This window comes from Leptolyngbya sp. KIOST-1, assembly GCF_000763385.1.
Lineage (GTDB): Bacteria > Cyanobacteriota > Cyanobacteriia > Phormidesmidales > Phormidesmidaceae > Nodosilinea.
In genome coordinates, this window is the sequence record NZ_JQFA01000004.1 from 1,479,078 (window position 1) to 1,536,386 (window position 57,309).

The following is a 57,309-nucleotide window of genomic DNA, read 5'->3' on the forward strand; positions in this document are numbered from 1 at the left end:
AAGCATTTATGCGATCGGTGATATAGTCCTGGGCAACTTGGGTGCGGTAGCGCTTCGAGAAAATTAGCTTAAACAGGTTGCCCGTCAACCTTATATAGGGAATCCGAAGGATTCTCTCCAGAATAGCGCGGGGAATATCCAGCAGCAGTTTCCGAGTACCCTTGAGAATCAGCTGTTTGAGGAGGTGCAGGAACCAGATCACAGGGTACTTCAGGTATCGATCGGCGGCTTTGGGACTGATTTTGCCCTGCTGAACCTGGGAAAAAACCCCACGCTTCAGCCGGTTGAGCGATCGCCACTGCCGCTGATGGTGGCCCAGTGCCTTGATGCTTTCCCAAAGCTCCCCATAGCAATCCTCCCCCAGCATTTGCTTCAAATCGTCGCTGTGAGCTTGAACATAGCGCGACAGGGTCTTGATATTGACATCGTCAAATAGAAAGGTGCGGTACTCAACGCATTTGGGCAGGTAAAACGTAAACAACGTCAGCACGTTGAGGGGAAAAAGGGCGGGTACCCCCGACTCCATGTCAATCCAAACGAAGGTCCGATCGCCCGCCTCCCCATCGACAATTAAAAAGTTGTTGAGGGCCACCGGGTTGCCCTTGCCAGCCTGCCACACCAGCCCATCCAAGCCCGCTTCCACCAGCCGCTGCTGGAGCGGTTTCATAATGTTTTCAGTCAAATCCTTGACTTCTCGGCTGCGCTCCAAGTCCAGCGGCTGGCGTAGGGCGGGGCTGCGGCCCGAAATAAACGCAGCATCCAGCTGGTTCTGACGCAGTTCGACATTGCGCTCAGCGGCGATCGCGTTAGCGATTTTCAGTCGTTTGCCAAACCAATAGTCCACCAGGGGGGCTAGAATTTTGCGCCGATAGTAGGCACACTGAAGCACGTCTTCATTCCAGATGTAGGGGTTGTCGGCACCGAACAATACCAGGTGAACCGCCGCCGCCAGGGTATCGCCTGAGAATACCTTTCTCGCCACCGGCTGACCGTTGACCTCAATTAAAAATACCTGCCCTGAACGACCGGCTCCTAAGGATTTTGGTTCGGATAGCTCGTCTACGCTTGCCATGGAATAGATTAGTGCGATACTTGGGTCTAATTTGGCCACTCTTCCCGCAGGAATGAGTGGCCAACGACGTTTTTCTTACCCCCGGTGATACCAATTACGTGTACTGGGTAACGTTAGAAATAGGGTTTTGAGCTAATTAGCTGATTAACAGAATAAAAAACAATAAATAGCAGAACCGGACGGAAGTATATCCAAAGTAGTTGATTAGCTTCCTAAAAACGTCCTACCCCAGGTAGATTAGTGGGTGGCTAGGCCCTACAGAGCCCATAGCTTCTAGTCTTCGGCGTACCGAACAGGCATACCATCCGCAGAAATCAGCCAGTCCAGCCGAATTTTCGTGCCGTCCTGCAACCGCAAAAACTCTGCGTTATCCACCGTAAACAGATCGATAATCTGACCTTCGGCCCTGATCTCGGTGCCAGCCGGGGTGCGGTAGTGGAGGACGCAGGGGCGGCGCAGGGTGGCCAACGACTCTAGCTCGTCATGAAAGCCACAGCTGACCAGTCGGTAGGGAACGGCGGGGACCAGCACCGTCTGCACCGCTACAGAGGCGGCCAGCAGGCGGTGGACGGGGCAGCGATCGCCAATCTCCCGCAGGCGATCGCGCTGGTCGGCGGTGAGGTCGCCCTCCAGGGTGAGGTGGGCCACAATCACCGGCTGCGATGCCCCGCTCTGCAGCTCTACCGCAACGTCAATGCGATCGATCGCCCAGCCCTTGCGCTCGGCATACATCCGCAGGGTGATTGCCTTGCAGCTGCCCAGACTGGCCAACAGCAGCTCGGTCGGGGTTGGCCCGCGATCGTCGCCGCCGAGGTGGGGGGGCTCGTCGGCCACCAGTCGAAACTGGCGCAGGGCAATGTCCTGGCCAAAGCGTGACCCATTCGACGAAACCTGAACTGAAGCCATAGCACTCTCCCGTCCCCAAACCTGTTTCTACACCAGGGTGGCGGCAGAAGCTACCACCCCCGATCGAATCTGCACCGAGTCGGGGTCGGCCCAGAGCACCAGCTTGGGGTCGTAGGGGCTGTTGAGATAGGTGTGCCGGGGCAAAATCCGCAGCGACAGTCCCTGCAACCCGCTGGCGGTGTACTGCATCTCCAGCGCGTAAATGCTTCTGCCCCCCTCATCCTGGCCCTGGTAAACCATGGGCACCGCCAGCCCGGCGTGAATTTCGCCGTCAATGGCGACGGTGCCCTGGTAGAGCTCAACCTGCACATCGTCGGGGGTGAGGGCCCCCAGGCGAAGGGCCGCCGTCACCTTGAAGGGTTGGTTCACCTGCAAATCGGTGGTGTCAGAAATGGCCACCTCTTCAAAGCGGACCTCGTACCACTGTTCGGTGATGCGGGCCTGCCAGGCGGTGAGCTCTTTGCCGGGGCCGTAGTGGTCGGTGGCCAGGGTGCGGGCGCGATCGCTGGCGGCGAAGTACCCCCGGCTGGCGTAGTCTTTGACCATGCGAGCGGTGTTGAACTGGGGCGTGTTGAGGTAGATCGCCTGCTTCATTTTGGCCACCCAGCCGCGGGGAATTTCGTCCTGGTCGCGCTCGTAGAACAGGGGCACCACCTCCTTCTCCAGGATGTCGTAGAGGGCGTTGGCCTCCACGTCGTCCTGGTACTCGGGGTCGTCGTAGTCTTCGCCATGGCCGATGGGCCAGCCGGTGCGAATGTAGTCGGCCTCATCCCACCAGCCGTCGAGCACGCTGAGGTTGGGCAGCCCGTTCATGGCCGCTTTCATGCCGCTGGTGCCGCTGGCCTCGCGGGGGCGGCGGGGGTTGTTGAGCCACACGTCGCAGCCCGCCACCATGTCCCGCGACAGGTGAATGTCGTAGTTGGGCACAAACACAATCGAGCGGCTGAGGCCCTGGTCGCGGGTGAAGTGCACAATGCTGCGAATCAGCTCTTTGCCAGGAATGTCCTTGGGGTGGGCCTTCCCGGCAATCACAAACTGCACCCGCCGACCTGTGCCGTTGCCACTGATAATCTGGCGGACGCGATCGAGGTCGTGCAGGAAGAGGGTTGCCCGCTTGTAGGTGGCAAAGCGGCGGGCAAAGCCAATGGTGAGCACAAAGGGGTCGAGGCACTCCTGGGCCTCGGTGAGTTCGCGCACCAGGGCCCCCCGGTCCTGCATGCTGCGGGTGAGGCGATCGCGCACCGTCACCACCAGGTGCGATCGGCAGAGTTCGTGGTTGCGCCACAGCTCATCGTCGGGAATGGCAAACACCCGTTCCCACAGCGCTGCGCCGGGGCTGGCCTCAGCCCAGTTGGGGCCGAGGTAGCGATCGTAGAGGGCCTGGGTGGAGCGGGCCACGCAGCTGCGGGCGTGCACGCCGTTGGTAATGGCGGTAATCGGCACCTCGCTCTGGGGCAGCCCGGTCCACAGGTCGCCAAACATATCTCGCGATACCGCCGCGTGGAGCTGGCTCACCCCGTTGATAAAGGTCGCCGTCTTAATCGCCAGCACCGCCATGCTAAACGGCGCCGCAAAGTCGCCGGTATTGGTGCGGCCCAGGGCCAAAAATTCGGCATCGCCGAGGCCAAAGCGATCGCGGTAGTGGCCCAGGTAGTGCAGCACCTTCTCCGGCGGAAACAGATCGATCCCGGCGGGCACCGGGGTGTGGGTGGTAAACATCTGGCTGGCCTGGGCTACCTGCAGGGCCTCGGCAAAGCTCAGCCCGTCGTCCTCCATAAAGGCGCGCATCCGCTCCAGGGCCATAAAGGCCGAGTGGCCCTCGTTCATGTGGTAGGCGGTGGGGGTCAGCCCCAGGGCTTTGAGCATGCGAATGCCGCCAATCCCCAGCATGATCTCCTGGTGAATGCGCATGTCGATGTCGCCGCCGTAGAGGCGATCGCAGATGTCCTGGTCGTACTGGTTGTTGGGGGCAATATTGGTGTCGAGCAGGTACAGGGGCACCGTGCCCACCTGCACCCGCCACACCCGGGCATACACTACGCGACCCGGATACTCCACCTCAATCCTGAGTTCCTGACCGGCGGCGTCGCGCTCCAGGTGCAGCGGCATATTGTAGAAGTCGTTAATTGGGTAGCGCTCCTGCTGCCAGCCGTCGGCGTTCAGGTACTGGGCAAAGTAGCCCTCCTGGTAGAGCAGGCCCACCGCCACCAGGGGCAGCCCCAAATCGCTGGCCGACTTGAGGTGGTCCCCAGCCAGCACCCCCAGCCCGCCGGAGTACACCGGCATGCAGGTGGTGAGGCCAAACTCCATCGAAAAGTAGGCGTAGCACTCACCAGCGACGGGGGCTTTGCGGTGCTTTCTGTACCAGGCGCGATCGCGCAGGTAGTCCTCCAGCCGCTGGGCCGCCCGGTCCATCTGGGCCAAAAACCCCTCGTCTTCGGCAATTTCGTTGAGCCGCGCCTGGCTAATGGTGCCCAGCATCAACACCGGGTTGTAGCGGCTCGACTCCCACAGGTCGGCGTCCAGCCGCCGAAACAGGTCTACCATCTCCACATCCCAGTCCCAGTGGAGATTGTAGGCCAGGGTGCGGAGCGCCTCCAGCCGTTGGGGCAAAGCTGGAGTCACGTTAAAGGTGCGAATTGGGCGCATAGGTCGAGCAGCAGTGGGGTTTGTATAGAGCCATTCTGCCCCCTATTGGGTGTTTATCAGGCAGTGAGCCACGGCTTGTAATACTCTCCCTCGCGGCAGCCCCAGGCCCAGTCAACGGGGGGCAGCGTGGGGGCTTCTCCCCACCAAAAGTAATGAGATCCCTACCTGGAGGCATAGCTTTGGGCGATCGCCTCAGGGAATAATAATAGGAAAGCAATAAAAACTATAAACGGCTTTAGAGGACACACCATGGCTCAGGACAGGAACACCCAGGGGCGCGGCGCAGCTTTGAACAAAGGCGATCGGCCCGAGATCGAGTTTGACCAGTGGGCCAGTGCCGTGCGCCAGCAAATGGTGGCCGCCCTCAAGCGCCGCGGCAACAGCTAGACCCGGTGGGGGATGAGGTGTGTCATCAATTCCTCATCCCTATGGCCCTGCCTCCCACAGCGCAGCATCTCGACCCGACCCGTCGCCCAGTCTTGGTAAACTACGGGGGCATGAGCCCGTTCTAGCATTTGTACCCCCTACAAACCGCCAACCCCGTGGCCACCAAAAAAACAACCGGCAAGAGCAGCAGCAAACCCAGCGACAATTCCCTTTCTACCCCGGCCAGTTCTGGCCGGGGGTTCAAGGTGCAGGTGTTTTACCTGGCCGCCAGCAGCAGCAACCCCAAGGCACCCTTCAAAGACGCCCTTTGGTTTGCCACTTACCCGATCATTCCGCGGATTGGCGACTGTGTTTTTAGGGATGGGGTGTACTACCGGGTGGAGCGCGTATTTTTGTACGAAAATCTAGCGGCAGGCTGGTGCGCCGATGTCGAAGTTTCGTTTTACGGCAGGCGCTGATCGCGGCCAGTAAATAGCCAATCGCCAGCCGTTACAAAACTTATGGAACCCCCCCGCCTCAGGGGCTGTAAGCGCCGCTGACACAGTGTTACAGAAGCATTAATCTTCAGAAAGCTTATGCTAAAGTAAGCGGGTAACATGTTTTGCTTTCGGTAGGCTGGTTAATCACAGTCTGATCTCAGTTTTCGGGTAATCGGTGTGTACCACTCCGAATCGAACTTGTCTACATTACATGTCAATTTTGGAGTTGTGCCATGTCGATTTATGTAGGAAATCTTGCCTACAATGCTACGGAAGGAGACATCACCGAAGTCTTCTCCGAGTACGGAGCCGTCAGCCGAGTAACGGTCCCTACCGATCGTGAAACGGGTCGTCCTCGTGGCTTTGCCTTCGTTGAAATGGAGAAAGAAGCCGACGAAGACGCCGCTATTGAGGCCCTCGATGGCGCTGAGTGGATGGGTCGTGAGCTACGGGTTAACAAGGCTCGTCCTAAGGAAAAGCGTCCCGGTGGCGGTGGCCCCCGCGGCAACTTCGGCGGCGGCAGAGATGGCGGCAACCGGGAATTTTCCCGCTGGTAGACCACCAGTTCACAACTTAAGCAAGATGTTTTACGGCAGAGGATAAATATCCCCTGCCTTTTTTGGTTTTGGGCGTTCTCCTTTGAGATTGCCGGTAACGCTAAAAACCAGGGGTTACAGCTCCTAGGCTGTCGTTTGGATTGGGCCTGGCAAGGCTTGCTTCACTGGGCTTTTGGCCACAATTGATGACACACCCTAGGCCCTGGCTAGGGGCGTGGTGTGGTGCCAGACAACCGTATTGTCGCGGCTCAACCCCATAAACATTAGTGTCTCTATGCCCGGCAGCCCCAGGGAAGCTAGCTGTTGCTGGGTTAACAGGGTGTGTACCTGCGCCGCGGCGTCCTCGGGATTGATGACCCGGACCGCCATCCAGGAGATGTGGAGCTGATTGCTCTCAGTTTTGACCTGGGCGGCAACCCCTCGCTGCTTCAGCAGGCGCTCCACGCGCTCTTCTGGCGTCAGAGTTTCGTCGTCAAGGGCTGCCGCTGCGATGGGTTCAGCCGCAGTGGACTTGGCTGGGGCCGGGGCTGCTGATGCCTGGGCCGCAGGGTTCTCAATGTAGGTTTTGAGCTGGTGAAACGCCTGCTTTAGTTCCTCGACTTTGGCGCGATCGCCCTCTCGCAAGGCTAGGGCCTTGAGCTTAAAGTAGGTGCCTTCTACCTTTTGCAGGGGCTCGCCCTGCTCCAGCCCCAGCAGCGCGTAGGCGTAGGCAATGGTGCCGGATTCTGGCAAAGGCGATGCCGGCTCTGGGACAGACGCGGGCTCTGGGGTAGGCTCAGGGCTCAGGGCCTCGGGCGGTTCGGCCAGTGGGGGCGTCTGCTCCTGATCCATCGCCTGCAGCGGTCTGACCGCCGCCGGTTGGGTCGCCAGATCAACCTCAACTCCCCAGCCCGCGGCCTGCCGATCGGCCTGCTCTGCATAGATCTCAAGGCTGGTCAACGAGGAAACCTGCAGCCGCGCCAGCCCCCGCTGCACATAGTCCACCGTTGTGGATTGGGTGGGTAGGGTGTGGCCCGTGAGCCACAGCTGGAGACAGGTGCCCTGGCGATCGCCCTGCACCGTAATTCCCTTGGGCTGTAAAGCCTGGTTCATCAGCGCTGCGATCGCAGCAGCATCGCCGCCTTTGGCCTGGTCTACTAGTGAGGCAGCTACCATCTGAATCTCCACACTAAGATATCTAAATTTAGGGTACCCAATTTGGCCCTGTGGATCCTCACCTCAACCGACTGGGGGCCACTCCAGCACCCACGAGCCCAGCAGCCCGGTGCGAAAGTCATTGAGGATGCGTTTGGCGGTGCGATCGCTGTTGTGCTGAAATTTTTCGGCCGCCACCTGGGCCACAAACCCTTCCCCCGTGTGCTCATCGAGCAGGACACCGTAGCGGGCGTGGAGGATCTCGCCGTAGGTGTCTGGGGACCCGTCCTGCTGCAGGCTCTTGAGCAGATCCAAAAAGGCCGCTGCGGTGCGCTGGGTATCGTAGGAGGCCTCGCCAATGTCGTCGCAGATGGCCAGTTTGACCGCCGCCGCCTGGTCGTCGAGCCGGGCTGGAATCACCCCTGGCGCATCCAGCAGGTCCAGGTCGCCCGACAGGCGAATCCAGCGCAGCTGGCGGGTTACCCCGGCTTTGCGGGCGCTGGCCACCACCTTGCGGTTGAGCAGCCGGTTAATCAGCGCCGACTTACCCACGTTGGGAAAGCCAATCACCACGGCGCGAATGGGGCGGGGTTTCATGCCGCGGGTCTGGCGGCGCTGGTTGACGGCATCGCCTGCCCCCTGGGCGGCTTTGGCGATCGCCTTAACGCCATCTCCCTGCTGACCGTTGGTGAAGTAGGGCACCTCCCCCCGCTGCCGAAACCACTCCTCCCAGGCGCTGCGGGCCTCTTTTGAGATCATGTCGACCCGGTTCAGCACCAGCACCCTGGGCTTCTCGCCCACCCAGGCGTCCACCCTGGGGTGCCGAGTCGAGAGCGGAATCCGCGCGTCGCGCACCTCCAGCACCACATCCACCCGACTGAGCTGATCGACCAGGGCTTTTTCTGCTTTGGCAATATGGCCGGGATACCACTGAATTTCGGGGGTGGGCATGGGGGGAGGGGGTGTGGGGGTTGGAGGGTGGATGGGTTGGAGGGTGGATGGGTTGGAGGGTGGATGGGTTGGAGGGTGGATGGGTTGGAGGGTGGATGAATGGGGGGTAGTAAGGCCTTTGATTAATCGTAGGGCGCATAACCCCAAAGGCCATAGCAACCTGTGGCAATGCACCAGTTCTGAGCCAGGTCTTGGATCGCGGGGTGGGGCGACACCTACCAACTCCACAGTAAAGCTTGGCCGAGCCGAAGATAACCATACCGCTCAGTAAATTCGCAGTTGCTAGCAAGGGCGTTATGGCTGGTAAGCGTCAGGAATGGAGGCCTTGGCCTGGTTTTGCCCAGGGAGAGGGCGCATCGGCAGGCAGGGTTGCGAGCGTTGCCAGAGTTTCGTCGCACCAGGTTAGCCAGCTGGTCTCAAAGTGAATGCCGTTGCGCAGGGTGATGTATTGGTAGCGGGCCGCCAGAGACATGGCCTCGGGGTCGGCGAAGTAGGTCCGCTCGATCGCCCGGTAGGACTCCAGCGCTTTGACGTGCTGGGCGCGCTCGTGCTCAAGGGTCAACCGCAGGGTGGTGGTGGGCACCAGATAGCCCACAAACAGCTTGACCAGCAGATCGTCTTTGGTCGGCGTGCATTTTGAGGGCTGGGCAATCCAGTCGCGCAGGGTGGCCTGGCCCGCCTCGGTGACGCGGTAAACCTTTTTGTCTGGCTTGCCCGCTTGGGGAACGGCTTCGGCGGTGACCAGGGCCTGCTGCTCTAGCTTGGTGAGTTCGCGGTAGATCTGCTGGTGGCTGGCGTGCCAGAAGAACCCGACTGAGCCATCGAACTGCTTGGCCAGGTCGTAGCCGCTGCAGGGGCGATCGGTCAGGGCTGACAGGATTGCGTGGGAGAGCGCCATGGGACTAATTCACAAAACTAAATATTCAAAACATTGACTATGCACAAAATTGCATATAGCCTAAGAGTATTGAATGCAAAAAGTTGCATATTCACTCAGTTGCATCTTCATTGTCTCCGGTTTCGAACCCACCCGTTTCCTCGATCGCATTTGTTCACATCCTTACTCCCTGGAGAACTGCCATGGTTAGCCGCACTCAGCCCTCTGCCAACCGCCGCCAGCGCGATCGCTCCTTAGTCTCCCCCCTGCGCGGCATCGACTGGTCGGAGATACGGGCCGCCTACGGGGCCTTTTTGAGCAATCCTGCCGCCGGCATTCTGCACATTCTCGCCGCCGGCCGCCACAGCGATTGGCAGGACTGGGTTGAGGCCCGCCTGGAGCGGCAGGCCCCTCACCTGGCCCAGCGCCCGATTGCCGTGGATCTCGACGTGCTGGTGCAGCTGCCGCCCGACACCCTTGGCGGGGCCTACGCCCGCCACATGCTGCGCTATGGCTTTGACCCTGACGTGTTTGTCACCGGCGCAAACGGTCGCGAGTGTCTGCGCCAGCGCACCGCCATCAGCCACGATCTCTATCACATCTACACCGGCTTCGATGCTTCCCCTATCGGGGAGTTTGGGGTGGCGGCCTATACCCTGGTGCAGTACCGTGACCTGCTGAATGTGTTTGTGCTGTCCTTTGTGCCGCTGAGTCTGACCAACCCGCTGTGGACGCTGCCGCTGCTGCGGGCCATGGTGCGGGGCTTTCGCATGGGGAGGAAGGGGAAGGCTGCGATCGCCTATCCGCCTGAACTCAACTGGGACAAGCCGCTGGCGATCGTGCGGCAGGAGCTTGGCCTGGGGGACTTTTTCTGAGATCTTTCTAAAGTCATAGAGGCCGAGGGCCAGGGTGATCTGTAGTGGGACTAGGGATGATGGTGGGCTTTGCCCACCCTGCAGGGTCGTCCACCTGTCTACCCATCCACCCGCCCACCTGCCTACCCACCCACTCTTCCCTAGGGAATAATTAACACTGGACAGGGCGAGAGGTTAATCACCCGCATGGTGACGCTTTCGTCCTGCACGTCTTCGATCAGGCCGACGCCGCGACAGCCCATCACAATCAAATCGGCGTCCAGTTCGTCGGCCACATCGCAGATGACAAAGGCGGGTTGACCCTCGCGCTCAATCGCCTCGGTTTCGATCGCCTGAGCGGCAAACAGGTCCTTAGCTTTCCCCAGCAGCTGAGCTACCGCTGCGGGGGAAGACTGGCCGCTGGGTCGGGGGGTATCGACGGTGCCAGCTTCAACCACAGACAGCAGAATCAGTCGGCTCTGATGGGTTTTGACCAACTCGGCCACCTTGGGCGCGGCCTGCTGGGCCTCAGAACTCATGTCGATGGGAAATAAAACCGTCTTGAACATGGCGTATCGAAGGGAACTCACACTCCGGTAAAATGGGGGCGTCAATCCGTGACTATTACGACAGACCCAGTGCTTGGCTTGGGCCGCGACGCTCCTCAAATCTACCTTAGACAAGGTTGGCGCCGCTGCCTCCTGTGCGCTGCATAACGTAATAAATGCAAAGACTTAAACCGCTTTTAGGAGGTTATCTCAGTGGCTAAAAAATCGGTGGCAAGCCTGTCGGCAGCGGACGTTTCGGGCAAGCGGGTCCTGGTACGAGCCGACTTCAACGTGCCCCTCGACGACCAGGGTGCCATTACCGACGACACCCGCATTCGGGCTGCCCTGCCCACCATTCAAGACCTGACGGGCAAAGGCGCCAAGGTCATTCTCACCAGTCACTTTGGTCGCCCCAAGGCTCAGGTGGTTGACAGCATGCGCCTGACTCCGGTGGCCAAGCGCCTGGGCGAACTGCTGGGCCAGGAGGTGATCAAGTGCGACGACTGCATTGGCGATGAGGTAGCCGCCGCCGTGGGCGCGATGGAAAACGGCCAGGTCGCCCTGCTGGAGAACGTCCGCTTCTACGCCGGGGAGGAGGCTAACGACCCCGAGTTTGCCAAGGCCCTGGCCGCCAATGCCGACCTCTACGTCAACGATGCCTTTGGCACCGCTCACCGTGCCCACGCCTCTACCGCTGGGGTGACCGAGTACCTCAGCCCCTCGGTGGCGGGCTACCTGATTGAAAAAGAGCTTCAGTACCTCCAAGCGGCGATCGAGAATCCCCAAAAGCCCCTGGCGGCTATCATCGGCGGGTCCAAAGTGTCCAGCAAAATTGGCGTGATCGAGACCCTGCTCGACAAGGTGGACAAGCTCCTGATCGGCGGCGGCATGATTTTCACCTTCTACAAAGCGCGCGGTCTGGCGGTGGGCAAGTCACTGGTGGAAGAGGACAAGCTGGAGCTGGCCAAAGCCCTGGAAGCCAAAGCCAAGGAAAAGGGCGTTGACCTGCTGCTGCCCACCGACGTGGTGCTGGCCGACAACTTTGCCGCCGACGCCAACAGTCAGACCGTCAGCGTTGACGCCATCCCCGACGGCTGGATGGGGCTCGACATTGGCCCCGACTCGGTCAAGGTGTTCCAGGACGCGCTCAAGCAGTGCAAGTCGGTGATCTGGAACGGTCCTATGGGCGTGTTTGAGTTTGACAAGTTTGCGGTGGGTACCGAGGCGATCGCCCATACCCTGGCCGAGCTCACCGGCACTGGCGTCACCACCATCATCGGCGGCGGCGACTCGGTGGCCGCAGTAGAAAAGGTGGGCGTGGCCGACAAAATGAGCCACATCTCCACCGGCGGCGGCGCCAGCCTGGAGCTGCTGGAGGGCAAAGAGCTCCCCGGCATTGCCGCCCTGGATGATGCCTAGAATGCCGGTATAGAAACCAGGGTTTCCTTACAGTGCCTGAGCCTTGGTTCACCGATCAAGGCTCAGGTTGAACAGATCGAACAGGGTCTGGGAATTGCAATATCAGGGTTGCCGCCACTGATTCCTGTGCTGTTCGCTATCGCTGAGGGCGTTTGGGTCATTTTTAGGCAACCGGTGACAACGGTGGGGTGGATTCAGATTGACTCACAGTGGTCTGCCGCAGCTTGTTCCACTCCTCATCGGTAAAGTTTTCGTGGTACGACCGCTCCACGTTGACCTCCCACAAGCCATGATTTTCCCCCAGGATGTTCTTGGCCGCCAGTATGGCCGTCAGCATCGAGTGGTCCTGGTTGTTGTAGCGGTGCATGCCGTTGCGACCGACCGTTTGCAGGTTTTCAAAGGTCTCAATGTAGTCCTGTAGCACCTGCAAATGCTGGCGATATTCGCCGTCGTACACCGGATAGGCCTTGTGCTGGCGAATCACGCAGCCATCCTCAATGTTGCCGGGCTGTACACCCAGATGAAGCCGCACAATTTCCTGGGAGGCCAGCTCAATCAGCTGGTGGTCGGGCAGCTGCCACAGGGCATCTCCTTCACTGCAAAAGTACTCCATGCCCAGGCAGGATTTGCTTGGCTCCGGCACCATCGCCGGGCTCCAGTTTTTGAAATTTTGAATGCGGCCCACCTTGAACTCAGGGCTGTGGATATAGAGCCAGTTGTCGGGAAATAGATCGGGCCGATCGACAATCAGCGAAACGATCAAAAAGTCGCGGTACTTAAGCCCTCGGGCGGCGGCCAGCACCTCCGGCGGCGGCGGTGGGTCGAGTCGATGCACCAGGGCAGAAATCGGCATGGAGTTGATAAAATGGTCACCGGTCAGCTCAAAGGTGCGATCGGGCTGTACCCCAGCGGGGTCTACCTGCCTGGCAACTACCTTGGTGACCACACTGCCCTGGTGCTCCAGTCGGACAATCTCGGTGTTTAGCGCCACCGTCGAGCCGCCAGCATTGAGCAACTCCTGGCAGCGCTCCCACATCATGCCAGGGCCAAGGCGGGGGTAGTCAAAGGTTTTGATCAGGCTCTTGGCATTTTGGGCACCAAACAGGGCGTTGAGCACGACTCGCTTGAGCGACATGTTTTGAATCCGCTGGGCGGCCCAGTCGGCTCGGATTTGGCTGCAGGGAATGCCCCAAACTTTTTCGGTATAGGTCTTGAAGAAGGTTTTGTACAGCCGTTCGCCAAAGCAATCGGTCACCCACTCCTCAAAGGTTTCGGGCTCAAAGCCGGGGTTGAGCCGTTTTTTGAGCTTGGCTTTCAAGTAGCTGGTCACCATCAGCGCACTGGCAATTGGCCCCAAATTTCTCAAGGTTTTGAGCAGTGACAGGGGATAGTCATAAAACTTGCCCCGGTAGAAGATGCGCGAGAGCCGCGGCACCTGGATGAAGTCGTCCCCCAGGATTTCGGCCCAAACGGTGTTGACTTCCCCCACCTTGGTAAAAAAACGATGGCCGCCGATGTCGAACCGATAGCCTTTGTAGGTTTCCGTGCGGGAAATACCCCCCACTTTTTCAGCCTTTTCTAAAACGATCGATGACACCCCCTGCTTCATCAGCTCATAGCCTGCGGTCAGGCCCGCAGGCCCGGCCCCAATGATGACGACTGGATGGTGAGACATAGTTCGAGGAACCCCTGTACAAAAACCTTTGAAATGAAGTGACGTGTTTAGAGGCCATGGCTTAACCTCGCCTCAGCCCAGGACTCGACTGAGCGGAAACCAAGACTCGCTTGGGACCTCAGACCAGCTAACCTTGCGCCTGTGCGACCCGTGCCTAGTCCCTTGGTGCTAGAGCTGATGCGTAGCCTACCTTATCCGCCGGGAGCGAACTGTTTCCGGCGGGATAGGTTTTGCTTCACCGGTTGCTTACAAACTCTAAGAAGTCGGCAGAGAGGGTGTCAGAGCTACCTGGGTATTTTCACGATAATTTTATAGTCTCGCGGCGAGATTTTGCCAAGAGGCCGCGATCGCTCCACACCGTGGCTCTTGACCGCCGAATGGTAGCAATAGCCACTTTTCGCTAGTCTGGGGACTCGCGCTTGGTTGGCCAACGGGTCACGGACCGGGCAGATCCGCATTCGGCAGAGGAGAATGGGGTGAGGTTGCGTTTATGAAAGCTTTACCAGGTAACGGTTTCGTTAAGGACACGTGCCAATTGCCTGCCAAGTTATATAACCGGTCAGTGGGGTGTATGGCGCAAGGTCTCAAGTTCGCGGCTAGCCTTGAACCGCAGACCCCAAACCGTGCTCCCTAGGCCTTGGAATCCGCTACTGTCGAACTAATCTAGTACTTGACCAACCTGATTGTGACAGACTCCAACGGTCTAACGGTGCATGGTACACGGTGTACGGTTTAAGGGCTGCCGTGAACCGTACACCGTACACCGTGCACCGTGAGCCCCACCAACCTGTCATAATTGCCTTGGCAGACTACTGATGTTGAGGTCCTAAAAGGCTAAGTGATGACGGTGCCTAGGGGTCAGGCTGCGATCGCCCGTAGTTTAGATCCGGCACCTCAGCAGGAGTATTCAGCTCGCGATCGCGCGGCGAATCCAGCACATCAATAATCCAGGCTTCCTCGATCCAGGTTTTGCAAATCACCGCCAGGGGCAGCGCCAGAATTAGCCCCACCGGTCCAAAGAAGGTGGCAAAAAAGATTTGTGAAATCAGCGTGGCGGCGGGCAGCAGGGCCACCTGTTTCTGCATCACCATCGGCGAAAACCAGTAGCTCTCCACGTTTTGAATCAGCACGTAGAGCACGATCACCGCCAGGGCGGTACCTGGCGACTGCAGCAGCGCCACAAATACGGGAAACACCGCGCTCAGGGTAGGGCCGAGGTTGGGAATGAAGTTAAACAACCCGGCTAGAACCGCGTGGGCAAAGGCGTAGGGCACTCCCAGCAGCACCAGCCCCGTGAAGCTGAGCGTGGCCACAAAAATAGAGCTGAGCGCGACCCCGCCCAGCCAGAACATCAGCGACCTTTCGCACTTGGTTAAGATTTCATCGGCGCGGCGGCGGTAGCCCGACGGAAACAGCCGCAGCAGCAGCCGTCGGTAGGCCGCAGGGTTGGCCAGCATCATCAGGGTGAGCACCAGCAGCAGCAGCACCTGCAGCACAATCGCCACAGAGCTGGAGAAAAACGTCAAAAAGTTGCCGAACACCGTAGACCCAATGGACGCCGCCTGGCGCAGCAGCTCCGGCAGCCCCGGCAGCAGCCTCAGGTCCTGTTCTGGAAACCAGACTGGCGGGTTGGCTCGAAACGCATCAAACCAGACGCCCAGCTGCTCAAACCCCTTGGGCGTCAACAGCAGCAACTGCTGGAACTGAGCGACAAACAGGGGCAGCACCAGACCCAGAAAAATAACGCCCCCCAGCAGCACCAGCGCCCCGGTCACCAGGACCGATCGCTGCCGCGGCCAGCCGTATACCTTGGAGAAAAACCGCACCAGACTGTTAAGGGCAATGGTAATCACCGCCGCCGCAAAGATCAGCAGGACGATTTGGCGAAATTGCCACAAAATCACCAGGGCAATGCCCAGGGCAGCCAGATTAATCCAGTCAATTAACTTCACAATGGCCCCTTACACAGTTTCTCTGTGGGCAAATTGTAGCTGTGTATAGCACTCGTTCTAGTATCTTCCCTGGCTGGTATGCTAAAAACCTATCGTTAGTTATCTGGGTGTTATGGTAGCCCCAACTCAACCCTCCCTGCGCGACCAGCAGCATCCGATGATTCGGGGCCTGGCCGATCGCATCGAAGCCACCTGGCAGCAGTACCTCGATCTGTCGCCCTACCGCCTGCCGGAGGATTTGGGCTACATCGAGGGCCGGCTGGAGGGCGAAAAGCTCACCATCGAAAACCAGTGCTACCAGACGCTGCAGTTTCGCAAACTGCACCTGGAGCTGGCGCGGGTGGGAGCCAATCTGGATATTCTGCACTGCGTCTTGTTTCCCCGACCGGAATACAACCTGCCGATGTTTGGCTGCGACCTGGTCGGCGGACGGGGGCAAATCAGCGCTGCCATTGTCGATCTCTCGCCGGTGACCGGGGCGCTCCCCGAGCCCTACACCACGGCCCTCGACCCGCTGTCCGCCCACACCTTTGCCGAGGAGCGCGACCTGCCGGGCTGGGGCACTATATTTTCGCCCTACTGCCGGTTCATTCGCCCCGCCAGCCCCGCCGAGGAAACGGCCTTTGTCGACTTGATTGCCGCCTATCTGGCTGTGCACTGTCAACAGGCGATCGCGACTCCGGCCACACCAGAGCAAACGGCGGCGGTGCTGGCCGGCCAGCGCCACTACTGCGAGCAGCAGCAAAAGAATGACAAAACCCGCCGCGTCCTCGAAAAAGCCTTTGGCGACGCCTGGGCCGAGCGCTACATGACTACCGTGCTGTTTGATCTGCCGGAGGCGTAGGGCGCTCACCCGGCTGGTTCAGCCCGCTTTGCCGCCAGCGCGGCCACGCCCAACGCCAAAACTTGCCTGAGGCTGTAACCGTTGACTTCCAGCGTATTTAGAGCCTCCTTGGGAGCAACTTTTAGGTTAATTAGCGGAATTTCATCCTGCCAAAGGTAGAGGGTTCACTAGAATAAGAATCTCTGTTGTACACACCAGCACCGCCATGACCGTCATCTCCCCTGCCCCTCTCCCCACCTTCGGCCTGGATGCCGCCCCCGAGAGCACCACTCCCCGGCTGGGTCGGTTGATTGTGTTTACAGGTCCCAGCGGGGTGGGCAAGGGAACGCTGCTGCGATCGCTGCGTCAGCGCTACCCAATGCTGAGGCTGTCGGTGTCGGCCACCACCCGCGCCCCCCGCCCCGGCGAGGTCGATGGTCAGGACTATTTCTTCGTCAGCCGCGAAGCCTTTCAGGAGATGGTGGCCCAGGGGGAACTACTGGAGTGGGCTGAGTTTGCGGGCAACCTCTACGGCACCCCCAAAAGGGAAGTGCTCAAGCAGATCGAGGCCGGCCACTGGGTGATTTTAGAGATTGAGCTGGAAGGGGCCCGCCAGGTGCGCGAAACTTTTCCCAACGCCCTCCAGCTCTTTGTGCTGCCGCCTTCCCTGGAAGAGCTAGAAAATCGCATTCGCCTGCGGGGTAAAGACGCCGACGACGCCATTGCCCGCCGTCTTCAGCGGGCCCGCGTAGAGATTGATGCCGCCAGCGAGTTTGATCGGCAAATTGTCAACGACGACCTGGAAGTAGCCCTGGAGCAGCTGGAGAACGCCATTTTCAGGGACTAGTACTCTGCGGCAGCAGTCAGTCAACTGTCCCTGACACCTGACACCTGACACCTGACACCTGACACCTGACCCTTGACACCCTTACATCCCCAGCAGGGGTTGCTCTACTCCTGCTAGCCATCCCTAGGGGCTGTCATCCATTAACTGCTAAACGCCTGCCGAATCGTCTCGATCCGCTGGCGGTTAACTCCCAGGTCGGATTCGCCCAGCCGCGACGCCGATCGCACCTGGATCACCGACGCCTCGGGGTCCAGATAAAACTCGACATCGTCCACGTAGCCCATCCACCGACTGGTGAATTCGGCGTAGAGGTAGCGATCGCCTTGCTCAATGATCTCGGTGCGGGGCATGGCCGTAACGACGGCTGCGAGCTGGGCCATAGCCTGACTGGGGTCACCGCTGTAGGCCAGCGGGGCAATGCTGTGTTCGGAGTCGGTATCGCCCTGGCTGACCACGCAGTTGGGGGAGGCGGGGCAGGGGGCCAGGTGACCTGATTCAATGCCCAGATTGGTGGGGCGATCGCCCGCTAGATTGCCAACAAAGGGCAGTGCCGCGATGGGTCCAACCTCCAGGGAAGCCGCCGCGCTGGGTTCGGCATCGCCCAGCAGGAGCAGCGCAGCGAGGGCAATTCCAAACACAAGACGCCCAAACACAAGACGAATAGAGGTTGTCAGCATGGTGAACGTTTAAATCCTCAGGTGGCTCTCCTAGAGAGTGTACTCAATTCTGGGCCAGAGCCAGGGCTGCCGGGGCTGCGGTTGGCCATGGCGATCGCCCCGGCCAGCACAAACCCGGTTTATAGCGAAGGCCATTGCGCTTAGGACCTTGGCCTCTTCCAAAGGCAAAACCTGGGGCGGCAGCCATCGCTTCAGGGGCATTGGTCATGTCCTAACGGTCCTGGCGATGGCTATGGATGGCGAAGAAGACTCGGGGGTTTGTAGGATGTAAAGATGCGTAACTGCTCCGCTCCCAGCCAGAGATAACCATGACTACCCTTGCTGCCCCTACCGCCGTTGCCGAACTGCTGCGTCGTCAGCGGGCCTACTGGAACACTGGGGCTACCCGCAGCCTCGATTTTCGCCTCGCCCAGCTGAAGGCGCTGCGGACGGCGATTGTTCAGCACCAGGCCGAGATCATCGACGCGGCAAAGCGCGATCTGGGCCGACCCGAGTTTGAGGGCTATATCGAAGTGGCGGTGATCAGCGAGATTGACTACGTCATCAAGCATCTGCGCCGCTGGGCCAAACCGCGCAAAGCCTCCCTTGCCCTCAGCCAGAGGCCCGGTTCGGCCTGGGTGCAGCCCGAACCCCTGGGAGTGGTTCTGGTCATCGGCCCGTGGAACTACCCGTTTCAGCTAATCATTTCGCCGCTGATAGGGGCGATCGCTGCGGGCAACTGCGCCATTCTAAAGCCCTCCGAACTGGCCCCCGCCACCTCCGCCGTGCTGGTCCAGCTGATAGAGACTACCTTTGACCCGGCCCACATCACTCTGGTCGAAGGTGGCGTCGATACCGCCCAGGCCCTGCTGGCCGAAAGATTTGACCACATTTTCTACACCGGCGGCGAACGGGTGGGCAAGATTGTCATGCAGGCGGCGGCCCAGCACCTGACTCCGGTAACCCTGGAACTGGGCGGGAAAAGCCCCTGCATTGTCGATGCCGATGTCAACCTAGAGGTGGCGGCCCGACGCATAGTTTGGGGCAAGTGCCTCAATGCAGGTCAGACCTGTGTGGCCCCGGACTACCTGCTGGTTGACGAGCGCATCAAAGCCGAGCTGGTGGCCGCGCTTCAGCAGCGCATCCAGGCCTGCTACGGGGAAAATCCGGCCCAAAGCCCCGACTATTCTCGGATCGTGAACGATCGCCAGTTCGATCGCCTGGTGGGCCTGCTGGGTCAGGGCACTGTTCTGGTCGGGGGTGACCACAACCGGGACGATCGCTACATCGCCCCCACCCTGATCGACGGCATCGGCTGGGACGACCCGATCATGCAGGAGGAAATTTTTGGTCCCCTGCTGCCGATTTTGACCTACCGAGACCTGGACGATGCGATCGCCGCCGTCAACCAGCGCCCTAAGCCCCTGGCCCTGTATCTGTTTTCGCGCGATCGCCAGGTGCAGACCCAGGTGATCGATCGCACGACAGCCGGGTCGATGTGTCTGAACGACGTTGTTGTCCAGGTTGCGGTCTGGAACCTGCCCTTTGGTGGCGTCGGCAGCAGCGGCATGGGCAGCTACCACGGCCAGTACAGCTTCGATACCTTCTCTAACCTGAAAAGCGTGCTCAAAAAGCCCTTCTGGTTGGATGTGGACTGGCGCTACCCCCCCTACCAGGACAAAGTGAAGGTGTTTCGAAAACTGATTGGCCTATCTTAAAGAATCGGCTGGGCGGCGTTGCTGAATTAGGGCATGAATTTGGGGAGGGGCCAACGGCTGTTGGCCCCTGCGAAAGACGATAGGCTATCGTTTATACCTGTGTTCAGCTATGCCTGTTTGGCATCCAACCACTAATTTTGCATAAAAGAAAACATTAGCTCCAGCCAGCAACCTGCTATAGTCCCGAGCGAATGCTCGTTGCGGGGATGCCCCACTGTGCCAACCCTTCTGGTTAAAAACATTCACACTCTGGTCACCCTGGATGACCAGCGGCGAGAGATTCGCGCTGGGGCGCTGTTCATTCGCGATCACGTAATTGAGCAGGTGGGGACTACCGAGGAACTGCCCACTGAGGCCGACCGGGTGCTGGACTTGGGCGATCGCCACCTGGTGTTTCCAGGCCTGGTCAACACCCACCACCACTTCTTTCAAACCCTCACCCGCGTGGTGCCGGGGGCGCAAAACTCGTCCCTGTTCAACTGGCTCAGCGCCCTCTACCCACTGTGGCAGCAGCTCACCCCCGAGGCCATTCGCCTCAGCGCCCAGGTGGCCGCCGCCGAGCTAATTTACTCGGGCTGCACCACCGCCAGCGACCACCTCTACCTCTTCCCCAACGGCTGCACACTGGACGACGAGATCGAGGCCGTCGCCCAAACCGGACTGCGCTTCCACGCCAGCCGCGGCAGCATGAGCGTGGGGGAGAGCAAAGGCGGCCTGCCCCCCGATTCCATCGTGGAGGTTGAGGCCGACATCCTCAAAGACTCCCAGCGCCTGATCGAGCAGTACCACGACAACAGCCCCTACGCCCTGACCCGCATCACCCTGGCCCCCTGTTCACCCTTCAGCGTCTCCCCAGACCTGATGCGGGAGTCCGCCGCCCTGGCCCGCAGCTACCCCGGCGTGCGGCTACACACCCACCTGGCCGAGAACAACTCCGACGTCACCTACAGTCTCAACACCTTTGGCCTCACCCCCGGCGACTACGCTGCCTCGGTGGGTTGGCTGGGGGAAGATGTCTGGCACGCCCACTGTGTCAAGCTCGACGACAAGGCCATCCACAGCTTTGGCCAGACCGGCACTGGCGTGGCCCACTGCCCCTGTAGCAACATGCGCCTGGCCAGCGGTATGGCCCCAATTCGCAAAATGCTGAATCACAATGTGCCGGTCAGTCTGGGGGTAGATGGGTCTGCCTCCAACGACGGCAGCCACCTGCTGGCCGAAGCCCGCCAGGCCTTTCTGATGGCCCGAGTACGGGAAGAAGACCCCGCCGCGCTCTCCGCCCGCGAGGTGCTGGAAATTGCCACTCGCGGCGGAGCCAGGGTGCTGGGCCGCACCGACATTGGCCACCTGGCCCCCGGCATGGCCGCGGATTTTGTTAGCGTTAACCTTGATCGCCTTGCCCTCTCCGGCACCGCCTACGACCCGGTAGCGGCGCTAATTTTCTGCATGGTCGATCGCGTGGACTACAGCTTTATTCACGGCAGAGAGGTACTCAACCCTGAAGGCCTGCTAACGCTGGATCTGCCGGTGGTGCTGGAGAAACACGGGGCGGTGGCGCGATCGCTCGCCGCCTAGTGCAGCGTCAAAGCTAAGAATTAGGGTTCCCGTAGGTTGGGTGAAGCGGAGCGTAACCCAACGGCAGTCAGCCTTGTTGGGTTCTGCTAGCGCGCCACCCAACCTACAAACTTAGGTTTGACAGAGCACTAGCTTGAGGGTTTCGGTTTTGCAGGGGTAGACCCTAGGGTTCTGCTATGAAGAGTTGATAACCACTAGAAATGCCCAGTAGAACCCTGGGGTCTGGTGCCGTAGGTGCATTCGCAAACGCGATTTACCAGATTTCGGGTCTGCTTCACGGCTGTTTTTGGCCCAGGGCCGCCATCTGCTGGCTAAGCCACGCCGCCGCACTGGTATTGGTGCCCTGGGCCAGCTGTTGTAGCGTCTCATCCAGCAGGGCAATGGGTAGATCCGCCAGCGCTTGGGAGGTTTCGCAGGGCAGGTATTCACCATTCTCCTGTAGCAAAAAGGCAAACACCCGCTGCCCCCGCACATCCACCACCCAATATTCGGGAATGCCAAGGGCGGCGTAGAGGTGCTTTTTCTCGTCTAGGTCGCTGGCCAGGGTAGTATCAGAAATTTCGCCTACCAAGTCAGGCAATCGAGTTTGGTTCAAATCGATCCGGCGCGGCTCCCCAGGCTGCCACTGGGGATAGTCTGGGCCAACATAGAGCACCAAGTCAGGCGCACTGGCCCGCACCTCAGCCTGTTCTAACAAGCACCGTCCCAGGGAACTGAAAACCTGGTCTGGGTGCTGAATAGCCCACAGAAAAAGCAAACTGGTGAACAAATCGCTGACTGTCGCGTGACTAATACCTTCTGCACCCATCGTGACCCACAGCCATCCTTCGTTAAAGGCCAGTCTTATGCGCTCAGGGCTGGGATCATCGCGCAGAGCCACATAGTCGGCCCAGGTCGCCCGATGCCACTGGTTTTGAGGAATATTGCGCAGAGCAGTTTTTGCCGGAGACGTCGCGGTCATAGGTTTAGCCCAATCCTTAATGACCAATGTAAGTCATAGACCGATAGTTATCCCAATGCTGAAGAATCCACAGGGCAGTGACAATGCTGCGGGCTTCAGAGGCTGGAGGTTTTGTCAGATTCGACGGAAGCTTTTGATCGGGGAGATAAATTTGCTGACTACAAATCGAACCCAGCCTTCGAAGAGTATGTTCTCATCCATCAAAAGCAGGTGTTAGTCGAGCGATTTCAGCGCAAGTCAGACAAGCTGTGGATTCCCTACAATTATCAAGAGGGGAGCACGGTTGAATTTGACAGTATCGGTTTCACCTGTGCGATCGCAGCCCTCTAGGACAACCTCAGCCAGCTCCTGTAACCGTTATCCAATCTACCTAGACCGCTACTATGCCGACCCTCAACCAGCCCAGCACCGCCAAAACTCTGCAAAGCATTCAGCGCACCCAGGGTCGCCACTGGGTGGGTGACGGCTTTCCAGTTCGCACGCTAATGGCCTACAACGGTCTGGGCCAAACCATCAGCCCCTTTCTGCTGCTCGACTACGCGGGGCCAGCGACTTTCTCCCCTACCACTGCCCGACGCGGCGTCGGTGAACACCCTCACCGGGGTTTTGAGACCGTCACCATCGTCTACGACGGCGAGGTCGAGCACCGTGACTCCGCTGGCGGCGGCGGCATCATTGGCCCCGGCGACGTGCAGTGGATGACGGCGGCGGCGGGGCTGGTCCACGAAGAATTCCACGGGCCGAACTTTGCCCGAGACGGCGGCCCCTTTGAAATGGTGCAGTTGTGGGTTAACCTGCCCGCCAAAGACAAAATGTCTTCGCCTCGCTACCAGGGCATCACCGCCGATCGCATCCCAGTGGTCGAGTTGCCCGAGGGCCAGGGCCACCTGCGGGTGATCGCTGGAGAGTTTCAGGGTGCTTTGGGGCCAGCGGAGACCTTTACCCCCATCAACATGTGGGATCTGCGCTTGAGTGACGGTCACCCCGTGAGCATGGAAGTACCCGAGGGACACACTACCCTGCTGGTGGTGCTGAAGGGATCGGTGCGCATCGGTGGATCAGAGCCGGTTTCTGAGGCAGAAATCGGCATCTGCGATCGCGCTGGCACCACCCTCACCATCGACCCCCTGCAAGACACCACCGCCCTGCTGCTCTCGGGCGAACCCATCGACGAACCGATCGTGGGCCACGGCCCCTTTGTGATGAACACCACCGCCGAGATCTACCAGGCCGTCACCGACTACCAGAGCGGCAAAATGGGGGCTCTGGTGCGGTAGATGCGATCGTATTCAGCGATCGCCCCTAAGCCAGCCCAGCCGCAACACTATAGATGGCCTGGGTAATGGAGCTGAGCTGAGCTGGCTCAACAATATAGGGCGGCATGGTGTAGACCAGGCGACCGAAGGGACGCAGCCACACCCCCTGAGCCACCAGCTGAGGCTGCACCACCGCCATATCCACGGGTTCGTGCAGCTCGACGACGCCGATCGCCCCCAGCACCCGCACGCCTTTTACCGCCGGCAAATCGCGGCAGGGGGCCAGCTCCCGCTTCAGCTGAGCTTCAATGGCAAAGACTCTGGCGGCCCAGTCGTAGCTCTCTAACAGGTTCAAATTCTCCAGCGCCACCGCGCAGGCCAGCGGGTTGCCCATAAACGTGGGGCCATGCATAAAAACCCCCGCTTCTCCCTGGGCAAAAGTTTCGCTGATGTGGCTGGTGGTCAGTGTTGCCGCCAGCGACATAAAGCCCCCGGTCAGCGCCTTGCCCACGCACATCATGTCTGGGGCGATGCCTGCGTGCTGGCAGGCAAACAGCTGTCCAGTGCGGCCAAAGCCAGTGGCAATTTCGTCCAGAATTAGAAGCACGTTGTGGCGATCGCACAGTTCCCGCGCCCGCCGCACATACTGGGGGCTATAAAATCGCATACCCCCCGCCCCCTGCACCACCGGCTCAAAAATGGCGGCGGCAATCTCGCCGTGGTGGCGCTCCAGAATCGCTTCAAAGCTGGCGATGTCGCCCTCCTCCCAAAGTCCCTCAAAGGGAATTTCAGGCGCATCGGCGAAGTACTGCTCCACAAGGCTGTGGCGAAACAGGTGGTGCATGCCGTTGACCGGGTCGCATACCGCCATCGCCGCAAAGGTGTCGCCGTGGTAGCCGTTACGAAGGGTCAGAAAATGCTGCTTCTGCGGCTCGCCCCGGTTGTGCCAGTATTGGATCGCCAGCTTCATCGCCACTTCCACTGACACCGACCCAGAGTCGCAGAAAAAGACATGCTGCAAGGGGTCCGGCGTCATCTGCACTAGCTGATGGGCCAGCTGCACAGCGGGCTGGTGGGTCAGCCCGCCAAACATAACGTGGCTCATGCGGCCCATCTGCGCCTGGGCAGCCTGGTTTAGTCGGGGGTGGTTGTAGCCGTGGATGCAGGTCCACCAGGAGGACATGCCATCCACCAGGCGCTCTCCAGTTTCCAACTCCAGGTAGACCCCCTGGGCCGACTTCACGGCAAACACCGGCCCTGTTCCCGGCATGGCGGCGTAGGGATGCCATACATGGCGGCGATCGAGCCGCATCAATTCGTCAATTGACAGCGTATCCATAACCGTAGGGTGCACTCGCGCAGCAGTGCACCATAGAGAGTTTAGGCAAGAAAATCATTGACGTACTTCAAATACGTCTCCGGGTCTTCCAACATGGGGAAGTGGCCGGTATTTTTCACCAGAGCATACTCAATTTTGGGATTCATCGCCGCCGCCTTGCGGCCCAGTTCCGCCGGGGTAATTTGGTCGAATTCACCCGACACTAGCAGCGTTGGCACAGAGATTTTAGCAAACTCTACGGGCATCACTTCCGTCGCTTTTTTGCTCACCGAGGTAAAAATGGTGCCCAGGGCCGTAGCATAATCAGCCGCAAGAAAGTCTTCCAAAAAGGCAATTTTTTCAGCGGCGGGAATCGGTTGGCTGAGGAACCGGGCCATGAAAAAGCGAGGGGCTAGCGGTATCTTGGCCAGCCACTGGGGCCGAAAAGCTACGACATAGCCACCAAACTTGTAGAACGCCTCAAAAGCCGCTTTGTCGTACTCGAAAACACCGTTGCAGGTGAGAATCGCTCGGTCCACCAGGTGTGGATACTGGTTCAAAAAGTACACCGCTACCGATGCCCCCATAGAGTGGGCATTGATAGACACCCTAGGGAGATTGAGCGCCTTTACCAGTTCGGCCAGGTCGTCGGCGTAGGTTTCCAGCTCGTAGCCCCGGGCCTCCAGGGCGGCCTGCTGCTCGGGGGCAATGGTAGAGCGACCAAAGCCACGCATGTCGTAGAGCAAACAGTCGTAGCGATCGCTCATCGCCGCCGCCGTACTGCGCCAGTACCGAGCTGACCCCGCCCAGCCGTGGATAAACACCATCACCGGCTTTGGAGAGGTTGGATCGCGTGGGGTATCGGTACCCACCCACTCGTAGTAGTGGTTGACCTGGTTGACTTCAATGTGAGGCATGGCTAAGCAGACTCGGGCTTAGGCATTGAAGAGGGGTGCAGCAGCAGGTCAGCGGTCGATCGCTGTTCCACCATCTCGCGGGTAATCGTGCAGCGCTTCAGGTCTTTGCGCGAGGGCAACTCGTACATGATGTCGAGCATCAATTCTTCGATGATGCCGCGCAGGGCACGGGCACCGGTCTTGCGACGGTAGGCTTCCCGGGCGATCGCCCGCAGCGCGTCAGCCTTAAACTCCAGCTGCACGTTGTCCATCCGCATCAGCTTCTGGAACTGCTTCACCAGCGCATTCTTCGGCTCGGTCAAGATCGCCATCAGCGACTCTTCGTCGAGCGGATCTACCACCGATGTAGCCGGAATCCGACCGATGAACTCGGGAATTAGGCCAAACTTCACCAGGTCGTCGGGCTCCAGGTGGCGCAGCACGTCGGCAGTGCGCTTCTCCCGGGAAAACTGCCCCTCACCGGGCTGCACAAACCCGATCGACTTTTTACCAATCCGCTGCTCAACGATTTTCTCCAGGCCCACAAAGGCCCCGCCGCAGATAAATAGAATGTTGCTGGTGTCGATCTGAATGCAGTCCTGGTAGGGGTGCTTGCGGCCCCCCTGGGGCGGCACGTTGGCAACGGTGCCCTCCAGCATTTTCAGCAGCGCCTGCTGCACGCCCTCGCCGGAGACATCGCGGGTGATGGAGGGGTTTTCGCTCTTGCGGGCAATTTTGTCGATTTCGTCGATGTAGATGATGCCGCGCTGGGCCTCTTCCACATCCAGGTCGGCCACCTGGAGCAGCCGCAGCAGAATGTTTTCCACATCCTCACCCACATAGCCCGCCTCGGTGAGGGTGGTGGCGTCGGCCACCGCAAAGGGCACCTCAAGAATGCGGGCCAGGGTCTGGGCCAGCAGGGTTTTGCCGCAGCCAGTGGGGCCAATCAGCAAAATGTTCGACTTTTGCAGCTCAATCAGGTCTTCGGGGGCCTCCCCTTCGGTCCCCTGCAGGTAGCTGAGCCGCTTGTAGTGGTTGTATACCGCCACCGACAGCACTTTCTTGGCCTCATTCTGGCCAATCACGTGCTCATCAAGGTAGTTCTTAATTTCGCGAGGCTTGGGAATTTGACTGAGGGAGATGGCGGGAGCAGTTCTGGGGCGATCGGCGGCGGGGGCGTCGCGTCGCGGCACCGGCTGGGCGATCGCGGTTCCCGAGTCAAACAGCTCTTCGTCTAAAATTTCGTTGCACAGGTCAACGCACTCGTCACAGATGTAGACCCCCGGCCCCGCAATCAGCTTGCGCACCTGCTCCTGAGACTTACCGCAAAACGAGCACTTTAGATGGGAGTCGTACTTAGACATAAAATGACCCTAGTTGAGTGCAGTCATGGCGACAGTAGCCGAGAGCGTTTGTCTCTCTACAACATCGTCAATGATCCCGTAGTCCTTGGCCTCGGCGGCGGACATGTAAAAGTCGCGCTCGGTATCGGCCTCAATGCGTTCGATGGGCTGCCCGGTGTGGTGGGCGATGAGTTCGTTGAGGCGGTTCTTGTGGTAGAGAATTTCGCGCGCCTGGATTTCAATGTCCACCGCCTGCCCCTGGGCACCGCCTAAGGGTTGGTGAATCATGATGCGCGAACTGGGCAGCGATAGGCGTTTGCCCTTAGCCCCTGCACAGAGCAGGAATGCCCCCATGCTGGCGGCCAGGCCAAAGCAAATTGTCACCACATCAGGGCGAATTTGCTGCATGGTGTCGTAGATGGCCATCCCGGCGGTCACCGAACCCCCAGGGGAATTGATGTACAGCTGTACATCCTTCTCGGGTTCCTCGGCATCGAGGTAGAGCAGCTGGGCCACAATTGAGTCGGCCACTTCGTCAGTGACGGGGGTACCTAAAAACACGATCCGCTCCCGCAGCAGGCGAGAGTAGATGTCAAAGGCCCGCTCGCCGCGACCCGACTGTTCTACAACGACGGGCAGCATGCTGCGAATCTGGTGGGCATTTAGGGCAGACTGACTCACGCTCAAGATCGGGCTACTCAAAGGGTTCGATGCAATCATAATGGGTTTGCTCAAGATTTCAAGGGTTTGAGGATATTGCTTTACGGTAGCCCCACGATCCGACCCTGGGCTAACACCATCCGGCAGGACTTGCGTCACGAACAACAGCAGGATCTACCCGACATTATGCCCCAAATTTTTGGGTTCACGGGTTCGGTTGGCCTGGGCGGACCCGTTCCTGGCCCGCCCAAATTCTGCCAACCCTTCACCGTGGGCTAGCTCTAGCTGGCTGACTTACTTTTTTTCGACGCTTTGGCAGGCTCCTCGCTTTCGGCAGGGGCTGCACTCGCCTCCACATCTACGGTGGCGTTTCCAGGCTCCTCATCGGCTACCTCAGCCGCTTCAGCTTCGATCGCATCGGCCGCTGCAACCATCTCTTCTGCCGCCGCTTCAGTCTGCAGGCTGCCCTCGGGCACTAGCTCGACGGTGTTGTTCTCCTCCAGCCAGGTCAGGATTTTTTCCTGCAGCAGTTCTTCAGTGAGCACCTGCTTGAGGCGATCGGGGTCGATCTGGCTGGGGTCTTCTACGGTGGCCATGGCCTCTTTGATTTTTTCCTGCAGGGCCTCCTCTTCAATTTGGATGCCTTCCTGCTTAGCGACTTCCCCCAGGGCCAGGGTGCGGTTGAGGCGATCGATCGCCTCGGGGCGAGTGCGCTGGCGCATGCCGTCCACCAGCTCGCGGGTCAGCATTTTGTTGACGTCAATGCCCTGGCGGCTGAGCTGCATGATGGTCTGGGTGAGCAGGAAGTCTACCTCCTTCTGCACCAGGGTATTGGGGATTTCGGCCTCCAGGTGCTCGACCAGGGCTTCGATCAGAGCCGCCTCTTTGTTGGCCCGGGTTTTCTCCTTGGCCTCTTCCTCGTAGCGCTCGGTCAGCGACGCCCGCAATTCCTCAATGGTCTCAAACTCGCTGATCTCCTGGGCAAAGTCGTCGTCCAGCTCAGGCAGCTCTTTTTCTTTGATTTCCTTCAGCGTGATCGAAAATATCGCCGGCTTACCCGCCAGTTCTGCCTGGGAGTAGTCGTCGGGGAAGGGAACGTCCACATCTTTTGCTTCCTCCAGGGCCATGCCGATAATGCCCTCGACAAAGCCGGGGATGAAGCGCCCTTCCTCTAGCTCCACCTGAAAGTCGGTGCCTGAACCGCCCTGAAACTCTTCATACTCGCCGCTGTCGTTTTTGACCTTGCCGACAAAGTCGATTACAGCCACATCGCCAGCCTGGGCCGGCCGATCTTCAATGGGAACCAGCGTAGCCAGGTTGTTCTGGTACTGGCTCAGGGTGGTGTCGACGCGCTCAGGATCGGGCAAAATTTCTTCCGCCTGCACCGATAGCCCTGTGTACTGCTTCAGGGTGACGCGGGGCGGCACATCGACCGAGGCCTGAATGGTCACAGGTTGACCCGGTTCGTAGGCGACCACCAGCTCTTCGAAGGATGTCTTGAGCTGGTAGTTGCCGATCGCATCGATTTTTTCTTGGGCGATCGCCTTATCCACCGCATTCTGCACCAGCTCTTCCAGCACCGCCGCTTTAAACTGAGTCACCCCCACCCGCTGCAGGAATACCTGTTTGGGCACCTTGCCCTTGCGAAAGCCCGGTACGTTGACCGTCCGCATCATCTTACTCAGCACCTGATCGTAGGTCTTTTGAGACAGATCGGCGGGAACTTCAATTTCTAGTCCTACCTGGCTGTCGGGCAGTACTTCCTGGGTAACTTTCATGGGGTCTTTTGCTAACTAGACGGCGACTGCGCGTGCTTCCAAGTGGCCTGGAGAACTTTTGGCGCAATTTATAAGCATACTCTATCGTTAGGGCCAAGCAAGCATCCCTGCGGCCCCGACCCCCATTTTGCCCGCCAATCGCTGGTCTAGGGGCATCGGTCGGAAGAATGGACCCGACTTTCTGCCCGGCTGCGGTTTTGGCTTTTCCTTATAATCTGAACCGATTGTGTGTTGCTATGTTGCGCCGCTGCGGTTCGTCACGGGGCAGGCCTTTTGGCGGCAAAGCCAAAGTGTTAGTATCGGCTGATGCCACCGTGAGGTTGGCCCCCGGTGGAAGCAAGAACCAAGGGGACAACAGGTGGTTAAAGATTTTGTTGTGAAGCCTGATGAGGTAGCGCTGTGTCGAATGGGTTGAGAGTTGCGGTTTTAGGGGCCACGGGAGCCGTTGGGGCAGAGCTGCTGGAGCTGCTGGAGCAGCGATCGTTCCCGCTCAAAGACCTGACTCTGCTGGCTTCACCGCGATCGGCGGGTACCACTCTCACCTTCAAGGGGGAGCAACTTCCCGTTCAGGTTCTGGACGAAAATGCCTTCAAGGGCATCGATCTGGTGCTGGCCTCGGCGGGCGGGTCTGTGTCTAAGGAATGGCTGCCCAAGGCGGTGGCGGCAGGGGCCCTCTGCGTGGACAACTCCAGCGCCTACCGCATGGACCCCACCGTGCCCCTGGTGGTACCCGAGGTGAACCCGGCGGCGGCCAAGGCCCACCAGGGCCTCATTGCCAACCCCAACTGCACCACCATTCTGATGGCCCTGGCGGTGTGGCCCCTGCACCAGGTACAGCCGATACAGCGGCTGGTGGTGTCCACCTACCAGTCGGCCAGCGGAGCCGGGGCCCGCGCCATGGAAGAGGTGAAGCGACAGGCTCGTGCCATCCTGGCCGGAGAAGAGCCGGTGGCGGAGTCGTTCCCCTATCCCCTGGCCTTCAACCTGTTTCCCCACAATTCGCCCCTGGGGGAAAACGGCTACTGCCAGGAAGAGATGAAGATGGTGAATGAAACCCGCAAGATCTTTGGCGCCGAGGGGCTGCGGATTTCGGCCACCTGCGTGCGGGTGCCCGTGCTGCGGGCCCACTCGGAGGCCATTAATATCGAGTTCGCTGCCCCCTTCTTGCCCCAGCAGGCCAAGGCGGTGCTTTCGGAGGCCCCCGGCGTGCGGGTAGTGGAGGACTGGAGCCGCAACTATTTCCCCATGCCCATGGAGGCCAGCGGCCAGGACGATGTGCTGGTGGGCCGCATTCGCCAGGATATCTCCAACCCCAATGCCCTGGAGCTGTGGCTCAGCGGCGACCAGATCCGCAAGGGGGCGGCCCTGAATGCGGTGCAGATCGCCGAACTGGTGATGGTGCCGGGGGCCGTGGCGGCGAGCTAGGGGCAGTATTCAAAGATTCCTGGGTTCTTCAAGAACCCAGGAATCTGGTCCGATGCCGGTGCTAGCGAGGAGCCGTTTCCAAAAGCATTTGCGGTAAAAGGTTAGGGCCGCGACGGCTAATGTACAGCACCGCTTAGAGGACGCCAGATACACCCAATGGGTGAGGGCGATCGCCACTATATTTTTGCCTCAATTTTGACCACATCTGACTCAGCCTGGACGAACTTGGTATAATCTCAGGGCATTGACTTCGTAGGACATAAGGCATTCGGGTGACCTATTTTGGCAGAGTGTTGACGGCAATGGTGACGCCATTTTCTGAAGATGGCACCGTTGACTATGCTGTGGCCGAGCGTCTGGCCGACCATTTGGTCAACCAGGGCAGTGATGGGCTGGTGGTGTGCGGCACTACGGGCGAGTCCCCTACCCTGAGCTGGCAGGAAGAGTACCAGCTGTACAAAACCGTGCGCGATGCTGTGGCTGGTCGTGCTAAGGTGGTCGCGGGTACAGGCTCTAACTCCACCTCAGAGGCCATTGAAGCCACCCGTAACGCCTACGACCTGGGGGTAGATGGGTCGCTGCAGGTGGTGCCCTACTACAATAAGCCTTCCCAAGAGGGGCTTTATCAGCACTTTAGCCAGATTGCGACGGCAGTGCCCGACCTGCCCATCATGCTGTACAACATTCCGGGGAGAACCGGCTGTGCCCTGGCGGTAGACACCACTGCCCGCCTGGCGGAAATATCGAATATAGTGGCTATTAAGGAGGCCAGCGGAAGTTTAGACCAAGCCAGTCAAATTCGTTACCATACCCCCGCCGAGTTCGGTATCTACTCCGGGGATGACTCTCTGACATTGCCCATGCTGTCGGTGGGCGGTTGTGGAGTTGTGAGCGTGGCTAGCCACCTGGTTGGCCCTCACCTGCAAAAGATGATTCGGGCCTACGAAGCTGGCGATACCCGGCTGGCCACCGAAATCCATTTGCAGCTGTTACCCTTGTTCAAAGTGTTGTTTGTAACCACCAACCCGGTGCCCGTGAAGGTGGCACTGACCCAGCAGGGCTGGCCGGTGGGCGCGGTGCGATCGCCCCTGTGCATGGCCGATGAATCGGTGAGTAAGGCGATCGCGGCGGTGCTCGAACAACTCTCCACCCAGGGTGTTTTAGCCCAAAATCTCTAGCTCAGGCGGCAACTGCCAGTCCCGCGTGGAGCACCGATACAAGGTTCTTAAAAAATAGGGCCCAGGGATAAATTGGTTACTCCCCGCCTTTGCCAAGAGCTTTCTAACAACTGAATAGCCCGTATATTCTCTCTACCTGTGTGACGTTATCTATGGATTTATCTGTTCTATCTTTGGCCCTGGCTGCTCCATCTGCCGATGCTGCGACATCGACTTGGGCCTTCACGGTTCCCATGATCGCGACTACCAACACCTAACGCTCTAACCGGGGGCCAACCGATGGCAGAACTGCTGTACCGGGTAGGTCTGTGCACTGACCGATGGCCGTGCGCGGTTAAGCTTTAGCGCCATTTAATACTTTTTCTGAATTTTTCACAACGATTGTTTACTGACGAGACTGTTTATGACTTCAAAACCTGCCAATAACGCCCTGAAAATCATTCCGCTGGGTGGGCTGCATGAGATCGGCAAAAACACCTGTGTTTTTGAGATCAACGACGAGATCATGCTGCTCGATGCTGGATTGGCCTTCCCCACCGACGGTATGCATGGGGTCAATATTGTGCTGCCTGACGTCACCTACCTGCGGGAAAATCGCCACAAAATCAAGGGGATGATTGTCACCCACGGGCACGAAGACCACATCGGCGGCATCGCCTTCCACCTCAAGCAGTTCGACATTCCGGTCATCTACGGCCCACGCCTGGCCATGGCGCTGCTGGAGGGCAAGCTGGAAGAGGCGGGGATGAGCGATCGCACTGAACTGCGCCAGGTGCGCCCCCGCGAAACCGTGCGGGTCGGCAACTCCTTCCTGGTGGAGTACATTCGCAACACCCACTCCATTGCCGACAGCTGCTCGGTGATTATTCATACCCCCGTTGGCGTGGTGGTGCACACTGGCGACTTCAAGTTTGACCACACCCCCGTCGATGGCGAAACCTTCGACATCCAGCGGCTGGCGGAGGCGGGTGAAAAGGGCGTCCTCTGCCTGATCAGCGACTCCACCAACTCCGAGGTGCCGGGTCATACCCCCTCAGAGCGATCGGTGTTCCCCAACCTGGACCGCGAGTTTGGCAAAGCCAACGGACGACTGATCGTCACCACCTTTTCCTCCTCGGTGCACCGGGTCAACATGATTCTGGAGCTGGCCCAGAAGCACAACCGCAAGGTGTTTGTGGTCGGCCGCTCGATGCTCAACGTGATCGCCCACGCCCGCGACCTGGGCTACATCAAATGCCCCGAGAGCTTGTTTTTGCCGCTCAAATCCTTGGGCCACACTGCCGACGAGAACGTGCTGATTCTCACCACCGGCTCCCAGGGTGAGCCGATGGCAGCCCTCACCCGCATTGCCGACGACTCCCACCGCCAGATCAAGGTGAAGTCGGGCGACACCGTGGTGTTTTCAGCCAACCCCATTCCTGGCAACACGATCTCCGTCGTCAACACCATCGACAAGCTGATGATGCGCGGAGCCAAGGTCGTCTACGGCAAAGACAAGGGCATCCACGTCTCCGGCCACGGCGCTCAGGAAGATCAGAAGCTGATGCTGGCCCTCACCCGACCCAAGTATTTTCTGCCGGTGCACGGCGAGCACCGCATGCTGGTCAAGCACTCTGAGACTGCTCAGAGCATGGGTGTACCCGCCGAGAATATGGTGATCATCAACAACGGCGATATTGTTGCAGTCAACCCGGCGGGCATTCGCATTGCCGGTCAGGTTCCCTCCGGTGTTGAGCTGGTCGACGCCTCCCGAGTGGGTGTTGTGGGCCGCGATGTGCTCAGAGAACGGCAGCAGCTGGCGGAGGATGGCGTCGTCACTATCGCCGCCACCGTGGGCAACAACGGCAAGCTGGTGGCTGACCCCATCGTGCAAATTCGCGGGGTGGCGCAGTCAATTTCCCAGGAGCGCTTCCAGGGCCAGGTGAAGCAGATCATTGCTCAGGTGCTATCGAACCGTGGCGCTGAACTGGTCGTGTCCAACGGCAACGGCAAAGCATCCCTGGACCTGGATGCTCTCAAAGCTGCTCTGGATCAAGATTTGCGTCGGTTGGTCCGGCGCGAGCTAGACAAGCGTGACCCCATGCTGATTCTGTTGGTTCAGGCCGCCGGGGCAGAAGGAGCCGTTCAATCGCAGCCCCAGGCCGATCCCAAACCCAGGTCCCAGTCGAAGTCCCAGGCTGAACCAAAGCCCAAAGCAGAGCCGGAGCCCCAGGTAGTGACCGAGCGGCGCACCCGCACCCGAGCTACGGCAGCTTCGGCCTCTTAATTGGGCCTGGGCTAATCGGGAGAGGCGATCGCACGGCCGCGCGATCGCCTCTCCCCAGTCTTTTCCTCAACTAGCGCAGCGCACCAGATCATCGCATCAGTCCATCGCACCCGGCAATGTAAATCAACATTGCGGGTGCGAATTTTGCCTACTTGTGGTAAAAAGGTACGCAATGTCATGTCGCGGCTTCTGCTTGACGCTATAATGCACACAGCAGGAGCTGATGTACCTGAGCAAAGGTGCATGGCAAGTGTCTTAAGCAGCTACACATCCTTAGCGCTCAAGGCTTCTGTAAGAATTTTTGTTCAGCTTGTGCGGTTTATCCCAAGCAGATCTAGCGCAAACGAGATCCACTACGAACAAGAATTCCCAGAGTCGCCCAGCGGGTTAGGTGATCTGTGCATGCCCTTAGGAAGCAGGAGTTCATCGCGGTGTCGCGGTGTGCTCTATGGCAAAGCCTTTGCAAACGAGTTTTCCGGCGACCCGGTGGCGGTGTTGACGTGGCTGGTGAATGGCCAAATCACCCACTCAGGGCAGGAAAAGCAGACTTTATTCGCCCTGGTGAGCGTTGTATGAGGAATTTGAATGCCGAAGCAGATTGTTATTGCTGAGCAAAACCGAATCGCTGCGGTTTTTTCTGAAGATCAGATCCAAGAGCTAATTGTGGCCACCGGAAGCCACCAGGTTAGCGATATTTATTTGGGCACAGTAGAAAATGTGCTGCCCGGTATCGATGCCGCCTTTGTCAACATTGGCGACAGCGAGCGCAATGGCTTTATGCACGTCACTGACCTGGGGCCGCTGAAACTAAAGCGCAGCGCTGGTTCTATTACCGAACTAGTCGTGCCCCAGCAGAAGGTGCTGGTGCAGATCATGAAGGAGCCCACCGGCAACAAAGGCCCTCGCCTGACTGGAAATATTTCTTTACCCGGTCGCTACCTGGTCTTGATGCCCTCAGGCCGTGGGGTCAACCTGTCCCGTCGCATTCGCAGCGAGAGTGAACGCAACCGCCTGCGGGCTCTGGCCATTCTAGTAAAACCAGCGGGCATGGGGCTACTGGTGCGTACCGAGGCCGAGGGCATTAGCGAAAATGCCATTATTGAGGACTTAGAAACGCTGCAAAAGCAGTGGGAGAGCATTCAGCAGCAGGCGCTAGCCACTCGCCCCCCCGCCCTGCTGAACCGCGATGACGACTTTATTCAGCGGGTGCTGCGCGACGCATACAACGCCGACGTCAACCGGATTGTGACCGATTCGGCCACCGGTATGAAGCGGGTCAAGCAGCACCTCGCTAACTGGAGCGATGGTCAGGTGCCCGCTGGGGTGCTGATTGACCACCACCGGGAGCGCACTCCAATTCTGGAATATTTCCGGGTCAATGCAGCCATTCGCGAAGCCCTCAAGCCCAGGGTAGACCTGCCCTCCGGCGGCTACATCATCATTGAGCGCACCGAAGCGCTGACGGTTATTGACGTCAACTCGGGTTCTTTTACCCGCTCGGCCACCGCCCGCGAGACGGTGCTGTGGACCAACTGCGAGGCGGCTACCGAGATTGCCCGGCAGCTGCGCCTGCGCAACATTGCCGGTGTCATCGTAGTCGACTTTATCGACATGGACTCCCGGCGTGACAAACTGCAGGTGCTGGAGCACTTTACCAAGGCCCTGCGCTCCGACAAGGCCAGGCCGCAAATTTCTCAGCTGTCTGAGTTGGGGTTGGTTGAGCTGACCCGCAAGCGGCAGGGGCAAAACATCTACGAATTGTTTGGTCGCCCCTGCCCAACCTGTGGTGGGCTGGGGCACCTGGTTCACCTGCCAGGGGAGGGTACAGCCAGCAGCGGGCAGGAAGCACCTCGGGCCATGGCCTCTGGCGGCGGAGCGCTCCCATCCGTAGCTCCCGCTTTGGGTGAAGTTGATGCCCTGGAGGGGCACCCCGATCTGCAGGAGCTAGATCTGGGCAACCACCCCAGCTACCAGGACCGCTCAGGCCGGGGGAACAACCGCCGCCGGCGTCGCCGCGATTCCCTGCCCGCTACCCGGGGCAACGGCAAAGACGCTCCCGTTGCGAAGGACGGGGGGGGAGCAGCGGCCAGTTTTGATGCTAAAGACAAAGAGTCAACTGAGTCGGTGGCCCCGGTGCTCACCACCAAACCGGATGACGATAAGGCCCCGCCTCGGGGGCGCGGCAGGGCGGGTGGACGCAACGACGTACCGAGTGATTCCGGGCGGAATCGCAAAACGGCTCCCGAGCCCCAGGTCGTGACGGTTGAAATGACTCCCGATGAGCAGCGTATCTACGCCATGATGGGAATTTCCCCTATGGTGCTGTCGACCCAGGAGGTGTCTGATCCGCGCAATGTGGTGGTGTCTGTGGTGCTGCCAGGCCAGGCCCCTGCGGAGTCAGCTTCCCCGACTCCGGTCTCTGCTACCGAGACTCCTGTAGAGGCCCCTGAACTGGCGATCGCAGAATCGGCGACGGCGGCGCCCAAACTGTCTTCCAATCGAGCGGTGCGTACACGTTCGGCTCGCGCCAAAGAGCAGGCTGAACAAGTCGCCCCCGACAGCCCAACTCCTCTGCCAGAGGCGATCGCTGGAATTGCAGAGCCCGTGGTCGAACCTCCAGCCGCTGCTGGACCTGAGCCTGCCGTCGCCGAGGCTGAGCCAGAGGAGGCTGCGAGTACTGTCCGTCGCCGTCGCCGTCGCCGTTCCTCGGCCGCTGACGATGGGGGTGACGAATAGCTGCTGGGGATAGTTGGCGGTGGAGTACCCAGAGAACGCGACAACCCTGATTGCCGGGGTTGACGAGGTGGGCCGGGGTTGCCTATTTGGGCCCGTGGTGGCCGCAGCGGTGGTGCTCTCGCCCAGCGCTTGCGAACAGCTCCAGGGACTGGGGGTGACCGATAGCAAGCGGCTCAGTCCGGCCCGGCGCGAAGGTTTGGTTGCTCCCATCCAGTCGCTGGCGGCAGACTATGCCCTGGGACTGGCCACTGTGTACGATATCGAGCGGATAAACATCCTCTACGCCAGCCTTTTGGCTATGCGTCGAGCCGTGAGTCGACTCACCACCACTCCAGACCTCTGCCTGATTGACGGCAACCAGCCTATCCCCAATGTGCGGCTGCCCCAGCAAACGGTCGTCCAGGGCGATCGCCTGCATACCGAAATTGCCGCCGCCAGCATTTTGGCCAAAGTCTGGCGCGATCGCCTGATCGTGCGGCTCGATCGCCGCTATCCCGGCTATCATCTGGCCCGCAATAAGGGCTACGGCAGCGCGGCCCACCGCCTGGCCCTGCAAACCCTGGGGCCAACCCCCCAGCATCGGCGCAGCTTCAAGGGCTGCACATAGTAGATCGGTATAGCCCTACGGTTTCTACCCCGATGTTGACCCAGTTTGGTGTCCGGTGCCGGGGTTTAACTCGGCTCAAAGCGGCGACCAAAGGGAAAGAGGGCCAGGGGTAGCAGCTTGATATGCTGCTTGGCAAAGGGCAGGCCAATGATCGTAATGGCTAAAATTGCGGCGTGAAAGAGGTGTGCCAGGGCAATTTCCCAGCCGAAAAAAAACAGCCAGGCGACGTTCAGCACAATTTTGAGCGTGCTGTTGGGGTTGCTGTCCTCCACCAGCTTGCGGCCAAAAGGGGTCATCGTTGCAATGCCCAGCTTGATCGCCTGAAGGCCAAAGGGAATGCCAATAATGGTCAGACACAGCACCAGCCCGCCCAGAATATAGCCCAGCCCAGCGAGAAAACCGCCAAAGATCAGCCAGATGACGTTGCCCAACAAGCTCATGGTTTACTCCCTGGAGCTGTACCTGGCCCTATTATACGTGCCCCATTATACCTAACGAAGACTGAGGCGTTGGGGGAGAGCCCTTAGGGCGATCGCAACTCGGTCAGAACCGCTCCCAAAGCTGTTTAGCCATAGAATTGACGCCAGGTAGCTTCCCACAGCCCGCCGTTGTTTGCTATGCTTAAAAGCCGAATGCGGATGTGGCGGAATTGGTAGACGCGCTAGATTTAGGTTCTAGTGTCTTCGGACGTGAAGGTTCAAGTCCTTTCATCCGCATATAGTTTAAACGCCGTGTCAAAAGCCCTACTGATGGGCCTTGACCACCTTTCGGTTCGAGCGCGGCTCAAGGGCCTGAGAAAATGGCCTCTTCCAGGTCTTGGCGGCTGAGGGAATATTTGAACACCCGCTGGATGTCTTTACCATCGGCTCCCACACTGATGTAGCGCACGATAATACAGTCGGTTTCGAGCACAATCTCAGCTTCCCAGCGGGGACGAACCACATGCCAGCAGTGGAGTTCGCCGCTGGACTGGGTGCAGCCCTGCTGACGCAGCCAGGTTTCAATGTCGGGGAGGGGATGGTTGTAGAGGGGAGTAGCCGCAGAGGGAAGGACCATAGAAATGAGGAGTTGGGCTAGAGGATAAGGGTAGGCAGGTTTAGCTAAAGCCAGGTGGGTGGCGCGGCCGGGGGTCTTAGCGACCTGGGTAGATCCGATTGTGGCGCAGGCTTAGGGAATTCCGAGGCCGACGCCGGGGGGACATCAGCTTCAGAAGGCAGGGCGTTTGAATCGGGAACGGCGGTGTGCCCACCCAATTCCTGTCCATCTGCCGAAAGGGTTTGATCAACAGCGGTCTCGGCAGTTTGACTCACATCGAGGCCCAACTCACTCGCGTAGTCGCCCCGGGTGAGGCCCACGGTAACCACCAGCGCCAGGCAGGCGACGAAGGTGAGTCCCAAAATAAAGAGAGCAAAAATTTCTCCCGCTGAGAGGGGGCGATCGGTCGGGTCGAGGTACATGTTGGCGGGTTCCCGACGCTGGGGGGCATTCGAGGTCTGCCGCAGCGAGTCGAGGGGCTGCATCACCGAAATTCGCGAGTAGCCGACCTGCTGATCGTAGGCCCAGCGGCGATCGGGGCTGCTGAGCACAGCGTAGGCATCGTTGAGCTGCTGAAACTTTTCTGTGGCTTCGGCCGCAGGCAGTTCGGTGGTGTCGGGGTGGTAAAGCTTGCTCAGGTCGCGAAAGGCGCGTCGAATTTGCTGGGGGCTCGCGGTAGGCTTGACCCCCAACTGGTCGTAGTGGGTTTTGAGCTTTGGGTTTACGTCAGACATAGCATCCCACTGGCAGAGCAGATGGCAATAGGCAAGGGCTAAGGTCTATGCGCCTAGGCCAGTTCCCACGCTTCAAACGATCCGGCTTCAAAGGATCGGGTCAAGCGAATTTGAGCCAGGGTGAAAACCACTGGAATCACGCGGCTGTAGTTAGTGGCCACCGCCCGCCAGCCCAAGTCGGCCAAAAACCAGCCCCACAGAGCCGGTCCCAATACAGAAAAAACGGCCCGAGTGGCACCATAGCGGGCCGCACTGGCCGCCACCCCTCGAGAGGCCATCCGCAGGGCAAACCGCTGGTGGATTTGAGCCACCACCGTTCCCCCCCCTTTGACCATAGCCTGACGAGCTACTTCGTAGCGAGCTAGCTGAAAGGCCATCTGGCGGGCGATGTGCTGGAGGAGCCAGGGGCGCAGTAGGGCACTGACCGCTACCGCCCCGCTGCCTTTGGCCAAAAGCCCCATGGGGTTCGTTTGCAGGGCCAAAGGCAGGGCTTCAAACTGAGCCAACCCGGCCAGGGACTGGCGCAAAGACTGCTGGAGGCGATCGCGCTCGACCTGGGGCAGCTTCTTCCAGTTGCTGCGCAGCAGGTGTAAAAAGACCTCGGCCTCCAACTCATCAGTGCTCCAGGCCTGAGCGTAGGGAACTTTGAGGTAGTGGCAAACCTGCACCAGCGCCTGCCGATAGGTGACCCGCTGACTCTGGCCGTGGATGACGGTTAACCCATCGGCCGCCAGAAACCGAAAGCGCTGCTCCAGGCGATCGAGCCACTGCTGTCGACTGCCGCTCTGCACCACCAGGGGGTCAGCCTTGTGCAAGTAATCTAATGGATTGAACCGAGGCCGAAACAGCAGGTCTGTGAGGGCCAAAAGTTCGTCGTCTGTCGCTAGCTCCAAGGCAGACCGCAGCTCATCCACCGGGCGTCACCGTCTAAAAACTGTCTTACATTTTTACACAATTCCCCAGGATAAGATGGTGGGCAACGGCGACAGGGCAAAATTCCAGGAGCGATCGGCATGGCAGAAGTGGTGGTGATTGGGGCTGGGCCGAGTGGACTCACCGCGGCTCAGGCGCTGCACCGGGCCGGCTACTCGGTGGAGGTGGTCGATAAATCGCGGGGCCTGGGCGGGCGAATGGCGACCCGCCGCATTGGCAAAACCGCCGTAGACCACGGCTGCCGCTACTTGCAGCCCTTTACCGATGTCGAACCTAGCCCTATTGTTGACCTGGTGAAGGCCGGGGTACTTTGCCTCTGGCAACCAGAGCGGTTTGAACTGGGAGCAACGGGGAAACTAGCCGCTGCGCCAATTGATACGGGTTACACCGCGCCACACTACTCCGCGCCCCAGGGGATGAGCGCGATCGCTAAAGCAATGGCCCAGGGGCTGACCATCCGGCGGCACTGGCGAGCCACTGGGCTCACCCCGCAGCCGCCGGGATGGCGCATTGAGGGGGAAGGGTTGGACCCCAGTGGCGAACCCCAGGCCCAGGCCCTTGAGGCCAAGGCCGTGGTGATTGCCATCCCCGCCCCCCAGGCTGCCGCCATCCTGAAACCTGCGGCCCAGAACCGGGCAGCCCTGCAGGAGCTTGTGCATCGGCTTCAGCCGGTGGACTTTGAGGCCGTAATTACCGTGATGGCAGGCTACGGCCTGGGGGCAACGGCGCCGCTGCTGGGGCAAAAGGGCACGGCGGGGTGGATGGTGACCGGCAAAAATCACCCGACCCTGCGGTGGGTAGGCTTAGACAGCAGCAAACGCACCGATCCTGAGGAAGCGGTGGTGGTGTGCCACAGCACCCCAGCCTTTGCGGCCAGGGCGCTCGAGCTGACTGATCTGGAGCCTGCGGGGAACACCCTGCTGGCAGAGGCCACCAGCCTAGGGGCATGGGTGGGATCTCCAGCGTGGATGCAGGTCCATCGCTGGCGCTACGGCTTTGTCAAGCGTGACCTGGGTAGCCCCATTTTGACTAGCCCCAGTCTACCGACGCTGGTCGGTTGCGGCGACTGGTGCAGCGGCGGAAATGTCGAAGGCGCGATCGTCTCAGGCCGCCAGGCTGCCGCAGCCATTGCCCAGGCCCTGGGCTAGGGTAATGGCATTAAGGGCTACGTAGCTAGGCGTTATTGCTGGAATAATCGCTGTTCTCTTTGTCTTCACTGCCCTCTTCATCGGTAGCGCCGGAATTGTTACGGCGGAAGAATCGCTGGTTACCGGAGCGCTTCTTACGAAACTTGCGGGCGTAGGCTTGGTTGCGTAGAGCTTTTTCTTTCTTAGGGTTGCGACGTTTAGACATTCATTGACCTCAGACAACAGGGCAGGTGTGATCAGCAAACAAAGAATGGCGGTTGAATAGAAAAAATTCCCAACCTCAGGGAATCACTGGCGGCTCGACTTGGATCAGCAAATCCAGCGGCACTGGCTCCAACCAGACACTCTGCCCGCACTGGCACCGCCGCTGACGACGGGCCATGACCAAAGGTTTACTTTAGCACATAGGGATGCCGCCACCCAGAGCCGGGGAGGACAGGAATGCAAGCGGAGAGCCTGGTCTCCTAGGGGCTGTCATCAATTAGCTGTCAAACGCTCGAAAATCAAGGGTTACAGCCCCTGGCCCGACCCAAAGGACGGGCCAGGCAAAGCTTGAGATACCGAGCTTTTGGCCATAAGCTTTTGGCCATAACTGATAACATGCCCCAGTATGCCTGGGCCCCTGGACAGTTCTATGTCTAGGACTGACTGGGACTGAGCACCTTCTCCACGCTGGCCGTATCGGGGTTAGCCTCGGGAGTATCGGCTTCCGAGGGCGGCACCACCTGCCAAAACTTGGGCAGATACTCACCCCAGTTGGCCAGAATCTGTCTGGCTTTGGGGCTACCGGTGTGGGCCAGGTGGGCTTCGATCAGGGCCTTCAGCTGAGCTTCCCCAGCCGCGGTAATCACCCGCTGCACCTTGACGATTTCGGGATTGACCCGCACCGGAAACCGACCGTCTTCGTCGAGGAAGTAGCCCAGGCCGCCGGTCATACCGGCGCCCACGTTGCGGCCCACGGGCCCCAGCACCACGATCGCGCCGCCGGTCATGTATTCGCAGCAGTGATCTCCGGCTCCTTCGATCACGGCCTGGCCCTTGGAGTTGCGGACCGCAAACCGTTCCCCAGCGGTGCCGAGGGCGTAGAGGGTCCCGCCGGTGGCTCCGTAGAGACAGGTGTTGCCCACGATTACGTTGGCGGATGGGTCGTAGGTAATCTCTGCCGGAGGCTTGATCACGAGCTCGCCGCCGTGCATACCTTTACCGACGTAGTCGTTGGCCTCGCCGACCAGGGTTAGGGTCATGCCGGGCAGGTTGAAAGCGCCAAAGCTCTGGCCAGCGCTGCCCGCAAAGGTGAGGTTGAGCTGCCCTTCAAAGCCTGAGTTACCGTACTGTTTGGCGATCGCTCCGGCGACGCGAGCGCCGATGGTGCGGTCGGTGTTGAGCACGGTGTAGGTCTTCGTCGCGCTGCCCTGGGACTGAATCGCCCGCTGAATATCCGCATCGGCCAGAATTTCGTCGTCGAGCACCGGACCATTGCTGTGGACATCGCCGTGCTGGAGCCAGGCCCGATCGCCCCGCCCGTCGGGCAAGTTCATCAGGGTTGAGAGATCCAGCCCCTGGGTTTTGGCCAGCGACACCCCCTGGCGGGGGCGCAGCAGATCGGCCCGCCCCACAATGTCGAGCAGCGAGCGATAGCCCAGGCGGGCCAGCAGCGATCGCACTTCTTCGGCAATGTAGAAGAAGAAGTTGACCACATGCTCGGGCACCCCGGTAAACCGCTGGCGCAGCTCTTCTTTTTGGGTGGCGACCCCCACCGGGCAGTTGTTGGTGTGGCAAACCCGAGCCATGATGCAGCCCTCGGCGATCATGGCGATGGAGCCAAAGCCAAATTCCTCGGCCCCCATCAGGGCCCCCATCACCACGTCCCAGCCGGTCTTGAGACCGCCATCCACGCGCAGGGTGACGCGATCGCGCAGTTCGTTGTCCATCAGCACCTTGTGCACTTCGGTCAGGCCCAGTTCCCAGGGCACTCCGGCGTGCTTAATTGAGCTCAGCGGCGAGGCTCCGGTGCCGCCGTCGTGGCCCGACACCTGAATCACGTCGGCGTTGGCCTTGGCCACCCCGGCGGCGATGGTGCCGATGCCCACCTCAGACACCAGCTTCACCGACACCCCGGCCCTGGGATTGATCTGGTGCAGATCAAAGATCAGCTGGGCCAGGTCCTCAATCGAGTAAATGTCGTGGTGGGGCGGCGGCGAAATCAGGGACACGCCGGGCTTGGAACGGCGCAGCATGGCAATGTATGGGCTGACCTTTTTGCCCGGCAGCTGTCCACCTTCGCCTGGCTTGGCCCCCTGGGCCAGCTTAATTTCGATCTGGTTGGCGTGCATCAGGTATTCGGGGGTGACCCCAAAGCGGCCCGAGGCCACCTGCTTGATGGCGGAGCTGGCGGTATCGCCATTCTTTAGTCCGCGCAGGTGGGGGAACGTGGGGGAGTTTCCCTCGCCGTCCACATCCGAGAGCACGGTGAAGCGAACCGGGTCTTCGCCGCCCTCCCCCGAGTTGGACCGACCGCCAATTCGGTTCATGGCGATCGCCAGCACCTCGTGGGCTTCGCGGGACAGCGCTCCCAGGGACATGCCGCCGGTGCAGAAGCGGGCCATGATGGTCTCGACGGGTTCCACGTCGTCGAGGGAAATGGGGGCGCGATCGCTCTCAAAGTCCAGCAGATCCCGCAGGGCCGTGATCGGGCGATTTTCGAGCTGAGCGCGGTACAGCTCGTAGTGGTCGTACTGGCGATCGGCCACCGCCTTATGCAGCAGCTTCGACATGGCGGGGTTGTTCATGTGGTACTCGCCGCTGGGCCGCGACTGCACAAACCCCATGTTCTGCAAGCGCTTGGCCGACAGCTCGGGGAACGCCCGCTGGTGGAAGCGAATGGTCTCCTGGGCCAGCTCGGCCAGGGAAATGCCCCCCAGACGCGACGTGGTGCCTCGAAAGGCCAGATCGAGCAGGTCGGGGCCAATGCCGATCGCCTCAAAGATCTGCGCCCCCCGGTAGCTGGTGATCAGCGAGATCCCCATTTTGGAGAGAATCTTGAGCAGCCCCCCATCTACGGCCTTGCGGTAGTTGTCCTGGGCACCGTTGAGGGTGGTGACGGGCAGCTTGCCGGTCTCCATCAGCTTTTGGGTGCGGCTGTCATTCCACCAGTGCCGCACTGACTCCAGGGCCAGGTAGGGGCAGACAGCGCTGGCCCCGTAGCCAATCAGGCAGGCAAAATGGTGGGTGCTCCAGCACTGGGCCGTATCGACAACCAGCGAGGTATGCATGCGCAGCCCGTTGCGAATCAGGTGGTGGTGCACTGCCCCGATCGCCAGCAGCGGTGGGATATAGCTGGTCTCAGCGGAGAGGGGGGCGGGGGTGCCCTGGCCATCTACGCGATCGCTGAGGACGAGGATAGTCTTGCCGGCCTTGACCGCCTCATCGGCGCGATCGCACAGGGCCTCCACAGCGTTTTTGAGCCCCACAGGGCCGTCCGTAATCGAGTACAGGGTAGATAGGGTGGCGGTGGCAAAGCCCGACGCGTGGATCTGCTCCAGCTCCACCTCGTTGATCACCGGGCTTTCCAGCTTCAGCAGCCGGGCGTACTCGGGCTGCTCATCCAGCAGGTTGCCCTGGGCCCCCAGCTGGGTGGCTAGGGACATCACCAGGCGCTCCCGCAGGGGGTCGATCGCCGGGTTGGTCACCTGGGCAAAGCGCTGTTTGAAATAGTCGTAGAGCAGGTGCGGCTTCTCAGAGAGCACCGCATGGGGCGTATCATCGCCCATGCAGAAGGTCGGCTCTTTGCCCTGGGCCGCCATATCCTGAATGATCATATCGATGTCTTCGGCGGTGTAGCCAAAGGCACTCTGCTGGCGCAGCAGGTCGTCGGAGGCGTAGAGCGGAGCTTCGGCAAAGAGCTGAGGCGGCAGCTCCGTCCGGTGCTCCTGCAGCCACTGGCCGTAGGGGTGCCGGGTGGCCACCCGCTGTTTAATCGCCCAGTTCTTGAGAATTTCCTGGCTGTGCAGGTCAACGGCAATCATCTGGCCGGGGCCAAGCCGCCCCTTTTCGAGAATGTCCTGGGGGGGAACGTTCAGCACCCCGGCCTCTGAGGACACCATCAGCAGGTCATCTTTGGTCACCACGTAGCGGGCCGGTCGTAGCCCGTTGCGATCGAGGGTCGCCCCCACCTGGGTGCCGTCGCTAAACACGATCAGCGCCGGGCCATCCCAGGGCTCCTGTAGGCCGCTGTAGTACTCGTAGAAGTCGGTAATTTCGGGGTAGGCATCCAGTTCGGGCTGGTTGTTGTAGGCCTCGGGCACCATCATCATCAGCGCCTCCTGGGGAGAGCGCCCCGATCGCACCAGCATCTCCATCACATTGTCGAGGTTGGCCGAGTCGCTGTTTTCGGCGTTGACAATCGGCTTCAGTAGGTCAAAGCGATCGCCCCAGATTGGATGGTACAGATCGGCCTGGCGGGCCATCATCCAGTTGATGTTGCCCACCAGCGTATTGATCTCGCCATTGTGGCCCAGCAGGCGCATGGGGTGAGCCAGGGGCCACTTGGGCATGGTGTTGGTGCTGAAGCGGCGGTGATAGACCGCAAAAGAGCTGACGTAGGCGGGATCCCGCAAGTCGCTGTAGAAGGCGGCCAGCACCGCCGATCGCACCATGCCTTTGTAGACAATGGTGCGGCAGGAGCAGGAGCAGACGTAAAACTCTTTCAGCCCCGCGACGACCGCCGCCGCCAGATCCCCAGAGTTGGCCACGGCATTGGCAACCAGGTGGAGTACCTGGCGACGCACCAGGTACAGACGGCGCTCCAGGTCGTCTCCGGTTTCGGTGGTCGCCGTCAGCAGGAGTTGCTCGATGCGGGGCTGATACTGCTTTGCCAGCGCACCAAGGGTCTCGGGCCGCACGGGCACCACTCGCCAGCCCACAACCTCCAGGCCAGCCTCGTCGTTCACCACCTGGTTGAAGGTGTCCCGCACTAGGTCGGCGGCGGCAGGGTGGTTGGGCAGAAACACCATCGCCACCCCGGTGCGATCGCGCTCCAGGGAGCCATGGCCCGCTTCCTCAGCCCAGCGGTTGAGCACAGCCCACGGAATCGCCGTCATCACCCCGGCCCCATCGCCAGAATCCTGGTCGGCGCAGCAGCCCCCCCGGTGCTCCATGCAGTCGAGGGCATCCAGCGCCCTGGCTACTAGATCGTGGCTGGGGCGGTTCTGGCGATCCGCCAAAAAGCCTACGCCGCACGCATCCCGCTCCTCAACCAGTGACTTGGGCCCCCAGTTGGGCCACTCAGAAGGGGTTTGCTGCCGAGATTGATAGGGTTGATTCACAGGTGTACGTCCCATGGGAGAGCAGAGCAAATAGCAGTAGTGGGCAAAAACTAAATGGGTTGGGGAATGGGGGTTGGGGAATGGCGATGAGCCCTACAACAGCGCTGCATGGGGCGCTCATGGAGCCAAAGAAACGGGCCAGAAAAACCTAACTGACCAGGCGTAGTCTAAACATGATTTGAGCACCTCAGCCTGGAACGGGGGCAGCGCCTGCAACTGGGTCAACTCGTCGCGCCGTGATTGAGATTGAGAAAACCAGTCGCGATCGCCCCCAGCTCAGCAAGCATCAACGCCGGTGACGCTTGCTGTACTCGATTCGTAATTTACAGACTTTATCAGTAGTTTACAAACCTTAGGCACAGTATTTAGTCACAGCTTCTTAGAATTGAGCAACCGCAACGGTAGCCATTGTTTCAAAATCTGCCTCAAACTGGTCCTGAACGACCAGATATATCGCGATCTATCTTCATAATACTCAGACATTTACACAATTTTCCCATGGTTAAATCGTCGGTATCGGCTTCATTCCCGGTCCGCTTTCGCTACGGCTGTCGCTGGGTGGTTGGGGGCTGGCTGTCGCTGGGTCTGCTAGGGGCAATCGCGCCGTTGGCCTCGGCAACAGGGCCTGAGTCGTCGCCCCTGGTCGTTCCCCATGCCGACCAAATGGCCGCCAGCCCCGTGGTCACCCAGGGGCAAACCCTCGTCCTCAATGGCATGCAGGTCACCGTTCCCTGGATGATGGTCAACGGTCAGATTGGCCTGGCCGACTACGGCCTCACCGACCAGCTGGGCGTTACCCTCCTCAGCAGCGGTCAGCCCCAGCGCCAGCCGGTGCAGTGGTTTACCGAACCCAGCGGCGCAGTAGAGCTGGCCGCCTGGGTCCACGGCGGCTATCGCTACCTGGACATTGCCCCCCTGGCCCAACGCCACGGCTGGCAGGTGCAGCCCCAGGGCGGGGTTTTGCAAATTGTGGTGCCCCCGGCTCAGGTCTTAGCGGTTCGCCGTCAGACCCAGCCTGGGGTCGAACGGCTGATTTTCGACCTATCTGGACCAGCCCTAGCCAGTCAGCCCAACCACCACGACGCCCTCAGTCTGACCCTGGGGGCCAGTGCCACCGACAGCGTGCTGAGAGCCGCGATCGCCGCCCCTGCCAGCCCCCACCTGGGCTCACTCACGATCACCCATGGGGTCGGAGGCCTTCGTCTCCAGGCCAGCACCAGCCATTCGCCCCGCCTGATCACCCGCACTAACCAGCTGGTGGTCGAGGTGCGGGCCGACAGCCTGCAGCCCCACAGCATTGCCTGGGCGCCCGGGGTGCGCTGGCAGCAGCGCTATGTCGGCGTCGGCGGGCAGTCGTTTCCGGTCTACTGGCTACAGTTAAATTCCCGTCAGACCAGCCTTCGCCCCATCTGGACTGACCCCACCACCGCCGTCGGCACGGCCCCCCTGACCACCATCGCCCAGCGCTGGCAGGCCGTCGCCGCCATCAATGCTGGCTTCTTCAACCGCAACAACCAGTTCCCCCTGGGGGCGGTGCGCACCAACAATGACTGGGTTTCTGGTCCGATTCTCAGCCGTGGCGTCATTGGCTGGAACGATAAGGGCCAGGCGCGCATGGAGCGTCTGGCCCTGAGACAAACTCTCACGACCGCAAACGGCCGGGTCTTTCCGGTCCAGTCAATCAACAGTGGCTATGTGGAAGCAGGCATTGGTCTCTATACACCCGCCTGGGGGCCAACCTACCGCCCCATCCTGGAGGGCGAAATTGTCGTCACGGTGGTAGATGGGGTGGTGATCAATCAGCAGTCCGCCAGCACCCTGGGCCCTGCCGGACTGTCCATTCCCAGCAATGGCTATGTGCTCGCCCTGCGCTCCTACGCCACCGCCGCCCAGGCGCTACCCCCAGGGCAGCAAGTCGCTCTATCCTCGGAGCTGTTGCCAGCCTCCCTCGCCCCCTTCCCCAACATTGTCGGGGGCGGCCCTTTGCTCATCCGCGATCGCACCCTCGTCCTGGATGCCGGCCTGGAGCAGTTTAGCCGGGCCTTTGCCACCCAGGCGGCCCCCCGCAGCGCCATTGGCATCACCGCCAGCGGCGAAATTCTGCTGGTTGCCGTGCACAACAGTCCAGCCGGCCCTGGCCCCACCCTCAATCAACTGGCCCAAGTTATGCTCCAGCTGGGCACCACCGATGCCCTCAATCTCGACGGCGGCAGTTCGGCCAGCCTTTACCTGGGCGGGCGGCTGATCAACCGCTCCCCCCGCACCGCCGCCCGGGTCAACAATGGCATTGGGCTCTTTCTTCCGTAACTGATTTAGTCATCAGCGGGGCAAACAATCCAGAGGTCTATATCCACATAAGGCGAATTCTTTGGCCAGAGAAAGCTGTAGGAACAGCTTTTTAGAATAGCCGTTCCGGCTGACCTGGGTTTGGCTGACAATTTCTTAACAGCAAAAAACACGGTGTAAAGACTCTGTGTGATTCTCCCGGAGCCTCACCAAAATCCCCTGGGCTTTCAATCGCTCTTGCTAGACTATGGGCGGAAAGAAGCGACGCCTGAGTGTCGCTTTTACTATTGGCTTCAGCAGGTGCAACCTTACAACTCAAACAGCCGTCTGAACAGATGGGTACCCTAGATCAATACCGCCCCGCCATCCTTCCCCGAGTCGTCGTGCTTGGCGCAGTCTTACAACCTTAGCTCCTAGGAGAACAACCACTATGCCAAAACTGGAAGAGACAATTCAGCCCACGGCCCTGGCCCTGGCCACCAGCAACGGTAAAGACATCGCCGAAACAGGGCTGCGTCCCTGGGGCTGCTACACCGTGCTAGAAGAGGGGCGGGGCTACAAGATTAAGCGCATTGAGGTCAAACCTGGCCATCGCCTCAGCCTGCAAATGCATCACCACCGCAGCGAACACTGGATTGTGGTCTCCGGTACCGCCAAAGTAGTCTGCGGTGACAGCGAAATTCTGCTGTCCAGCAACCAGTCAACCTACGTGCCTCCCTGTACCCAGCATCGACTCGAGAACGTGGGCGTCATTCCTCTGGTGCTGATTGAAGTGCAAAACGGTGAATACCTGGGGGAAGACGATATTGTTCGCTTCCAAGACGATTACTCTCGAGTCGAAACCGTCTAGGGCCGTCCGAACTAAGGCCGTCCGAATCAGGCTACTCACCAATGGTGACAGGTTTAAAGATTAAACGGGGATAGTGCTAAGCTCAGCACTACCCTCGTTTCAGTCTGACAGCATCGCTAACTCAAAGATGATTCACATCCGTCCCGCCGCCGCCCAAGAGATCAAGCGCTTGCTAGCTCGTTCGGCTGACCGCAGCGCTGACTCTCCATCCCTCGTTCGCCTCGCCCTTGAGCCAGGGGGCTGCGCCGAATGGACTTATAGACTCATGGCAGAAGCAGATCTGTCTGATCTGTCTGAATCTGCGCTCCAGGAGACTAACGACGCTACTGTGGTCCGCTGCGATGACATCAGCCTTGTCGTGTCTCCAGAGGCCTTGGAACTGGTCGAGGATCTCACCATTGACTATGCCGAAGACCTCATGGGCGGGGGGTTTCGCTTCACCAATCCCCTCGCTCAGCGCACCTGCGGTTGCGGCAATGCGTTCTCGCTGACTACGGATGCCCCCGTCAGCGAGGATTGTACCGGAGGCCTGCCCACGGGTTAGCCTCAAGCTGATTTAGAGGGGCCGATCGCATTTGAATCGCATTTGACCAAAGACGGCTCACAGTGCTAGCATTAGATCTTGTGAAAACTTGAGTCCACCCGCCGTAGCACAACAAGCATCCTATGCCCACGATTCAGCAACTCATCCGGAGTGAGCGTCAAAAAGCCGACAAGAAAACCAAGTCCCCCGCTCTCAAGAGCTGTCCGCAGCGACGGGGAGTTTGCACCCGTGTTTACACCACCACTCCCAAAAAGCCAAACTCAGCTCTGCGGAAGGTGGCAAGGGTTCGTTTGACTTCTGGCTTTGAGGTGACGGCCTACATTCCAGGCATTGGCCACAACCTGCAGGAACACTCCGTCGTCATGATTCGTGGTGGCCGGGTCAAGGATTTGCCTGGGGTTCGCTATCACATCATCCGCGGCACCCTGGATACCGCTGGCGTCAAAGATCGCCGCCAAGGCCGCTCAAAGTATGGCGCCAAGCGCCCCAAGCAGGCTTAGTCCTCCCCAACACAATACTCAGGCGTGTGGATAGGGTAACGCCGCAGGTTCTGGTTCCCCAGGTCTCGGCTTGATTCCAACAGTCCTATCTCTGAGTCTGTTAGACTCGCTCTGATTTGAAATACGCCCACTGGGTCTATTTCGTCCGTAAGTTCGCACTTGTTAAGATACCCAGCCTTATCGCTACTGGAAATTAGATCATGTCTCGCCGTACCGTTGTCCAAAAGCGTCCCATTCCGCCCGATTCAGTCTATAACAGCCGCCTCATCACCATGATGAGCCGTCGCCTGATGACGAGCGGTAAGAAGTCTCTGGCGGACAGAATCATCTATGACTCCTTTGCCATCATCAAGGAGCGTAGCGGTGGCGATCCCCTGGATGTATTTGAGCGGGCGGTGCGCAACGCCTCCCCCCTGGTGGAAGTAAAAGCCCGTCGCGTGGGCGGTGCTACCTACCAGGTACCGATGGAAGTGCGTTCTGAGCGGAGCGTTGCCCTGGCCCTGCGCTGGCTGACCCAGTTCGCTCGTCAGCGCCCCGGTAAGTCTATGGCGATTAAACTCGCCAATGAACTGATGGACGCTGCCAACGAAACCGGCGGTGCGGTGCGTAAGCGGGAAGAAACCCACCGGATGGCGGAAGCCAACAAAGCCTTTGCCCACTATCGCTACTAAACCTTCTGGGTGATTGTGGTTCCAGAGCGTCTAGTTCATTGGCGATCGCTGTTTCTGCTTCCTACAATAAATTTGTTCGGGGAAAATGTGCGGGCACTTGACCTGTTCGGACATTCCGAAACGGCTGTTCTGAAAATGACCAGGAGGGAACTGTGGCCAGGACGACACCCCTAGAGCGGGTTAGAAACATCGGTATTGCGGCCCATATCGACGCCGGCAAAACCACTACCACAGAGCGCATTCTGTTTTACTCGGGCATCGTCCACAAGATTGGCGAGGTGCACGAGGGAACAGCCGTCACTGACTGGATGGAACAGGAGCGTGAGCGGGGGATCACGATCACCGCGGCGGCGATTAGTACCAGCTGGCGCGACCACCAGATCAATATTATCGACACCCCAGGGCACGTTGACTTCACCATTGAGGTCGAGCGCTCTATGCGAGTGTTGGATGGAGTAATTGCCGTCTTTTGCTCGGTGGGCGGCGTGCAGCCCCAGTCGGAGACCGTTTGGCGTCAAGCCGATCGCTACCGGGTGCCCCGGATTGCCTTCGTCAACAAGATGGACCGCACCGGGGCTAACTTCTTTAAGGTCTACAATCAACTACGCGATCGCCTGGGGGCTAACGCCGTGGCGGTGCAGATCCCCATTGGTGCCGAAGCTGACTTCCAGGGTGTGGTCGATCTCGTTGCCATGCGGGCCCGAATCTACGGCGACGACCTGGGCCAAAACTTCGAAGACACAGAAATTCCAGCCGATGTGCTGGAGGTGGCAGAGGAGTATCGAGCCAAGCTGGTTGAAGCCGTGGCCGAAACCGATGACGCCCTGATGGAAAAGTATTTTGAGGGGCAGTCGTTGACCTCAGAGGAAATTGTCACCGCTCTGCGCCGGGGCACGGTTGAGGGGACGATCGTTCCGGTCCTGTGCGGCTCAGCTTTTAAAAACAAAGGGGTGCAACTGCTGCTAGATGCCGTGGTGGACTACCTTCCCTCGCCCCTAGAGGTTCCCCCCATCCAGGGCCATTTGCCCAATGGTGAGGTGGCTGAACGCGCCGCCGATGACGATGTGCCCCTGGCGGCCCTGGCCTTTAAAATCATGGCAGACCCCTACGGCAGACTTACGTTCGTGCGGGTCTACTCCGGTGTGCTGCAAAAAGGCAGCTACATCTACAACGCCACCAAAGATAAAAAAGAGCGGATCTCCCGCCTCATCGTGCTTAAGGCCGACGATCGCATCGAAGTCGATGAGCTGCGGGCCGGGGACCTGGGCGCCGCGATCGGGCTCAAGGACACCTTTACCGGCGACACCATCTGCGATCCGGCGGAACCCATTGTGCTGGAGTCCCTCTACGTACCTGAGCCGGTGATCTCAGTAGCCGTAGAGCCCAAGACCAAGCAGGATATGGACAAGCTCGCCAAGGCTCTGCAGTCCCTATCGGAGGAAGATCCCACCTTCCGGGTCAGCACCGATCCTGAGACTAACCAGACCGTGATTGCCGGTATGGGTGAACTGCACCTCGACATTCTTGTCGATCGCATGCTGCGCGAGTTTAAGGTTGAAGCCAACATTGGGGCTCCCCAGGTGGCCTACCGAGAAACGATTCGCAAGCCCACCAATGCCGAGGGTAAGTTCATTCGCCAGAGCGGCGGCAAGGGCCAGTACGGCCACGTTGTGGTTGAGGTAGAACCCACCGATGAGGGCAGTGGGTTTGAGTTTGTGTCTAAAATTGTGGGGGGGACAATTCCAAAAGAATATATCGCTCCCGCAGAACAGGGCATGAAAGAGGCCTGCGAATCTGGTATCCTAGCTGGGTACCCGGTGATTGATTTGAAGGTTACTCTGGTCGATGGGTCTTATCACGATGTAGACTCATCAGAGATGGCCTTCAAAATTGCCGGTTCAATGGCGATGAAGGAAGCCGTCTTGAAGGCGTCTCCTGTCCTTCTAGAGCCGATCATGAAGGTCGAGGTTGAAGTTCCAGAAGATTTTCTGGGTGACGTCATGGGAGATTTGAACTCCCGCCGGGGCCAGATCGAGGGTATGGGAACAGAAGTTGGCGTTGCAAAAGTTACAGCCCATGTTCCCCTAGCTGAGATGTTTGGTTATGCTACCGACATCCGCTCAAAAACGCAGGGTCGGGGCATTTTTTCGATGGAATTTAGCCACTACGGCGAGGTTCCTCGAAACGTGGCTGAGGCCATTATCTCTAAAAACACTGGGAACGCTTAGAAAGGAAAGGACAAGTAACGTAAATGGCACGCGAAAAGTTTACACGCACTAAACCCCACGTCAACATCGGCACCATCGGTCACGTTGACCATGGTAAGACCACTCTGACGGCTGCTATCACCATGACGCTGGCTGCGGCTGGTGGCGCTAAGGCTCGTAAGTATGACGAGATTGACGCGGCTCCTGAGGAGAAGGCCCGTGGTATTACCATCAACACGGCCCACGTGGAGTATGAAACCGAAACTCGCCACTATGCCCACGTTGACTGCCCTGGCCACGCTGACTATGTGAAGAACATGATCACGGGTGCAGCTCAAATGGACGGTGCCATTCTGGTTTGCTCCGCTGCCGATGGCCCCATGCCCCAAACCCGGGAGCACATTCTGCTGGCTAAGCAGGTGGGTGTCCCCAGCATCGTTGTGTTCCTGAACAAGCAGGATCAAGTTGACGACGAAGAGCTGCTGGAACTGGTTGAGCTGGAAGTCCGCGAGCTGCTGAGCTCCTACGACTTTCCTGGAGACGACATCCCCATCACCTCGGGTTCGGCGCTGCTGGCGGTTGAGGCTCTGACCGCAACCCCCGCCATCAGTCGTGGCGACAACGAGTGGGTTGACAAAATTCTGGCGCTGATGGATAGCGTTGACGAGTATATTCCCACCCCTGAGCGGGATGTGGACAAGCCCTTCCTGATGGCCGTTGAGGACGTCTTCTCGATCACCGGTCGAGGCACCGTTGCCACTGGGCGGATTGAGCGCGGCAAGGTGAAGGTTGGCGAAACCGTTGAGCTGGTCGGCATTCGCGACACCCGCAGCACCACCGTGACCGGGGTGGAAATGTTCCAGAAAACCCTGGATGAGGGGATGGCTGGGGACAACGTCGGTCTGCTGCTGCGCGGTGTGCAGAAGGAAGACATTGAGCGGGGCATGGTGCTGGCCAAGCCCGGCAGCATCACCCCTCACACTCAGTTCGAGTCTGAGGTGTACATCCTCAAGAAAGAAGAGGGTGGCCGTCATACGCCGTTCTTCCCCGGCTACAAGCCCCAGTTCTACGTCCGCACCACCGACGTGACCGGCACCATCAAAGCCTTCACCGCTGACGATGGCAGTGATGCTGAAATGGTCATGCCCGGCGATCGCATCAAAATGACCGTGGAACTGATCAACCCCATCGCCATTGAGCAGGGCATGCGCTTTGCTATCCGTGAAGGGGGCCGCACCGTGGGAGCGGGCGTGGTTTCCAAAATTCTGAAGTAGTCTAGCGCTACTTCTAGGGCACAGGGGCAAACCTAACAGGGTTGCCCCTGTTGTGTGTCTCCCAGGTTTGCTTCTTCCATTCGTACCTTGACAATCTATCTCTCCGACCTATGGCTACTATTCAGCAACAAAAAATTCGTATTCGCCTGAAGGCTTTTGACCGCAGACTGCTGGACACCTCCTGCGAAAAAATTGTGGACACCGCCAATCGCACCAACGCCACAGCCATTGGCCCGATTCCGCTGCCCACCAAGCGCCGCATTTACTGTGTGTTGCGCTCTCCCCACGTAGATAAAGATTCTCGGGAGCACTTTGAGAGCCGCACCCACCGCCGCATTATTGACATCTACCAGCCCTCCTCCAAAACCATTGATGCACTTATGAAGCTGGACTTGCCGGCTGGGGTAGACATTGAAGTGAAGCTTTAGACGTCACCTGTGACCCGCTAGATGTTCCAATTTAGCGGGTTTTTTTAGGGCCTACGGTCGGGCCCGGCTGGGTAACTGATGCTCTGACCCCCGGCATTTCCCATGGGAGTTGGGTTAGAATACTTCCATGTAAACAAGTGTTACAGCCTGCCCTGCTCTGGTACGGCGTGCTTGAAACCCGCAAGAGGCGACAATGGCATTCTCCGAGTCCATATCTGTGCGAGAACTCCCGCTTTTCCCGCTACCTGAGTTGGTTTTGTTTCCGGGGAGGCACCTGCCGCTTCACGTGTTTGAGCCCCGCTACCGCATCATGATGAACACGATTCTCCAGAGCGATCGCCGCTTTGGCGTCCTGATGCTCGATCCGACGACGGGGCAGCCGGCCCAGGTGGGCTGCTGCGCTGAGATTCTTCACTACCAGCGGCTACCCGACGATCGCCTGAAGATTCTGACCATTGGGCAGCAGCGGTTCCGGGTGCTCAGCTACGTGCGCGAAAAGCCCTACCGGGTGGGTCTGGTGGAGTGGCTGGAGGACAAGCCCACCAGCCAGGATCTCAACCCCCTCGCTTCTGACGTGGACCGTTTGCTGCGCGATGTGGTGCACCTGTCCGCCAAGCTTACCAACCAGGACATCGACTTGCCCGACAATATTCCCGACATCCCCATTGAGCTGTCCTACTGGGTGGCGAGCAATTTGCACGGGGTGGCCCTGGAGCAGCAGGCTCTGCTAGAAATGGACGACACCAGCGTGCGCCTGGAACGCGAGGCGGAGATTTTGACCTCCACCCGCAACCACCTGGCGGCCCGCACCGCGCTCAAGGAAGTGCTTGAGTAGGGTTAAACGACTGAGCTTTCGCCTTGGTGGCAGCCAGACTGGGATCGGCGGTCACCAGGCTGTAGGTGCCAAAGTTGATCAGGGTTTCGGTACAGGTGGTGAGCTCCTGGATGGCCTGCTGACCCTGGACAGTGGCTGCGCTGGTCTCTAAATCTACGAAAAATAGGTACTCCCCCAGCGATCGCTTGGTTGGGCGGGACTCGATGCGGCTGAGGTTAATGCCGTAGCGAGCAAACACCTCCAGGGGTTTAAGCAGGGCACCAGGACCGTTGACAGGCAAACTAAATGCCAGGGAAGTATATTGGCCGTCCACGGGGATTTCGGTGTCGTCACTTCTGAGGACCCAAAACTTGGTGCAGTTGTCGGTGTGGTCGTTGATATTGTGGGCCAGAATAGGCAGATTGTAGAGCTGGGCAGCCCATTCAGAGGAAATTGCGGCCACCGTTTCATTGTCGGTCAGGTGCTCCAGGGCCTCTGTGGTCGACCGAGTCGCGATCAGCCTGGCCTGGGGCAGCTTGTTTTCTAGCCAGAGTTGACATTGAGAAAGGGCCTGAGGGTGAGAGTAAACCACCCGAATGGCCGCCGGGTCCTGGGCGTGGGATAGCAGCCCGTGGCGAATGGGCATGACCATAGCGTGGTGGATGTTGAGCTGCTGCAGCCGCCAGAGGGTATCGAGCGTGGTGGTGACCCCTCCCTCCGTTGAGTTTTCCACCGGCACGATGGTGAGGTTGGTGAGCCCGTCGGCGGTGGCCTGCATGGCTTTAGGAATGCTGGGCAGAGCCCTGAGCTCCACGGAGTGGCCTGTGCGCTGTTCCAGATCCAGGCTGTAGGCCAGAGCGGCGAGTTGAGAGTAGGTGCCCTCAGGCCCCAGGTAAGCAATGGTAATCGGCATAGAGAACGGCGATCGCGCAACGGGTTTGTTTCATACTACGCCCTCGGTTGTGCTTCAGAATGGCCTTTCTCCAGAAGCTGGCCTTAACGGTTCCTTAATCAAAAAACCGGCTGTCTTAGACGAACAAAGCCAACGTTCACCAGTA

General features: G+C 59.6%; 52 protein-coding genes and 1 tRNA gene (1 of these 53 cut by a window edge). 28 read left to right on the top strand and 25 right to left on the bottom strand.

The features are described from left to right. From NF78_RS23670 to glgP, 3 genes are all read right to left on the bottom strand, one after another. Positions 1-1,072, bottom strand: the 5' portion of a protein-coding gene (locus NF78_RS23670) for a hypothetical protein (protein ID WP_035992231.1). Its footprint begins 530 nt before the window's first position; 1,072 of the gene's 1,602 nt are visible here — the first part of the coding sequence; it begins with the start codon at positions 1,070-1,072; its stop codon lies off the left edge, out of view. Positions 1,073-1,345: 273 nt separating this feature from the next. Beyond that, the gene (locus NF78_RS30005; protein ID WP_072016231.1) at positions 1,346-1,978 is read right to left on the bottom strand and encodes an OsmC family protein; all 633 of its coding nucleotides are present in this window, start codon (positions 1,976-1,978) and stop codon (positions 1,346-1,348) included. A gap of 27 nt (positions 1,979-2,005) precedes the next feature. Then, positions 2,006-4,627 carry an alpha-glucan family phosphorylase gene (gene glgP / locus NF78_RS23680; RefSeq protein WP_035992234.1) on the bottom strand — a complete coding sequence of 874 codons (2,622 nt, stop codon included), beginning with the start codon at positions 4,625-4,627 and terminating at the stop codon, positions 2,006-2,008. Positions 4,628-4,876: 249 nt separating this feature from the next. Here glgP and NF78_RS31510 point away from each other — a divergent pair, with 249 nt between their 5' ends. The 3 genes from NF78_RS31510 (at position 4,877) to NF78_RS23690 (ending at position 6,050) form a co-directional block, all read left to right on the top strand. Then, positions 4,877-5,014, top strand: coding sequence for a hypothetical protein (locus NF78_RS31510; RefSeq protein WP_156119940.1), 138 nt, complete (start codon positions 4,877-4,879; stop codon positions 5,012-5,014). Between the two features lie 155 nt (positions 5,015-5,169). Continuing rightward, the gene (locus NF78_RS23685; RefSeq protein ID WP_035993846.1) at positions 5,170-5,472 is read left to right on the top strand and encodes a hypothetical protein; all 303 of its coding nucleotides are present in this window, start codon (positions 5,170-5,172) and stop codon (positions 5,470-5,472) included. 254 nt (positions 5,473-5,726) lie between these two features. Beyond that, positions 5,727-6,050: an RNA recognition motif domain-containing protein gene (locus tag NF78_RS23690; RefSeq protein WP_035992237.1), complete on the top strand. Its 324-nt coding sequence runs from the start codon at positions 5,727-5,729 to the stop codon at positions 6,048-6,050. Positions 6,051-6,245: 195 nt separating this feature from the next. Here the strand turns inward: NF78_RS23690 and NF78_RS23695 are convergent, their stop codons facing one another. From NF78_RS23695 to NF78_RS23705, 3 genes are all read right to left on the bottom strand, one after another. Continuing rightward, a complete protein-coding gene (locus tag NF78_RS23695; protein WP_156119941.1) occupies positions 6,246-7,205 on the bottom strand; it encodes a hypothetical protein in 960 nt (319 codons plus the stop codon). 63 nt (positions 7,206-7,268) lie between these two features. Next, positions 7,269-8,135 (bottom strand): ribosome biogenesis GTPase YlqF, encoded by an 867-nt coding sequence (gene ylqF / locus NF78_RS23700; RefSeq protein ID WP_035992242.1) that lies wholly within the window; start codon positions 8,133-8,135, stop codon positions 7,269-7,271. A gap of 310 nt (positions 8,136-8,445) precedes the next feature. After that, a complete protein-coding gene (locus NF78_RS23705) occupies positions 8,446-9,033 on the bottom strand; it encodes a PadR family transcriptional regulator (protein ID WP_035992245.1) in 588 nt (195 codons plus the stop codon). A gap of 182 nt (positions 9,034-9,215) precedes the next feature. Between NF78_RS23705 and NF78_RS23710 the strand changes: the two genes are divergently transcribed. Continuing rightward, positions 9,216-9,887, top strand: a complete 672-nt coding sequence (locus NF78_RS23710; protein WP_035992248.1) for a Coq4 family protein — start codon at positions 9,216-9,218, stop codon at positions 9,885-9,887. Positions 9,888-10,027: 140 nt separating this feature from the next. Here the strand turns inward: NF78_RS23710 and NF78_RS23715 are convergent, their stop codons facing one another. Beyond that, on the bottom strand, positions 10,028-10,456 hold the full coding sequence (locus tag NF78_RS23715) for a universal stress protein (protein ID WP_412768536.1): 429 nt from the start codon (positions 10,454-10,456) through the stop codon (positions 10,028-10,030). A 171-nt stretch (positions 10,457-10,627) separates the two neighbouring features. On the opposite strand from NF78_RS23715, the gene NF78_RS23720 reads away from it, so the two are divergent. After that, positions 10,628-11,833 (top strand): phosphoglycerate kinase, encoded by a 1,206-nt coding sequence (locus tag NF78_RS23720; RefSeq protein WP_035992253.1) that lies wholly within the window; start codon positions 10,628-10,630, stop codon positions 11,831-11,833. Positions 11,834-11,996: 163 nt separating this feature from the next. Here NF78_RS23720 and NF78_RS23725 read toward each other — a convergent pair whose 3' ends face one another. Beyond that, positions 11,997-13,508, bottom strand: coding sequence for an NAD(P)/FAD-dependent oxidoreductase (locus tag NF78_RS23725; protein WP_035992255.1), 1,512 nt, complete (start codon positions 13,506-13,508; stop codon positions 11,997-11,999). Between the two features lie 851 nt (positions 13,509-14,359). After that, on the bottom strand, positions 14,360-15,460 hold the full coding sequence (locus NF78_RS23730) for an AI-2E family transporter (protein WP_035992257.1): 1,101 nt from the start codon (positions 15,458-15,460) through the stop codon (positions 14,360-14,362). A 112-nt stretch (positions 15,461-15,572) separates the two neighbouring features. Between NF78_RS23730 and NF78_RS23735 the strand changes: the two genes are divergently transcribed. After that, a complete protein-coding gene (locus tag NF78_RS23735; RefSeq protein ID WP_035992260.1) occupies positions 15,573-16,304 on the top strand; it encodes a phycocyanobilin:ferredoxin oxidoreductase in 732 nt (243 codons plus the stop codon). 205 nt (positions 16,305-16,509) lie between these two features. Further along, the gene (gmk, locus tag NF78_RS23740) at positions 16,510-17,130 is read left to right on the top strand and encodes a guanylate kinase (RefSeq protein WP_081972876.1); all 621 of its coding nucleotides are present in this window, start codon (positions 16,510-16,512) and stop codon (positions 17,128-17,130) included. Positions 17,131-17,270: 140 nt separating this feature from the next. On the opposite strand, the gene NF78_RS23745 is transcribed toward gmk, so the two are convergent. Together NF78_RS23745 and NF78_RS31515 are read right to left on the bottom strand one after the other, a co-directional pair. Further along, complete coding sequence (locus tag NF78_RS23745; protein WP_052050886.1) at positions 17,271-17,807, bottom strand: DUF1499 domain-containing protein; 537 nt, start codon at positions 17,805-17,807, stop codon at positions 17,271-17,273. Positions 17,808-17,837: 30 nt separating this feature from the next. Then, the gene (locus NF78_RS31515; RefSeq protein WP_156119942.1) at positions 17,838-18,008 is read right to left on the bottom strand and encodes a hypothetical protein; all 171 of its coding nucleotides are present in this window, start codon (positions 18,006-18,008) and stop codon (positions 17,838-17,840) included. Positions 18,009-18,115: 107 nt separating this feature from the next. On the opposite strand from NF78_RS31515, the gene NF78_RS23750 reads away from it, so the two are divergent. Beyond that, on the top strand, positions 18,116-19,504 hold the full coding sequence (locus NF78_RS23750; protein ID WP_035992264.1) for an aldehyde dehydrogenase: 1,389 nt from the start codon (positions 18,116-18,118) through the stop codon (positions 19,502-19,504). Between the two features lie 216 nt (positions 19,505-19,720). After that, entirely contained in the window at positions 19,721-21,079 is a 1,359-nt protein-coding gene (locus NF78_RS23755) for an 8-oxoguanine deaminase (RefSeq protein ID WP_035992267.1), read from the top strand. A 274-nt stretch (positions 21,080-21,353) separates the two neighbouring features. On the opposite strand, the gene NF78_RS23760 is transcribed toward NF78_RS23755, so the two are convergent. Next, on the bottom strand, positions 21,354-22,040 hold the full coding sequence (locus NF78_RS23760; protein WP_052050887.1) for a Uma2 family endonuclease: 687 nt from the start codon (positions 22,038-22,040) through the stop codon (positions 21,354-21,356). 111 nt (positions 22,041-22,151) lie between these two features. Between NF78_RS23760 and NF78_RS23765 the strand changes: the two genes are divergently transcribed. Together NF78_RS23765 and NF78_RS23770 are read left to right on the top strand one after the other, a co-directional pair. After that, positions 22,152-22,370, top strand: coding sequence for a Uma2 family endonuclease (locus tag NF78_RS23765; protein WP_052050888.1), 219 nt, complete (start codon positions 22,152-22,154; stop codon positions 22,368-22,370). 53 nt (positions 22,371-22,423) lie between these two features. Next, complete coding sequence (locus tag NF78_RS23770; protein WP_052050889.1) at positions 22,424-23,317, top strand: pirin family protein; 894 nt, start codon at positions 22,424-22,426, stop codon at positions 23,315-23,317. A 25-nt stretch (positions 23,318-23,342) separates the two neighbouring features. On the opposite strand, the gene bioA is transcribed toward NF78_RS23770, so the two are convergent. The 5 genes from bioA to tig form a co-directional block, all read right to left on the bottom strand. Next, on the bottom strand, positions 23,343-24,635 hold the full coding sequence (gene bioA, locus NF78_RS23775; protein ID WP_035992269.1) for an adenosylmethionine--8-amino-7-oxononanoate transaminase: 1,293 nt from the start codon (positions 24,633-24,635) through the stop codon (positions 23,343-23,345). Positions 24,636-24,676: 41 nt separating this feature from the next. Continuing rightward, positions 24,677-25,531, bottom strand: a complete 855-nt coding sequence (locus NF78_RS23780; protein WP_035992272.1) for an alpha/beta fold hydrolase — start codon at positions 25,529-25,531, stop codon at positions 24,677-24,679. A 2-nt stretch (positions 25,532-25,533) separates the two neighbouring features. Next, entirely contained in the window at positions 25,534-26,874 is a 1,341-nt protein-coding gene (gene clpX, locus NF78_RS23785) for an ATP-dependent protease ATP-binding subunit ClpX (RefSeq protein WP_035992275.1), read from the bottom strand. Positions 26,875-26,883: 9 nt separating this feature from the next. Next, entirely contained in the window at positions 26,884-27,534 is a 651-nt protein-coding gene (clpP, locus tag NF78_RS23790; protein WP_412768537.1) for an ATP-dependent Clp endopeptidase proteolytic subunit ClpP, read from the bottom strand. Positions 27,535-27,794: 260 nt separating this feature from the next. Further along, positions 27,795-29,291 carry a trigger factor gene (tig, locus tag NF78_RS23795; RefSeq protein WP_035992279.1) on the bottom strand — a complete coding sequence of 499 codons (1,497 nt, stop codon included), beginning with the start codon at positions 29,289-29,291 and terminating at the stop codon, positions 27,795-27,797. A 399-nt stretch (positions 29,292-29,690) separates the two neighbouring features. On the opposite strand from tig, the gene NF78_RS23800 reads away from it, so the two are divergent. From NF78_RS23800 to NF78_RS23810, 3 genes are all read left to right on the top strand, one after another. After that, positions 29,691-30,716, top strand: coding sequence for an aspartate-semialdehyde dehydrogenase (locus NF78_RS23800; RefSeq protein ID WP_035992282.1), 1,026 nt, complete (start codon positions 29,691-29,693; stop codon positions 30,714-30,716). 290 nt (positions 30,717-31,006) lie between these two features. Continuing rightward, a complete protein-coding gene (dapA, locus tag NF78_RS23805) occupies positions 31,007-31,894 on the top strand; it encodes a 4-hydroxy-tetrahydrodipicolinate synthase (protein ID WP_318655516.1) in 888 nt (295 codons plus the stop codon). Positions 31,895-32,297: 403 nt separating this feature from the next. Then, positions 32,298-34,160 carry a ribonuclease J gene (locus NF78_RS23810; protein WP_035992289.1) on the top strand — a complete coding sequence of 621 codons (1,863 nt, stop codon included), beginning with the start codon at positions 32,298-32,300 and terminating at the stop codon, positions 34,158-34,160. 11 nt (positions 34,161-34,171) lie between these two features. Here the strand turns inward: NF78_RS23810 and NF78_RS31520 are convergent, their stop codons facing one another. Further along, complete coding sequence (locus tag NF78_RS31520; protein ID WP_156119943.1) at positions 34,172-34,339, bottom strand: hypothetical protein; 168 nt, start codon at positions 34,337-34,339, stop codon at positions 34,172-34,174. Between the two features lie 223 nt (positions 34,340-34,562). Here NF78_RS31520 and NF78_RS31525 point away from each other — a divergent pair, with 223 nt between their 5' ends. Genes NF78_RS31525 through NF78_RS23820 form a run of 3 tightly spaced genes read left to right on the top strand, consistent with a single transcriptional unit; the run spans position 34,563 to position 37,503 of the window. Next, complete coding sequence (locus tag NF78_RS31525; protein ID WP_156119944.1) at positions 34,563-34,736, top strand: hypothetical protein; 174 nt, start codon at positions 34,563-34,565, stop codon at positions 34,734-34,736. Between the two features lie 9 nt (positions 34,737-34,745). Then, the gene (locus NF78_RS23815) at positions 34,746-36,896 is read left to right on the top strand and encodes an Rne/Rng family ribonuclease (protein WP_035992292.1); all 2,151 of its coding nucleotides are present in this window, start codon (positions 34,746-34,748) and stop codon (positions 36,894-36,896) included. 19 nt (positions 36,897-36,915) lie between these two features. Further along, on the top strand, positions 36,916-37,503 hold the full coding sequence (locus tag NF78_RS23820; RefSeq protein ID WP_225885406.1) for a ribonuclease HII: 588 nt from the start codon (positions 36,916-36,918) through the stop codon (positions 37,501-37,503). Positions 37,504-37,568: 65 nt separating this feature from the next. Here NF78_RS23820 and NF78_RS23825 read toward each other — a convergent pair whose 3' ends face one another. Next, complete coding sequence (locus NF78_RS23825) at positions 37,569-37,943, bottom strand: YccF domain-containing protein (RefSeq protein WP_035992298.1); 375 nt, start codon at positions 37,941-37,943, stop codon at positions 37,569-37,571. Between the two features lie 194 nt (positions 37,944-38,137). Here NF78_RS23825 and NF78_RS23830 point away from each other — a divergent pair. Then, positions 38,138-38,219 (top strand) — tRNA-Leu (locus NF78_RS23830). A 67-nt stretch (positions 38,220-38,286) separates the two neighbouring features. Here NF78_RS23830 and NF78_RS23835 read toward each other — a convergent pair. Genes NF78_RS23835 through NF78_RS23845 form a run of 3 tightly spaced genes read right to left on the bottom strand, consistent with a single transcriptional unit; the run spans position 38,287 to position 40,165 of the window. Further along, complete coding sequence (locus NF78_RS23835) at positions 38,287-38,559, bottom strand: DUF3143 domain-containing protein (RefSeq protein ID WP_035992301.1); 273 nt, start codon at positions 38,557-38,559, stop codon at positions 38,287-38,289. A gap of 44 nt (positions 38,560-38,603) precedes the next feature. Continuing rightward, positions 38,604-39,272, bottom strand: coding sequence for a J domain-containing protein (locus NF78_RS23840; protein ID WP_072016232.1), 669 nt, complete (start codon positions 39,270-39,272; stop codon positions 38,604-38,606). Between the two features lie 53 nt (positions 39,273-39,325). After that, positions 39,326-40,165, bottom strand: a complete 840-nt coding sequence (locus NF78_RS23845) for a hypothetical protein (protein WP_318655506.1) — start codon at positions 40,163-40,165, stop codon at positions 39,326-39,328. 120 nt (positions 40,166-40,285) lie between these two features. Here NF78_RS23845 and NF78_RS23850 point away from each other — a divergent pair, with 120 nt between their 5' ends. Then, positions 40,286-41,353, top strand: coding sequence for an NAD(P)/FAD-dependent oxidoreductase (locus NF78_RS23850; RefSeq protein WP_035992307.1), 1,068 nt, complete (start codon positions 40,286-40,288; stop codon positions 41,351-41,353). Positions 41,354-41,378: 25 nt separating this feature from the next. On the opposite strand, the gene NF78_RS30010 is transcribed toward NF78_RS23850, so the two are convergent. Further along, the gene (locus NF78_RS30010) at positions 41,379-41,558 is read right to left on the bottom strand and encodes a hypothetical protein (RefSeq protein ID WP_072016233.1); all 180 of its coding nucleotides are present in this window, start codon (positions 41,556-41,558) and stop codon (positions 41,379-41,381) included. Positions 41,559-41,991: 433 nt separating this feature from the next. Continuing rightward, the gene (gltB, locus tag NF78_RS23855) at positions 41,992-46,677 is read right to left on the bottom strand and encodes a glutamate synthase large subunit (RefSeq protein ID WP_263970687.1); all 4,686 of its coding nucleotides are present in this window, start codon (positions 46,675-46,677) and stop codon (positions 41,992-41,994) included. 498 nt (positions 46,678-47,175) lie between these two features. Between gltB and NF78_RS23860 the strand changes: the two genes are divergently transcribed. The 9 genes from NF78_RS23860 (at position 47,176) to NF78_RS23900 (ending at position 56,272) form a co-directional block, all read left to right on the top strand. After that, positions 47,176-48,984 (top strand): phosphodiester glycosidase family protein, encoded by a 1,809-nt coding sequence (locus tag NF78_RS23860; protein WP_052050891.1) that lies wholly within the window; start codon positions 47,176-47,178, stop codon positions 48,982-48,984. 409 nt (positions 48,985-49,393) lie between these two features. Next, entirely contained in the window at positions 49,394-49,813 is a 420-nt protein-coding gene (locus NF78_RS23865; RefSeq protein WP_035992313.1) for a cupin domain-containing protein, read from the top strand. A 127-nt stretch (positions 49,814-49,940) separates the two neighbouring features. After that, a complete protein-coding gene (locus tag NF78_RS28555) occupies positions 49,941-50,357 on the top strand; it encodes a HesB/IscA family protein (protein WP_072016234.1) in 417 nt (138 codons plus the stop codon). Positions 50,358-50,479: 122 nt separating this feature from the next. Further along, positions 50,480-50,857, top strand: coding sequence for a 30S ribosomal protein S12 (rpsL, locus tag NF78_RS23875; RefSeq protein WP_035992316.1), 378 nt, complete (start codon positions 50,480-50,482; stop codon positions 50,855-50,857). Positions 50,858-51,057: 200 nt separating this feature from the next. Next, positions 51,058-51,528 (top strand): 30S ribosomal protein S7, encoded by a 471-nt coding sequence (rpsG, locus tag NF78_RS23880; protein WP_035992319.1) that lies wholly within the window; start codon positions 51,058-51,060, stop codon positions 51,526-51,528. 152 nt (positions 51,529-51,680) lie between these two features. After that, a complete protein-coding gene (gene fusA, locus NF78_RS23885) occupies positions 51,681-53,756 on the top strand; it encodes an elongation factor G (RefSeq protein ID WP_035992322.1) in 2,076 nt (691 codons plus the stop codon). Between the two features lie 23 nt (positions 53,757-53,779). Further along, positions 53,780-55,009: an elongation factor Tu gene (gene tuf, locus NF78_RS23890; protein WP_035992325.1), complete on the top strand. Its 1,230-nt coding sequence runs from the start codon at positions 53,780-53,782 to the stop codon at positions 55,007-55,009. Positions 55,010-55,128: 119 nt separating this feature from the next. Continuing rightward, complete coding sequence (rpsJ, locus tag NF78_RS23895) at positions 55,129-55,437, top strand: 30S ribosomal protein S10 (protein WP_216277822.1); 309 nt, start codon at positions 55,129-55,131, stop codon at positions 55,435-55,437. 217 nt (positions 55,438-55,654) lie between these two features. After that, positions 55,655-56,272, top strand: a complete 618-nt coding sequence (locus NF78_RS23900; RefSeq protein WP_318655507.1) for an LON peptidase substrate-binding domain-containing protein — start codon at positions 55,655-55,657, stop codon at positions 56,270-56,272. On the opposite strand, the gene pheA is transcribed toward NF78_RS23900, so the two are convergent. Then, positions 56,253-57,164, bottom strand: a complete 912-nt coding sequence (gene pheA / locus NF78_RS23905) for a prephenate dehydratase (protein ID WP_035992331.1) — start codon at positions 57,162-57,164, stop codon at positions 56,253-56,255. The genes NF78_RS23900 and pheA overlap by 20 nt on opposite strands. Positions 57,165-57,309 lie beyond the last annotated feature (145 nt).

Excerpts from the sequence above, each read along its gene's own strand:
- NF78_RS30005 (WP_072016231.1), bottom strand. The coding sequence starts at position 1,978 with ATGGCTTCAGTTCAGGTTTCGTCGAATGGGTCACGCTTTGGCCAGGAC.
- glgP (WP_035992234.1), bottom strand. The coding sequence starts at position 4,627 with ATGCGCCCAATTCGCACCTTTAACGTGACTCCAGCTTTGCCCCAACGG.
- NF78_RS31510 (WP_156119940.1), top strand. The coding sequence starts at position 4,877 with ATGGCTCAGGACAGGAACACCCAGGGGCGCGGCGCAGCTTTGAACAAA.
- NF78_RS23690 (WP_035992237.1), top strand. The coding sequence starts at position 5,727 with ATGTCGATTTATGTAGGAAATCTTGCCTACAATGCTACGGAAGGAGAC.
- NF78_RS23695 (WP_156119941.1), bottom strand. The coding sequence starts at position 7,205 with ATGGTAGCTGCCTCACTAGTAGACCAGGCCAAAGGCGGCGATGCTGCT.
- ylqF (WP_035992242.1), bottom strand. The coding sequence starts at position 8,135 with ATGCCCACCCCCGAAATTCAGTGGTATCCCGGCCATATTGCCAAAGCA.
- NF78_RS23705 (WP_035992245.1), bottom strand. The coding sequence starts at position 9,033 with ATGGCGCTCTCCCACGCAATCCTGTCAGCCCTGACCGATCGCCCCTGC.
- NF78_RS23710 (WP_035992248.1), top strand. The coding sequence starts at position 9,216 with ATGGTTAGCCGCACTCAGCCCTCTGCCAACCGCCGCCAGCGCGATCGC.
- NF78_RS23725 (WP_035992255.1), bottom strand. The coding sequence starts at position 13,508 with ATGTCTCACCATCCAGTCGTCATCATTGGGGCCGGGCCTGCGGGCCTG.
- NF78_RS23735 (WP_035992260.1), top strand. The coding sequence starts at position 15,573 with ATGGTAGCCCCAACTCAACCCTCCCTGCGCGACCAGCAGCATCCGATG.
- gmk (WP_081972876.1), top strand. The coding sequence starts at position 16,510 with ATGACCGTCATCTCCCCTGCCCCTCTCCCCACCTTCGGCCTGGATGCC.
- NF78_RS23745 (WP_052050886.1), bottom strand. The coding sequence starts at position 17,807 with ATGCTGACAACCTCTATTCGTCTTGTGTTTGGGCGTCTTGTGTTTGGA.
- NF78_RS31515 (WP_156119942.1), bottom strand. The coding sequence starts at position 18,008 with ATGCCCCTGAAGCGATGGCTGCCGCCCCAGGTTTTGCCTTTGGAAGAG.
- NF78_RS23750 (WP_035992264.1), top strand. The coding sequence starts at position 18,116 with ATGACTACCCTTGCTGCCCCTACCGCCGTTGCCGAACTGCTGCGTCGT.
- NF78_RS23760 (WP_052050887.1), bottom strand. The coding sequence starts at position 22,040 with ATGACCGCGACGTCTCCGGCAAAAACTGCTCTGCGCAATATTCCTCAA.
- NF78_RS23770 (WP_052050889.1), top strand. The coding sequence starts at position 22,424 with ATGCCGACCCTCAACCAGCCCAGCACCGCCAAAACTCTGCAAAGCATT.
- bioA (WP_035992269.1), bottom strand. The coding sequence starts at position 24,635 with ATGGATACGCTGTCAATTGACGAATTGATGCGGCTCGATCGCCGCCAT.
- NF78_RS23780 (WP_035992272.1), bottom strand. The coding sequence starts at position 25,531 with ATGCCTCACATTGAAGTCAACCAGGTCAACCACTACTACGAGTGGGTG.
- clpX (WP_035992275.1), bottom strand. The coding sequence starts at position 26,874 with ATGTCTAAGTACGACTCCCATCTAAAGTGCTCGTTTTGCGGTAAGTCT.
- tig (WP_035992279.1), bottom strand. The coding sequence starts at position 29,291 with ATGAAAGTTACCCAGGAAGTACTGCCCGACAGCCAGGTAGGACTAGAA.
- NF78_RS23810 (WP_035992289.1), top strand. The coding sequence starts at position 32,298 with ATGACTTCAAAACCTGCCAATAACGCCCTGAAAATCATTCCGCTGGGT.
- NF78_RS31520 (WP_156119943.1), bottom strand. The coding sequence starts at position 34,339 with ATGACATTGCGTACCTTTTTACCACAAGTAGGCAAAATTCGCACCCGC.
- NF78_RS31525 (WP_156119944.1), top strand. The coding sequence starts at position 34,563 with ATGCCCTTAGGAAGCAGGAGTTCATCGCGGTGTCGCGGTGTGCTCTAT.
- NF78_RS23815 (WP_035992292.1), top strand. The coding sequence starts at position 34,746 with ATGCCGAAGCAGATTGTTATTGCTGAGCAAAACCGAATCGCTGCGGTT.
- NF78_RS23825 (WP_035992298.1), bottom strand. The coding sequence starts at position 37,943 with ATGAGCTTGTTGGGCAACGTCATCTGGCTGATCTTTGGCGGTTTTCTC.
- NF78_RS23835 (WP_035992301.1), bottom strand. The coding sequence starts at position 38,559 with ATGGTCCTTCCCTCTGCGGCTACTCCCCTCTACAACCATCCCCTCCCC.
- NF78_RS23840 (WP_072016232.1), bottom strand. The coding sequence starts at position 39,272 with ATGTCTGACGTAAACCCAAAGCTCAAAACCCACTACGACCAGTTGGGG.
- NF78_RS23850 (WP_035992307.1), top strand. The coding sequence starts at position 40,286 with ATGGCAGAAGTGGTGGTGATTGGGGCTGGGCCGAGTGGACTCACCGCG.
- NF78_RS30010 (WP_072016233.1), bottom strand. The coding sequence starts at position 41,558 with ATGTCTAAACGTCGCAACCCTAAGAAAGAAAAAGCTCTACGCAACCAA.
- NF78_RS23860 (WP_052050891.1), top strand. The coding sequence starts at position 47,176 with ATGGTTAAATCGTCGGTATCGGCTTCATTCCCGGTCCGCTTTCGCTAC.
- NF78_RS23865 (WP_035992313.1), top strand. The coding sequence starts at position 49,394 with ATGCCAAAACTGGAAGAGACAATTCAGCCCACGGCCCTGGCCCTGGCC.
- NF78_RS28555 (WP_072016234.1), top strand. The coding sequence starts at position 49,941 with ATGATTCACATCCGTCCCGCCGCCGCCCAAGAGATCAAGCGCTTGCTA.
- rpsL (WP_035992316.1), top strand. The coding sequence starts at position 50,480 with ATGCCCACGATTCAGCAACTCATCCGGAGTGAGCGTCAAAAAGCCGAC.
- rpsG (WP_035992319.1), top strand. The coding sequence starts at position 51,058 with ATGTCTCGCCGTACCGTTGTCCAAAAGCGTCCCATTCCGCCCGATTCA.
- tuf (WP_035992325.1), top strand. The coding sequence starts at position 53,780 with ATGGCACGCGAAAAGTTTACACGCACTAAACCCCACGTCAACATCGGC.
- pheA (WP_035992331.1), bottom strand. The coding sequence starts at position 57,164 with ATGCCGATTACCATTGCTTACCTGGGGCCTGAGGGCACCTACTCTCAA.